General features: G+C 34.3%; 52 protein-coding genes. 23 read left to right on the forward strand and 29 right to left on the reverse strand.

The window, feature by feature from the left end:
- The 5 genes from U9P79_03590 to coaE form a co-directional block, all read left to right on the forward strand.
- Positions 1 to 1,306, forward strand: a 1,306-nt coding sequence (locus U9P79_03590) for a TldD/PmbA family protein (protein MEA2103707.1), incomplete at its 5' end; no start/stop codon positions are given.
- A gap of 185 nt (positions 1,307 to 1,491) precedes the next feature.
- Positions 1,492 to 2,700 carry a PLP-dependent aminotransferase family protein gene (locus U9P79_03595; protein ID MEA2103708.1) on the forward strand — a complete coding sequence of 403 codons (1,209 nt, stop codon included), beginning with the start codon at positions 1,492 to 1,494 and terminating at the stop codon, positions 2,698 to 2,700.
- A gap of 136 nt (positions 2,701 to 2,836) precedes the next feature.
- Positions 2,837 to 4,036, forward strand: a complete 1,200-nt coding sequence (folP, locus tag U9P79_03600; GenBank protein MEA2103709.1) for a dihydropteroate synthase — start codon at positions 2,837 to 2,839, stop codon at positions 4,034 to 4,036.
- Between the two features lies 1 nt (position 4,037).
- Positions 4,038 to 4,784, forward strand: a complete 747-nt coding sequence (gene cdaA, locus U9P79_03605) for a diadenylate cyclase CdaA (protein ID MEA2103710.1) — start codon at positions 4,038 to 4,040, stop codon at positions 4,782 to 4,784.
- Positions 4,765 to 5,364, forward strand: coding sequence for a dephospho-CoA kinase (gene coaE, locus U9P79_03610; protein ID MEA2103711.1), 600 nt, complete (start codon positions 4,765 to 4,767; stop codon positions 5,362 to 5,364). The genes cdaA and coaE overlap by 20 nt, the downstream gene beginning before the upstream one ends.
- A gap of 250 nt (positions 5,365 to 5,614) precedes the next feature.
- Here the strand turns inward: coaE and flhB are convergent, their stop codons facing one another.
- The 15 genes from flhB to U9P79_03685 all read right to left on the reverse strand — a co-directional run bounded on the left by flhB (position 5,615) and on the right by U9P79_03685 (position 18,917).
- On the reverse strand, positions 5,615 to 6,709 hold the full coding sequence (gene flhB / locus U9P79_03615; GenBank protein MEA2103712.1) for a flagellar biosynthesis protein FlhB: 1,095 nt from the start codon (positions 6,707 to 6,709) through the stop codon (positions 5,615 to 5,617).
- 6 nt (positions 6,710 to 6,715) lie between these two features.
- On the reverse strand, positions 6,716 to 7,498 hold the full coding sequence (gene fliR / locus U9P79_03620) for a flagellar biosynthetic protein FliR (GenBank protein ID MEA2103713.1): 783 nt from the start codon (positions 7,496 to 7,498) through the stop codon (positions 6,716 to 6,718).
- 65 nt (positions 7,499 to 7,563) lie between these two features.
- The gene (locus tag U9P79_03625; protein MEA2103714.1) at positions 7,564 to 7,833 is read right to left on the reverse strand and encodes a flagellar biosynthetic protein FliQ; all 270 of its coding nucleotides are present in this window, start codon (positions 7,831 to 7,833) and stop codon (positions 7,564 to 7,566) included.
- Positions 7,833 to 8,567: a flagellar type III secretion system pore protein FliP gene (gene fliP, locus U9P79_03630; protein MEA2103715.1), complete on the reverse strand. Its 735-nt coding sequence runs from the start codon at positions 8,565 to 8,567 to the stop codon at positions 7,833 to 7,835. Before fliP ends, U9P79_03625 begins: the two co-directional genes overlap by 1 nt.
- Positions 8,564 to 8,962, reverse strand: a complete 399-nt coding sequence (gene fliO / locus U9P79_03635; protein ID MEA2103716.1) for a flagellar biosynthetic protein FliO — start codon at positions 8,960 to 8,962, stop codon at positions 8,564 to 8,566. The genes fliP and fliO overlap by 4 nt, the downstream gene beginning before the upstream one ends.
- A gap of 97 nt (positions 8,963 to 9,059) precedes the next feature.
- Positions 9,060 to 9,929 (reverse strand): flagellar motor switch protein FliN, encoded by an 870-nt coding sequence (gene fliN, locus U9P79_03640; protein MEA2103717.1) that lies wholly within the window; start codon positions 9,927 to 9,929, stop codon positions 9,060 to 9,062.
- A 1-nt stretch (position 9,930) separates the two neighbouring features.
- Positions 9,931 to 10,923, reverse strand: coding sequence for a flagellar motor switch protein FliM (fliM, locus tag U9P79_03645; GenBank protein ID MEA2103718.1), 993 nt, complete (start codon positions 10,921 to 10,923; stop codon positions 9,931 to 9,933).
- Positions 10,924 to 10,956: 33 nt separating this feature from the next.
- Positions 10,957 to 11,637 carry a flagellar basal body-associated FliL family protein gene (locus U9P79_03650; GenBank protein MEA2103719.1) on the reverse strand — a complete coding sequence of 227 codons (681 nt, stop codon included), beginning with the start codon at positions 11,635 to 11,637 and terminating at the stop codon, positions 10,957 to 10,959.
- A gap of 18 nt (positions 11,638 to 11,655) precedes the next feature.
- A complete protein-coding gene (locus tag U9P79_03655) occupies positions 11,656 to 12,354 on the reverse strand; it encodes a flagellar motor protein MotB (GenBank protein ID MEA2103720.1) in 699 nt (232 codons plus the stop codon).
- A 36-nt stretch (positions 12,355 to 12,390) separates the two neighbouring features.
- On the reverse strand, positions 12,391 to 14,157 hold the full coding sequence (locus tag U9P79_03660; protein MEA2103721.1) for a hypothetical protein: 1,767 nt from the start codon (positions 14,155 to 14,157) through the stop codon (positions 12,391 to 12,393).
- The gene (locus U9P79_03665) at positions 14,144 to 14,404 is read right to left on the reverse strand and encodes a hypothetical protein (protein ID MEA2103722.1); all 261 of its coding nucleotides are present in this window, start codon (positions 14,402 to 14,404) and stop codon (positions 14,144 to 14,146) included. Before U9P79_03665 ends, U9P79_03660 begins: the two co-directional genes overlap by 14 nt.
- A gap of 9 nt (positions 14,405 to 14,413) precedes the next feature.
- The gene (locus U9P79_03670) at positions 14,414 to 14,671 is read right to left on the reverse strand and encodes a hypothetical protein (protein ID MEA2103723.1); all 258 of its coding nucleotides are present in this window, start codon (positions 14,669 to 14,671) and stop codon (positions 14,414 to 14,416) included.
- Between the two features lie 32 nt (positions 14,672 to 14,703).
- Positions 14,704 to 15,609 (reverse strand): AAA family ATPase, encoded by a 906-nt coding sequence (locus U9P79_03675; GenBank protein ID MEA2103724.1) that lies wholly within the window; start codon positions 15,607 to 15,609, stop codon positions 14,704 to 14,706.
- A 7-nt stretch (positions 15,610 to 15,616) separates the two neighbouring features.
- Positions 15,617 to 16,774: a flagellar biosynthesis protein FlhF gene (flhF, locus tag U9P79_03680; GenBank protein ID MEA2103725.1), complete on the reverse strand. Its 1,158-nt coding sequence runs from the start codon at positions 16,772 to 16,774 to the stop codon at positions 15,617 to 15,619.
- On the reverse strand, positions 16,764 to 18,917 hold the full coding sequence (locus U9P79_03685) for a flagellar biosynthesis protein FlhA (protein ID MEA2103726.1): 2,154 nt from the start codon (positions 18,915 to 18,917) through the stop codon (positions 16,764 to 16,766). The genes flhF and U9P79_03685 overlap by 11 nt, the downstream gene beginning before the upstream one ends.
- 300 nt (positions 18,918 to 19,217) lie before the next feature.
- Between U9P79_03685 and U9P79_03690 the strand changes: the two genes are divergently transcribed.
- The 4 genes from U9P79_03690 to U9P79_03705 are packed head-to-tail and all read left to right on the forward strand — an operon-like array spanning position 19,218 to position 22,358.
- Positions 19,218 to 20,066 carry a transglycosylase SLT domain-containing protein gene (locus tag U9P79_03690; GenBank protein ID MEA2103727.1) on the forward strand — a complete coding sequence of 283 codons (849 nt, stop codon included), beginning with the start codon at positions 19,218 to 19,220 and terminating at the stop codon, positions 20,064 to 20,066.
- Positions 20,063 to 21,220 (forward strand): PAS domain-containing protein, encoded by a 1,158-nt coding sequence (locus U9P79_03695; protein MEA2103728.1) that lies wholly within the window; start codon positions 20,063 to 20,065, stop codon positions 21,218 to 21,220. Before U9P79_03690 ends, U9P79_03695 begins: the two co-directional genes overlap by 4 nt.
- Positions 21,221 to 21,241: 21 nt before the next feature.
- A complete protein-coding gene (locus U9P79_03700) occupies positions 21,242 to 21,613 on the forward strand; it encodes a response regulator (GenBank protein ID MEA2103729.1) in 372 nt (123 codons plus the stop codon).
- A gap of 10 nt (positions 21,614 to 21,623) precedes the next feature.
- Positions 21,624 to 22,358, forward strand: coding sequence for a hypothetical protein (locus tag U9P79_03705; protein MEA2103730.1), 735 nt, complete (start codon positions 21,624 to 21,626; stop codon positions 22,356 to 22,358).
- A gap of 184 nt (positions 22,359 to 22,542) precedes the next feature.
- On the opposite strand, the gene U9P79_03710 is transcribed toward U9P79_03705, so the two are convergent.
- The 9 genes from U9P79_03710 to U9P79_03750 all read right to left on the reverse strand — a co-directional run bounded on the left by U9P79_03710 (position 22,543) and on the right by U9P79_03750 (position 30,815).
- The gene (locus U9P79_03710; protein MEA2103731.1) at positions 22,543 to 23,904 is read right to left on the reverse strand and encodes a sigma-54 dependent transcriptional regulator; all 1,362 of its coding nucleotides are present in this window, start codon (positions 23,902 to 23,904) and stop codon (positions 22,543 to 22,545) included.
- A gap of 5 nt (positions 23,905 to 23,909) precedes the next feature.
- On the reverse strand, positions 23,910 to 25,214 hold the full coding sequence (locus tag U9P79_03715) for a HAMP domain-containing sensor histidine kinase (protein MEA2103732.1): 1,305 nt from the start codon (positions 25,212 to 25,214) through the stop codon (positions 23,910 to 23,912).
- A 203-nt stretch (positions 25,215 to 25,417) separates the two neighbouring features.
- Complete coding sequence (locus tag U9P79_03720) at positions 25,418 to 26,182, reverse strand: motility protein A (GenBank protein ID MEA2103733.1); 765 nt, start codon at positions 26,180 to 26,182, stop codon at positions 25,418 to 25,420.
- A 47-nt stretch (positions 26,183 to 26,229) separates the two neighbouring features.
- Complete coding sequence (locus U9P79_03725) at positions 26,230 to 26,880, reverse strand: FlgD immunoglobulin-like domain containing protein (GenBank protein MEA2103734.1); 651 nt, start codon at positions 26,878 to 26,880, stop codon at positions 26,230 to 26,232.
- Between the two features lie 15 nt (positions 26,881 to 26,895).
- The gene (locus U9P79_03730; GenBank protein MEA2103735.1) at positions 26,896 to 28,044 is read right to left on the reverse strand and encodes a flagellar basal body P-ring protein FlgI; all 1,149 of its coding nucleotides are present in this window, start codon (positions 28,042 to 28,044) and stop codon (positions 26,896 to 26,898) included.
- A gap of 1 nt (position 28,045) precedes the next feature.
- A complete protein-coding gene (locus U9P79_03735; protein MEA2103736.1) occupies positions 28,046 to 28,609 on the reverse strand; it encodes a flagellar basal body L-ring protein FlgH in 564 nt (187 codons plus the stop codon).
- Positions 28,610 to 28,623: 14 nt separating this feature from the next.
- Positions 28,624 to 29,304, reverse strand: coding sequence for a flagellar basal body P-ring formation chaperone FlgA (gene flgA, locus U9P79_03740; protein MEA2103737.1), 681 nt, complete (start codon positions 29,302 to 29,304; stop codon positions 28,624 to 28,626).
- 5 nt (positions 29,305 to 29,309) lie between these two features.
- Positions 29,310 to 30,089 (reverse strand): flagellar basal-body rod protein FlgG, encoded by a 780-nt coding sequence (gene flgG / locus U9P79_03745; GenBank protein ID MEA2103738.1) that lies wholly within the window; start codon positions 30,087 to 30,089, stop codon positions 29,310 to 29,312.
- A 12-nt stretch (positions 30,090 to 30,101) separates the two neighbouring features.
- On the reverse strand, positions 30,102 to 30,815 hold the full coding sequence (locus U9P79_03750) for a flagellar hook basal-body protein (protein MEA2103739.1): 714 nt from the start codon (positions 30,813 to 30,815) through the stop codon (positions 30,102 to 30,104).
- Positions 30,816 to 31,288: 473 nt separating this feature from the next.
- On the opposite strand from U9P79_03750, the gene U9P79_03755 reads away from it, so the two are divergent.
- The 14 genes from U9P79_03755 (at position 31,289) to U9P79_03820 (ending at position 45,324) form a co-directional block, all read left to right on the forward strand.
- Complete coding sequence (locus tag U9P79_03755; GenBank protein MEA2103740.1) at positions 31,289 to 32,548, forward strand: HD domain-containing phosphohydrolase; 1,260 nt, start codon at positions 31,289 to 31,291, stop codon at positions 32,546 to 32,548.
- A gap of 181 nt (positions 32,549 to 32,729) precedes the next feature.
- Complete coding sequence (gene flgB, locus U9P79_03760; protein ID MEA2103741.1) at positions 32,730 to 33,131, forward strand: flagellar basal body rod protein FlgB; 402 nt, start codon at positions 32,730 to 32,732, stop codon at positions 33,129 to 33,131.
- A gap of 2 nt (positions 33,132 to 33,133) precedes the next feature.
- Entirely contained in the window at positions 33,134 to 33,601 is a 468-nt protein-coding gene (gene flgC / locus U9P79_03765) for a flagellar basal body rod protein FlgC (GenBank protein MEA2103742.1), read from the forward strand.
- Between the two features lie 10 nt (positions 33,602 to 33,611).
- Positions 33,612 to 33,905, forward strand: coding sequence for a flagellar hook-basal body complex protein FliE (fliE, locus tag U9P79_03770; GenBank protein MEA2103743.1), 294 nt, complete (start codon positions 33,612 to 33,614; stop codon positions 33,903 to 33,905).
- 11 nt (positions 33,906 to 33,916) lie between these two features.
- Positions 33,917 to 35,986 carry a flagellar basal-body MS-ring/collar protein FliF gene (gene fliF, locus U9P79_03775; GenBank protein ID MEA2103744.1) on the forward strand — a complete coding sequence of 690 codons (2,070 nt, stop codon included), beginning with the start codon at positions 33,917 to 33,919 and terminating at the stop codon, positions 35,984 to 35,986.
- Positions 35,987 to 36,013: 27 nt separating this feature from the next.
- A complete protein-coding gene (fliG, locus tag U9P79_03780; protein ID MEA2103745.1) occupies positions 36,014 to 37,015 on the forward strand; it encodes a flagellar motor switch protein FliG in 1,002 nt (333 codons plus the stop codon).
- A complete protein-coding gene (locus tag U9P79_03785) occupies positions 37,015 to 37,824 on the forward strand; it encodes a FliH/SctL family protein (protein ID MEA2103746.1) in 810 nt (269 codons plus the stop codon). The genes fliG and U9P79_03785 overlap by 1 nt, the downstream gene beginning before the upstream one ends.
- A gap of 12 nt (positions 37,825 to 37,836) precedes the next feature.
- A complete protein-coding gene (locus U9P79_03790; GenBank protein MEA2103747.1) occupies positions 37,837 to 39,153 on the forward strand; it encodes a FliI/YscN family ATPase in 1,317 nt (438 codons plus the stop codon).
- Entirely contained in the window at positions 39,150 to 39,602 is a 453-nt protein-coding gene (locus U9P79_03795) for a flagellar FliJ family protein (protein ID MEA2103748.1), read from the forward strand. Before U9P79_03790 ends, U9P79_03795 begins: the two co-directional genes overlap by 4 nt.
- A gap of 12 nt (positions 39,603 to 39,614) precedes the next feature.
- The gene (locus U9P79_03800; protein MEA2103749.1) at positions 39,615 to 40,460 is read left to right on the forward strand and encodes a hypothetical protein; all 846 of its coding nucleotides are present in this window, start codon (positions 39,615 to 39,617) and stop codon (positions 40,458 to 40,460) included.
- A gap of 127 nt (positions 40,461 to 40,587) precedes the next feature.
- Positions 40,588 to 41,370 (forward strand): hypothetical protein, encoded by a 783-nt coding sequence (locus U9P79_03805; protein MEA2103750.1) that lies wholly within the window; start codon positions 40,588 to 40,590, stop codon positions 41,368 to 41,370.
- Positions 41,371 to 41,571: 201 nt separating this feature from the next.
- Positions 41,572 to 44,517 carry a response regulator gene (locus tag U9P79_03810; GenBank protein MEA2103751.1) on the forward strand — a complete coding sequence of 982 codons (2,946 nt, stop codon included), beginning with the start codon at positions 41,572 to 41,574 and terminating at the stop codon, positions 44,515 to 44,517.
- Positions 44,518 to 44,530: 13 nt separating this feature from the next.
- Complete coding sequence (locus U9P79_03815; protein ID MEA2103752.1) at positions 44,531 to 44,875, forward strand: PilZ domain-containing protein; 345 nt, start codon at positions 44,531 to 44,533, stop codon at positions 44,873 to 44,875.
- A gap of 26 nt (positions 44,876 to 44,901) precedes the next feature.
- A complete protein-coding gene (locus U9P79_03820; protein MEA2103753.1) occupies positions 44,902 to 45,324 on the forward strand; it encodes an EamA family transporter in 423 nt (140 codons plus the stop codon).
- A gap of 76 nt (positions 45,325 to 45,400) precedes the next feature.
- Here U9P79_03820 and U9P79_03825 read toward each other — a convergent pair whose 3' ends face one another.
- The 5 genes from U9P79_03825 to U9P79_03845 all read right to left on the reverse strand — a co-directional run.
- A complete protein-coding gene (locus U9P79_03825; protein MEA2103754.1) occupies positions 45,401 to 45,943 on the reverse strand; it encodes an O-acetyl-ADP-ribose deacetylase in 543 nt (180 codons plus the stop codon).
- A gap of 83 nt (positions 45,944 to 46,026) precedes the next feature.
- Complete coding sequence (locus U9P79_03830; GenBank protein ID MEA2103755.1) at positions 46,027 to 46,218, reverse strand: PGPGW domain-containing protein; 192 nt, start codon at positions 46,216 to 46,218, stop codon at positions 46,027 to 46,029.
- A gap of 7 nt (positions 46,219 to 46,225) precedes the next feature.
- Positions 46,226 to 46,456, reverse strand: a complete 231-nt coding sequence (locus U9P79_03835) for a NifU family protein (protein ID MEA2103756.1) — start codon at positions 46,454 to 46,456, stop codon at positions 46,226 to 46,228.
- Positions 46,457 to 46,591: 135 nt separating this feature from the next.
- On the reverse strand, positions 46,592 to 47,557 hold the full coding sequence (locus U9P79_03840) for a GDP-mannose 4,6-dehydratase (protein ID MEA2103757.1): 966 nt from the start codon (positions 47,555 to 47,557) through the stop codon (positions 46,592 to 46,594).
- A 13-nt stretch (positions 47,558 to 47,570) separates the two neighbouring features.
- Positions 47,571 to 48,848, reverse strand: a 1,278-nt coding sequence (locus tag U9P79_03845; protein ID MEA2103758.1) for a 3-isopropylmalate dehydratase large subunit, incomplete at its 5' end; no start/stop codon positions are given.

Here is a 48,848-nt window from a genome sequence, read left to right on the forward strand (position 1 = left end):
ACAAAAAATATTTGAAATTTCCGAAGCAGACGAAACAGAAATTTTTATCTCAAAATCAAAACATGCTTTAACGCGATTCGCAAATAATTATATTCATCAGAATGTAGATAATGAATCTAACAGCATTCGCATAAGAACTATAATCGGGAAGAAAACAGCTAGCGCTTCTACAAATTCTTTCACCGAAAACGCTCTGAAAAAAACATTGGCAAATGCAATAGATGCCACTAAATTGCAGCATGAGAATCAAAAACTACTACCACTTTTGCCAGCTCAAGAATATAAGCCGAAAGACAATTTTTCAGAAGCAACTAAAAATTTTACTGCCAAAAAACGTGCTGAAATGGTCTCTAAGGCTGTAACTCTTTGTAAAAAAAATAAAATGGAAGCATCCGGTATTTTTTCAAATTTTTTGCAGGAATTTGCAATTGCCAACTCAAACGGTTTGTTCGCTTATGACCGTTCAACTGAGACAGAATTCAGTATTACAGCAATAGACGGAATTGCATCTGGTTGGAATGAAATTCTGAGAAAAGATGTGAATGATGTGGATGTGGAAAAATCCGCTATGATCGCCATTGAAAAAGCAAACTTGAGCAAATATCCAAATAAAATTGACCCGGGCAAATATGATGTGATTCTCGAACCGGCTGCAGTGGCGGAAATTATTATGTTTTTACTATGGAAAGGTTTCAACGGAATGGATTATATGGAAGGGACATCTTTTTTAAAAGCGAATTTGAACAAGAAAGTGTTTAGCGACAATTTCTCCATTATTGATGACCCTTTCGATCAGGAAATCACCTGCCAGCCTTTTGATTATGAAGGTTCACCTATCCAAAAAGTAATCTTGGTTGAAAAGGGGATTCCAAAAAACTTTGTTACAAATCGTTGGATTGCAAAACAAACCGGAGTGGAAAACAATTGCCATGCGATTCCCCTACCGCAGCAAGGTGCTTATCCATTTGCAATGTCTGTGAAAAATGGTACAAGTTCTCTAAATAAGATGATTGAAAATTCATCCAAAGCAATTTTGGTAACCCACTTTCATTATTCAAATCTGATTGATCCAATGGAATTGGTGATTACCGGAATGACACGAGATGGATTATTTTTGGTAGAAGACGGGAAAATTTCTAAACCATTGAAAAATATGAGATTTACCGATAGCGTTTTAAAAATCTTTTCCAATATCGAAGAAATTAGTCAAAACCGAGAATTTGCCGGTGGCTTTTTTGGGGGTGGCTTCTTGGTCCCAGCTATGAAAATCTCCAATTTTAATTTTTCCAGTTCCACAGAATTTTAACCAAAATCTTGAGTTGAATCACCAACTGTAGAGTTGATAAAAGTCTTCTTCAATATTGCACTTAACTTAAATAATTTTTTATCTGAATTTAACTACTCAATATTTAGGTGATATATTTTAACAAATCTTGACAACAAAATATTCATTGATGTTTTTTAAAAAAAATTCATAAAACAGGAGTAACTATGTATTTAGATTTACAGAACGTATTCTCAGACCGTGCCAAAGGCATGAAAAAATCAATAATCCGCGAATTGCTAAAACTAACCGCAAAACCTGAAATAATTTCTTTTGCCGGTGGTTTGCCATCTCCTCAATCTTTTCCAGTTGAAGAGGTAAAAGAAGTGGTCAATGAAATTTTGATAAACGAGCCGGAAATTGCTCTTCAATATGGTTCTACAGAGGGTGATAAAGTCCTTGTTGATCAACTTATCATACATTCAAAAAATGCAGGAATGGACATCACAAACAAGAATTTACTTGTTACTACATCCTCCCAGCAAGGGCTTGATCTTATTTCAAAAATTTTTATTAATCCCGGAGATAAAGTAATCGTGGAACTACCTTCATATGTTGGTGGGTTGGGTGCATTCAATGCCTATCAAGCAAAAATGATTGGAGTTCCACAGGATGAAGATGGGATGAGTGCAATAATTTTGCGTGAAAAATTGGCAGAATTAAAACAAAAAGGTGAAAAACCAAAATTCATTTACATTGTTCCGGATTTCCAAAATCCTGCCGGAATGACTATGACTTTGGAACGTAGAAAAGAAATTCTGGCAATTGCTTCAGAATATAAAGTGCTGGTGATTGAAGATAGCCCCTACCGTGAATTACGCTTTGAAGGCGAACATGTGCCCACGATGTATTCCCTTGATGACAAAGGAATCGTTCTTCTGCTTGGAACATTTTCAAAAATTTTCGCACCCGGTTTCCGAATTGGTTGGATCATTGCCCATCCTGATATCATCAATAAACTTGTTATTGCAAAGCAATCTACTGATCTTTGTGCCCCAACTTTTTCACAACGTATTATAGGTCGTTTTATGGAAAAGGGTTACCTGCAAAAAAATATTAAAAAAATTATCGAAATGTATAGAGAAAAACGCAATCTCATCGTTGAATACTTTGAAAAACACATGCCCGATGGTGTTTCTTGGACAGTTCCGGAAGGTGGCTTATTCTTGCTCGTAACAATGCCCAAGGGATATGATTCGGAAATTTTATTCAAGGAAGCTATTGAACAAAATGTGGCTTTTGTGATCGGTTCTGCATTCAATTGTGATGATTCCGGAAAAAACACAATGCGGATTAATTTCTCCTATGCCACGATTGAGCAAATCAAAGAAGGCACAAAACGTCTCGCCCAAACTATAAGGGATCATAAAAAGTAAATTAATTTCTTAGATTAATTCAATAAGTAAAACTTAGGTCAATCCGGCAACTCGCTGATTGACTTAAGTTTTCTTTGATTACAAACCATGCTGAAACAAAATTTGTACACACCTTAACCAACCACAAATTTATTTTATGAACAGAATTCTTCATCTGACTAATCAAAACGAAATTATTACCGAAATGAAAAAAGTCGGAGTTTCATCACAAGGAATTCGGGCGATGTCTGACAAAGCGTTCGGCTTGGTAATCAAATTGAAACACGTTAAAACAGGTGCTGCCAATATAATCAAGCAAGATATGCTCAGTCTTGGTGGAGATGCTGCTGTAGCAAGAGGTGTAGTCAATGGTCAGATAGAACGCTCTGATGTGATAATTCTCGGAAACGAAAATAATATAAAAAAATTGCTAAACAAATTATCCCATCAAAACATTTTTGAAATTCCCGAATTGCGTAAAGATATTCAACAACTTCTTTATCTGAGAAATAAACAGCAGGAAAAATTCATTAATGCTCGGGGATACCAACTTAATCTAAATCGGACCTTGATTATGGGCATTGTAAATATTTCTCCTGATTCTTTTTATGATGGAGGAAAACATAATCGGAAAGATGAAGCCATTTTACACATCGAAAAAATGATTGAAAACGGAGCGGACATAATTGATATTGGGGGTGAATCCACTCGTCCGTTTGCAACAAAAATTTCTGTAGCCGAAGAATTAGAACGCATAATGCCAATTATCGAAGAATCTCTAAAAAAATTCGACATTCCCCTATCAGTTGATACATACAAATCCGAAGTTGCAAAAAAGGCTCTCCAAACTGGAGTGCATATTATAAATGACATAAGCGGTTTGAATTTTGACAAAAAAATGGCCTCAACCATCGCACAATATTCCGATGTTCCTGTCGTTGTCATGCATATTCAGGGCACTCCCCAAAATATGCAAAAAAATCCTAAATACAACGATGTGATTGAAGATATTATTGATTTTTTATCTCGAAGCATTCAAATCGGTGAAAATGCCGGAATAAATCAAAATAATTTTATCATTGATCCCGGCATAGGATTCGGTAAAACCGTTTTGCATAACATGGAAATCATAAAACGGATATCGGAATTCAAATGTCTTGGCAAGCCGATTTTACTTGGATGTTCAAATAAAAGTTTTATCGGAAAAATTCTAAAATCGGAGAAATCAGAAAGACTTGAAGGCACCTTAGCCGTAAACAGTTACGGAATAATGAATGGAGTAAATATCCTTCGAGTGCATGAAGTGAGGGAAAACAAAAAAATGGCTCAAATGATAGACGCTTTAAGGAAAACATAATATGAGTTTTCTTACTCCAAGCTTTTTTGATATCCTTGATATTCTGATAGTAACCTATATTTTCTATCGGATTGTAATGTTATTTAAAGGTTCAAAAACATATCATATAATTTGGTCTCTCGTTGTTCTTTTGATATTCTACTTTTTGGCGGAATTTCTAAATCTTTCTTTACTCGGTTCAATTGTCAAAATCTTTAAAGATTCATGGTTTCTGATAATAATAATTCTTTTCCAGCAAGAAATTCGTGCCAGCTTGGTTAAAGTTGGGCAAAACGCTTTTTTTCAGGGCATATTCCCTCCGCAAAAAACTTTTGAGTTCACAGAATTGCTTAATGCAATCCGCACAATGTCCCACAATCGCATCGGAGGAATTTTTGTAATTGTTCTAAAAGTCGGAATAGACGACTATATAATGACAGGTGAAAAAATTGATGCGTCTATTTCCGAAAAATTAATACTCACAATCTTTAACGAGAGGACAATTTTACATGATGGTTCAATCGTGATTCAAGACAACCGTATAGTAGCAGCAAAAGTAATTCTTCCTTTAACTACCCAAAAAAAGTATGTGCATGAATTCGGAACGCGTCATCAGGCTGGTATAGGGATTTCCGAACAAACTGATGCTTTCGTCATACTCGTTTCAGAAGAAACCGGGAAGATTTCCACTGTGAAGAACGGCTTGATCCACGAAGATATTTCCATAGATATACTTTCACAGAAATTGCATGATGAAACTGGCGAATAAAACCGTAATAGGATTAACCGGTGGAATTGGATGTGGTAAATCAACTGCAACCAATTTTTTTTTAGAAAAATCAATTCCAATTATTGATGCGGATAAATTGGGGCATAAAATTTTGGAAGAAATTAAAATAAAGAATGAACTTGTTTTTTCCTTCGGAAAGATAATCTTAGCTGATGGGGAAATTAGTAGGAAAAAATTAGGAAAACTTGTTTTCAGTGATAAATCCAAATTAGAAAAATTGAATGAAATTGTTCATCCCGTTTTGATAGAAAGAATCCAACAACGAGTAAATTCTCTGCACAATCGTTTCGTGATAATTGATGCTGCCCTATTGCTGGACTGGGAAACGGACAATCTTTGTGATTTTATCGTTATTATTAAAGCTGAATATGAAACTAGGGTAAAGCGATTAGAAAATTATAAAAATCTTTCCAGAGAAGATGCAGAAGCAAGAATACGAGCTCAAAAATTTGATACAAGCAAATGCGATTTTTTGATTTCTAATAATTCCACTAAGCATGAATTTTATAGTAAATTGGAAATTGTCTGGAAGAAAATTATAGATTATTCGGGTGGTTAGAAAACCGAAAACAGGGGAATTTTACTTAAGTAGTGTGCATTCGTAAACTCGCATTTTTGCAATGATTCTCCGAATGTGATTCGACGCAGATAAACACTGATTATGCTGATGAACCCCTGTTGAATATTAAAATACAAAGCATTCAACGGGGCAGACGCTGATATTACACTTTTTACAAAAAAATTTTATCTTGCGAAAATCGGTTTTTTCAGTGTTCATCTGCGTCGAATCCCTACTTTACGGATGCACCCTATGTAGTGTGCATTCGTGAATTAGCTTTTCCGCTTCTTTTATAAATTTGGGCTAAAATTTCTGCAACTATTTCATAAAATTCTGCCGGAATCTCTTTACCCACTTCTGTAACTGGAAATAAACTGCGCGTTAGTTCGGGTTTTTCCAGTACAGGAATATTATTTTCTTTGGCAATTTGGGCAATTCTTATGGCAATTTTGAGTTTTCCTTTTGCAAGCACCATTGGAGCGGACATCTTTTTCGGATCATATTTTAGAGCAATCGCATAATGGGTTGGATTTGTAAGTATCACATCCGCATCAGGCACGCTTCTCATCATTCTGCGTCGCGATAATATTATTTGAATTTTGCGAATTTTTCTCCGTATTTCCGGATTTCCAATCAATTCTTTTTGCTCTTCCCGAACTTCTTGAGGAGTCATCCGCAGGTTCTTTCGATAATCGTAACGTTGGTAAATAAAATCAATAATTGCAAGAATTAAAATTGCAAAACCGCATCGAAACCCAAGAGTGAGTGCTGTGTTGGAAATGTGTTTGAAAATCTGCCAAGAGGTGCGATCAGCAACCGATAATATTTTCCCCAACTCAGATTTTAAAGTCAGATAGGCAATTACTCCCACTATGGATATCTTTAAAATTGTTTTTACAACCTCAAAAAGATTTTTCAGACTAAACAGTTTTTTAAATCCATTCACCGGATTGATTCGGGAAAAATCCGGGTTAAGTGGCTTAGTGGCAAAAACAAAACCTGTTTGGATAAAATTGATCAGTAATCCCACCAGAAAAAGTGTTCCGAAAATTGGAAATAAAATACTTAAAGTATATAAAATTATTTTGGGAGCAAAAAGAAGGAATGAATTTATATTAAGTTCAAAATTTGATGAAAGAGTAAAAATCCGTTGAAAAGAATTGGTTATATTTTCCATTAAAGTTCCAGAAATTAAGTAGAAAAGCAACAATGAGCTGAGAAGAATTGCGGCAGAATTCAAATCTGTACTTTTTGCTACATTCCCCTCTTCCCGGGCTTTCCGCAACCTATATGGAGTAGGTTCTTCTGTTTTTTCCTCTTTGGTTCTATCGTTATTTTCAGCCATAATTTTTTACCCCGAACCTAATATTTTAATAATTGTTATTACATTTACAGAAAAATAGTTATAAGTTCTAGAAAAAATATAGCGTAAAAACGGCATTGAATACATAAGAATAAATATCCCAATCCCAATTTTCAGCGGAAAACTCACCATGAAAATATTCATCTGAGGTGCAACTCTTGTGATAAATCCAAAAGAAATTTCAACCAAGAGTAAAGTTGCCATAATCGGGAAAGCTATTTGAAGCGCAAATATAAAAGTTGCTTGAAAAAGCCCAGTAAGATTATTAAGTAAGGATTGTCCGGCAAAAAGATTTCCGAATGGAATTTTCTCGAATGAATAAATCAATGACTCTATCAAACGATGCTGACCGTTGATCGCAAAAAAAATAAGCATGCCTGCGATAAAATATAATTCCGAAATTATCGGAGTTTGCGATCCGTCATTGGGATCTATCACTGATGCGACAAAAAATCCCATTTGAAAACCGGTTATACTTCCGGCAATTCTAAGACTAAAAAAGAGCAAATGCCACACAAAAGCCACGGTTATGCCAATAAAAATTTCCTGAACTGCCAGGATAAAAAATTGTAATATATTTTGAAGAGGAAAAATAGCAGAACTCGTTGCAATTGTGGGGAATAAAATGTAAGCAATGAATAAAGAAATTGCAATCTTAATTTTTCCCGGAATCATTTTGGATGAAAAAACCGGCATCAAAATCAGCATTGTGCTTACTCGAAAAAGAATAAGCAGAAATACCTCGATCTTTTCTAAAGGAATTTCAGGCATATTTTTACCTATGGATTTTCTAATCCGCCGATGTTTGCTTTTTCATCGGAACTTTTTATTCAGCCTTATCTGGCAACCTGAATTATGTAGCGAAACAGCATTCTCGTAAAGGAAACAAATGAACTGGTAGCCCAAGGTAAAATTAGAATCACGACAAGCGCAGTAGCCAAAATTTTTGGGATAAAAGTCAAGGTAAATTCCTGTACTGAAGTTACTACCTGAAAAATACTGATAATTAGCCCCACGACCAAACTTGTAAGCAAGATGGGTGCGGTAACAGTCATACCGATTTTAATTGTTTCCTGCAGTAAATTGAGTGCTAATTGCTGTGACATTATTTAAAACCTGACATTAATGAACCCACCAGCAAATACCAGCCATCTGCCAGCACAAAGACAAGCACTTTCATTGGTAGCGAGATCATCATTGGTGGAAGCATCATCATTCCCATAGAAAGCAGGACACTACTCACAATAATATCTATCATTAAAAAAGGAAGATACAGGATAAAACCAATCTGAAAAGCAATTCGCAATTCACTTATCATAAATGCGGGAATCATTATCGTAAGGGGTAAATCTTCACGCGTTTCCGGTTTAGGCATTTGATAATGCTTGATAAATAATTGTATGTCCTTTTGTCTCGTTTGCTTATACATGAAATTTTTTATCCCGGTTTCAGCTACTTTAAGAGCTTCTTTCTGAGTAATTTTCTTTTCCATGTAGGGCTGGAGAGCATTTTTATTTATATTAGATAAAACAGGAGACATGATGAAAAATGTGAGAAATAATGACAAACCGATGAGTATCTGGCTTGGTAATTGATTTAATCCCAAAGCTCGTTTTACGAATTGAAACACAATGATCAGGCGAGTAAAAGAGGTCATCATTATCAATATGGAAGGTATCAGAGTGAGTACGGTTAACAAACCGAGAATTTTTAATGAGACCGCTACGTTTTCCGGGGAATCACTTGTAGCCAAATCTAAACTAACACCGGGAATTGGGGCAGCTACGAGGGGAGCAACTAACATAATGAGTAGTAATGAAAATACTGTGATTTTTTTCATTGTCTTTTTTTCAATATTTTTTGAAATTTTGAACTAACGCGTTTTGAAATATTTTGGGAGTCGTTCGAGAATTTCTGCAATGTTTCAGAATCTGTTATTTTTGTAATCAGATTGATATTATTATCAGAGCTCCCAAGAACGTAGATCTCTTCAAACATTTTAAGAAATAATATTTTTTTCTTTTGGTCAATATAGAGCGTGTGTACTACTTTTATATCATCGGTAGGAACAGATTTGCCATATTGAGAAATGCGGAATTTTTTTATAAGATAAATAAAGAGAATGAATAATGCGATTATAAGCAGGAAAAACAAAAACAATTTTCCCATTCCTTCTACTCCGGAATAATCTACTGATACGAGGCTATCTGCAGGGAGTTGATCCTCTTGTCCCATTAGAATTAGCGGGAAGAAACTGGCAACTAATGTGATTAAAAAACGTATTATTCTCCCGTAAAAAATCTGTTTTAGGCATAATTTTCGGTTTGGCATGCTATTTAAGTTTTTTTAATCTATCTTCAGCAGAAATAAGTTCCATTATTCTCACACCAAAGTTCTCATCCACTACAACCACTTCGCCTTTTGCAAACTTTTTGTCGTTTACATATACGTCCACATAATCACCGCTGGTTTTATCGAGTTCGATAACTGAACCAGGGCCGATTTCCAATATGTCTCCCATAAGCATTTCGGCGCGTCCGAGTTCTATTACAATAGGAAGGGAGATGTCAACAAGCATGCTAATATCTCTACCAAGAGTTTTTCCCTTCCGGGACACACTTTTTTCAATCTGAGGTTTGTCATCTTCCGCAATTTCGCTTGTTGTCGCGGGTTTACTAATTAAATGGAGTAAATTCTTCACTTCTTCACTCTCCGTGTCCTGAATGTTTAGCAGGTAAGAACTCCATGGTATTTTTCCCCAGATTGGAGCATCCAATCCAACTTCGAGTGAATCAACATTCGTAAATTCTAAACTAATTTCATTTTCGGATTTTACTGCAGAAGTTACAGAACCAAGAGTTTGGTTGAACAATTCTTTGATCGCATCAAGATGTTGGGAACTCTCGTAGGTGGCTGTTCCGTCACCCATCATTAACAAATCTGCGAGATAAGCAGTTGTGGAAGGACTAAGGGCAAACACTTCTTCAATCTCTAAGTTACTATCTCCTTTTACCGTAACGGGGACGATGATAAAGTTTTCACTAAGAAGCTGCTTTAACTGTTTTGATTCGAAGTTCGATTTTGGAGAACTTGAAACCGAAATTTTTTTGTCAGTTGCTTTTTCCAGAACTTCAGCTAGGCTAATAACCAAATTTTTGTTGATACTCTCTTGGATTTTTTCATTATTTGTATTGGCTGGCATTTTAATATCCTCCTTCTTCATAAATTCTTGTTAATTGAACCGCTTTTCTTTTTCCATGTTTTATTAAGCGTCCAAAATATTTGGGAAATTTACCAATGAAAATTGGCAATTCGTCTTTTACTTCATGATCAGTTACAATCAAATCTCCATTTTTAAGTTGCATAAAATCTCCTATCGTAATATTTACTGGCTTTATTTTTGCTAAAAAATCAATTTTACTATTATAAAGAGTGCTTTTTATTTTTTTGCTTTCTTCTTCACTGACACTTTTTACTCTGATCTTTTGTGTGGAAATTCCTTTGATTATTGATTCCATTGCATAATAGGGATAACAAATATTCATCGTGTATTTTGTTCCTGCGAATTCCATACCGAAAAAATGAACGATTGTGATTTCATTCGGATGTGTTAATTGCACAAGTTGCGGACTGGTTTCAAAGCCTTTATACTGATAATTTACATCAACTACATTTCTCCACGAGATGTTCAGATTATTGATAAGTTGGAAGATAATTTTCCTCATTGTCTTTTGTTCTATTGTTGTAGTAGATCGTTCATAGAAATTCCCTTCACCTGTTCCACCAAAAACTCTATCTACAATGAGTTGAACAAATCGTGAGTTGATTTCGACTAAAGCATCACCCATAACCGGTGAAGTGATTGTGTAAAGACAGGTGGATTCATCAAATGCCGACATATATTCATTGTAGCGAACTTGATCAACTGACAATGTTTCCAGATCGACAATAGTTCTAAGAGAAGCGCTTAAATTTGCACTAAAGCTCTTGGCAAACGTATCATGGATAAATTTCAGTATTCTGAATTGAGCCTTGTAAAGAAGTTCCGGGTGCTTGAAGTCATATCTGCGAATCTTTTTCTTGGCGATCTTCTTACTTTTCTTCTCCAGCACATCCAGATCAATTTCAGTTTCCTCTTCGTCTGCGGAATCAACGAGTAAGGCATCAATTTCATCCTGCGATAATATTTTTTTCATTCAAACTCCTTAATTTCATGTTAAAATTTATTCCTATTGTAAAACAAATTTGGGGAAATAAACATTTTCTATAGTTCCTTCTCCTAATATTTCCTCAATCAATTCTTTTACTTCGGCTCTTAGCAAAACTATATTTGAAGGATTTGTGTAATAATCCATTCGTTTATTCATCATACATTCTATAATATTATCCTTGATAATCGGTTCCCATGTCTTCAAGTCATCCCCCTTCATCTTATCTGTTAATTCCAAAGCAATTGCCACAACCATAAATCGAATTGCGTAGGTGTCTTTGGGATTGATGATTATTTCACCATCCAATTCATACATCGTACCCAAACTATGCTTCTCCTTTTTTTCTTTCTTTTTCTCCTCTTTTAATGTTTCTTCTTTTTCAATTTCTAATTTAGCGATTTTTTCGTGATAATTATTTAAACTATCCAAAACAGTAGTTTGCAAAAGAGAAGTTATTTTTTCGGGAGTAAGTATGGAATTTTTTAAAACAACATATCTCATTATTCCCAATCCCACAAGAGGTTGCATAACTATTATCGCAATTAAAATGTACAAATTCAGATTAAAAACCTTAATAACTTTGAACTTTTTTTGAATAAGTTGCCTTAAACTCGCAAAATTTAATTTGGGATTTGCTTTTTTCGGTTCTTTCTTTTGGTTTTCAGTTTCTTCTTCTGTTGTTATCTTTTCGTCTGCCATAATATCTCACTTATTAAATTATATTCTCAGTTTTAAATAAAGTTGAACTCGTCTATTTTTAGCACGATTTTCCGGATTATCATTCGGAACAAGGGGTCTGTATTCACCATAACCTGTTGCACTCAAACGAGTTGGTGCAATATTGCCGTATTTTTGTAGAAATTCTACTACTGCCACAGCTCGTGCAGTTGATAATGCCCAATTAGATGAAAATTCGGGCGTATGTATCGGGGTGTCATCTGTAAATCCTCGCACATCAATATTAATGTTACTTTTTGAACTTAAAATATCTGAAAGGGAAAGAAGAAGTTTTTCCGCTTGAGAAGTTAATAAGGCATTTTTTTTTGCAAATAGCAAACTATCATTAATATCCATAAAAATGCCGCTAAGATCATATTTCATTACAACTGCACTTGTGGGAATTTTTCCACTTTCCAATGCTTTTTCCATCTGTTGAACGGTTAAAAGCAATTTATGCCTTTCTCGTAATTCTGCTGCTGGCCTCGGAAGATAAGAAGGTACGCTGGTTTCTGGTTTAGTAATCCCAAAAGCACCTTGTAGTGAACCCATTGCTTTGTGAAACATTGATGTCTGGATTGATGAAAAGGATACAATAAGCACAAAGAAGGTGAGTAGCAAAGTCATCATATCACCGTAGGTTGTCATCCAAGCCGGTGATCCTTCTTCACATTTAACTTCGTTTTCTTCTTCAGCCATGATTATTTACCATTCCTTTAAGACATAAACACATTATTATATTTTTCCTTTTTGTTTAATTGGTGAATTGAATTTTTTAATCAAACGAACTTCCTCTATTCCCACATTTAATAACTCCGCAATTTCATCGGTAGATTTGCCTTCTTTGAGAAGTTCTACGATTTTTTGTTTCAGTTCATCTTCCGCTTGACGTTTTTTTTCGTTCTGAGCCGGATTAGATTTGTCTTCAGAAGGTTTGGTTTCCTCTTCAATTTCATCTATGGTTTCATCCTTCTTTTCTTTTTCGTGAATTTCAGAAGCAGGTTGCTCCGATTTCTCTTCCGGTTCCTCTTTATTAGAATCATCATCAACAGGTTCAGAATCTTTAGCTGAATTGTCTTCTTCCTTTTGGAATTCACCTTTCTTCTTTTTTTTACTTTTTTTTATTCGTTTTACTTTTTTATCTTTCTTAATTTTTTTTGTTTTCTTTAACTTCTTGGTTTTTTCCTTTTTATTTGATTTTTTCTTTTCCGTTGAAGGTTCATCATCAGTCATAGAAGAAATTTTCTTTTTCCTTTTTGAAAACAATTTAAACAAAATGAATCCAATAAGAGCCAGAATAAAAATGCCAACCGGAATAAGAATAAATAAATTTGTTCTATGTATCTGAATATTATTAAAGAAATTTTTCCAAAAAGCAAGTGTGAGTAAAGATGTTAGACCGGATTTTTGTCTATCCGAATTAACGTCTTTCAACAAACGAGCGTAGGTTGATTCGCATTTTTTTGAATCTCCAATCGTTTGATACAAAACAGCAAGTAGTTGCAAAGCTTCCTCAGAATATTCATTTTTACTGACCGTTTTTTCAAGAGATTCTATCGCTTTATCGTATTCTTTATTTTGGAAATACCTTTTGCCGTAATAAAAATCGTGACCATATCGCTCGTTAGTTACAATTCTTTTCTTTGTCTGTTTAGTTGATTTCTCTTTGGCATCTGAGATCGAATTTGAGTGAGCCGGAATTATCGTTATCTTTTCTCCAAAAATGATTTTCTCATCCGAGCCGAAAGGGGTTGAATGCGTTGTGGTTTTATTCTGTGAGTCAAAATTGATTAGAAGGAGGTTAGAATTATTCAAGAAAACAAAGTTTGTTTTGCTTTCATAGATTTTTTTAGCAAATTTTTTCCTATATTTCCAAATATAATCCGGAGTATTTTCCTCTTCGATTATATTCAGGTCTTTTCTAACATTTTTTCCTCTCTCAGAATAATTCAAATCATAGAAATGAAAAAAAGGATATGCATTTTTCAGTTTAGAATCAAACCTACCTCCGATTTGATTTGTAAACAGATCAACGGAATCTCGCTCTGCAGAAATATCGTAATAAATTATCAGAGGATTAGATGAAAGATATTCATTCAGATCAGGATAGAGATTTTGTTCGGGATTTGACTTACGCAATTTTTTTCCAAAATCCTCTTTATAGATTGCCGAAATACTGAAATTGAAATATATAAAAATATTCACATCATATTTAGTGTAATTTATACTAAATTTGTTCACAGACGGTTCGTTTGCAAAAATGTTTTGCATTAGTAACTTTTCCATATCTGAAAAAGTTGCGTTTTTTAGGGTAATTACACATAATGAATTGCAGTAAGATATGTTGCACGAAAAATTTTTATCATTGAGAAAAGTAAGAACAAAATCATCCTGAACATGTTTTTTTTCCACAACAAGCGTCTCCGCATTGGTAACCCATAAAACAGATATGAGCATAATTATAAAAATACTTTTTGAAATTTTTTCTTTAAACGTAAACATCGATTGCCATTCCCTTTCCAGTAACTTTTGAATCCGTTTTTGGTTTAGATGAAGTTTTATCGGATTTTGTTGAATGTTTTCTAACCACAGGTTGCTCTTTAGATTTTTTTTTGTTTTTTAATTTAATTTTTTCTTTTTTGGGTTGCTTTCTATCGCTTTTATCACCGAAACTATTTTTTGAGAGCTCCCCAACGGTTCTATTTTGATCCGGTTTGCTAATGGATGTTAATTGTTCTTGATCTGACATAATTCCTTCTTACTTTTTTTTCTTAACCTTTTTGGTTTTTGGGGTGGAATTATCTTTTGGCTTAACATCGAAACCTTTTTTTTGATTAATGGAGATTGAAATTATCGTGATGATCAACTGAGCGAACAGGATCAGCAAATATGTAGAAACAAAAATTATCAAACCATTGATCAATACATTGATTGAGACTGCATTATTTAGCAGATTTATCATGGCTCCAACTACTGTAACAAGCAAACAGATTTTGATAATATTTGAGTTTTTCATTTCTTGAATGATAATTTGAATTATCGTTTCCTTTATTTTATCTTCCCTTTATTTGAGTGAAATTTTTTAAATTTGTTAAAAATCGCACTCGAAATTGATTTAATATTTTTTGCTACTGATGAATTTGGCTTATACTTCACAACCGGAATTTGCTTTTTTTCCGCTTGAATACAATCCTCACTTTTTTCTGTATATCCAAGCAGAATTATTTCTTTGGAGAGAAAATGTTTTATGACAAGATTCAATTTGTCGAAAATTTCCTCCCCTTCGTTTTTACCGGATACCTCATTCACCACAACATGGATGGGCATATCCTCATTTTCCAAAATTGCTAATTTTATGGATGCATACGCATCTACAATTGAAGATTGCTCGGGAGTGATCACAATCAAAGTTTCGTCTGAAAAATTAATAAAATCGAGAACAAACCGATCGATTCCAGCGGGACAATCAAAAATAATTATATCATAATTTTTTTCCAGTTTTCGGATAACATTCAGGATTCGATCTATCGCGACCTCTTCATTATCCAAAATTTCTATAGAACCTGAAGTAGCAGGCAAGAAATCAATGCCGGATTCATGCTTGACGATAATGTCTTCCACATTCAGATCATTTTCAAATACATGATGAAGATTTTTCCCTAATTTTAGACCAAGCATAATATCAAGGTTTCCCAGATTTATATCTGCGTCAACAAGAAGAATTTTGTAGGCAAATCGTCCGATGCTTTGCATAGAAATGGCGATATTCATAGCCATCGTTGATTTTCCTACACCTCCCTTACCGCTTGCAATTGCAATTTTGTATGCTGAATTCGAGTCGAAAAGTTTTGACTCTCTTTTTTTTATGATCTGAGCAGATTTTCTTAGATTTTCTGCTTGATCAAGCGGATAAGAAATTCTGTTATCAGTTTGCGAAAAACTTTTTTCATTCATAATTTCATTACACCAAATTACTTTCATTTTGAAAAAACAGATTAACATAATTGTCTTCGGAAATTATTCTAATATCATCAGGTACATTCTGTCCATTCGTGTAATAAGCCAAAGGAACTTCATTCATCATAAGAAAGTTTAGCATTACACCCGGCTGAGAAGTTTCATCCAATTTTGAAAAAATTACTCTATCCACATTTCCAATTAATTTGTAGCGATTATAAGCATCATACATATCTCTTTCGTTCATGTTTGCACTCAGAATGAGATGAATTTCATCAATGGCAACGCCCTCGAATAAATTTAGAAGTTCCAAAATGGATTCACTGTTTCTGGGGCTTCTGCCGATTGTGTCTATCAGAATCACATCCTTATCCTGATTTCGCTGGATGGCGGAAAAAAGATTTTTTTTCTTGTATATGATTTCAAAGGGGATATTGGAAATATTGGCAAATGTGCGTAACTGCTGGATAGCTGCGATCCGGAATGTATCAATTGAAAAAAGAGCTGTGTTATAATTACCAAAAAAATTTTCATTGGTAGCTAATTTGGCAATCGTAGTTGTTTTTCCCACACCTGTTGGTCCAATGACTGCAATAATCAATGGCTTTTTCTTCACTTCGATTTTTTTCATATTGAGATGATAATTAATCTCATCAGAAATGATTCCCTTAATTGAGACAGTGTCGGTGATTTTGCTCTTCAGGATTTTCTTTTCAGCCCCGGCAATCAAATTTGTTGCAATAGAACGATGTGTCCCATTTCTGGTAAGCCTATTGAAATATTCGGAAACTTTTGGAGTAAACTCAATTTCTTTATCGGGAAATTTATCCTTGATGCCGATAAATTCCTGCTGCAACTTATGAAAATCCTCCTTGAGCAAATCGAAATCATATTTTTTATTTCCTGAAACATCTGCGTCCATGTCTTGTGAATGTTTTTTAGTGCCATACAATTGACGGTCTCGACGTTTAGGTGATTTTTGAATTTGTTTGGAATTTAATTGTTCATCATAGGCTGCAATTGCTTTTATAATGTTTCCGTTTTTTACTTTTTCTGATCCGAGATGTTCGGTTTTTAAAATAATAGCATCCTCACCAAATTCATTTTTGATTTGTTCAATAACTTCTTGCACACTTTTACCATAAAAAGTATTAACTCGCATCTATTTCCTCACCATTTTTATTTGTTTCTGTGTCTTTAATATCGGAATTTCCTTCGGGGTGAAGGGAGGGGATTGAAATCATCCCAATTGATTTTATATCAGTCGTAGGGGGAAGTTCGCCATAGGAGAGGACTATAACTCCATCGTACAAAGATGATATCAGCTTGGAAACAAATCGTCTGATATTCGGAGCGACCATAAGAATGGGTTTAATATTCTTCTGTTGAGATTGCAATACAACTTTTTCTATTTCAACCAAGAATTCATTCGCGATATTTGGATGTAAACTCGGATGTGCATTTTTGATAGCTGCCTCCTGCAATGATGCCCCGATCTTTTTCTCCAATTTGCTATCCAAAATAAACGTGATTATTTCATTGTTTTCATTCATAAATCTTTGGACAATTGTTTCTTTCAATTCGGAGCGTATTTCTTCGGTTATCAATTCTGCATCCTGAGTTATTCTTAGCAATTCGGCAGCATTCTCAATAATCAAACCCAGATCATTTATTGGAATGTCTTCGGAGATTAAATATTTAATAATTTTTTGAAGGAGGCTAAATGAAACTGGTTCCGGAATCGTATCTTCAATCAGTTTTGGATTATCGGTCCGCAAATTTTCCACTAAATCGTTTACCAGATCGCGGGTAATAAATTTGAAAGCATATTGCTTTATGATTTCCATAAAATGTAAAATTAATATTTCTGAAGATGGGATTATTTTGTATCCCTTTTCTTGTGCTTCCTTTTTTACTTCATCATTGATCCACAAAGCATTTGGGAAAAAAGTATTTTCATTTGCTTCAAAATGAATTTCGTCCAGCACATTATCTTCTTCGCGCAGTTCGTTCTCATCTCCTACGGGAGGAATAGCGAGAAAGTAATTTTCCTTTAAGGAAAAACGAGTAACTTCATTACCCCGAATACTTATAGTGTAATCATTGGGATTCAATTTTATACTATCACGAATTCTAACTTTCGGCAAAATTATTCCCAAATCCATTGCGAGCTGTTTTCGGATAATTGGTATTCTGTCTTTTATACTGTTTGGATTTTCGTCAGAAACAAAATTCAATAGATTACTTCCGAGATCAATACTAATCGGATCAACTTGAATGTATGTTCCTACTAATTTGTCTTTTTCGGTTTTAACTACATCCATTCCTTCTGCAGGTGCCAAATCAATTTGTTGCAAATTTTTACGCCTAAAATATGCAATGCTTCCCACAGTTATTGAAATCAGGAAGAAGGGAATAAAGGGCATTCCGGGAATAATTCCAAAAAAGAATGCAACTCCTGAAACTATAAATAAAACTACTGGTTTTCTTGTAAGTTGTTCTATAATACCTGATGCAACATTCTGTTCTGTAGGAGTTTTGGTTACCAATAAACCAGCTGATGTAGAAATGACCAAAGCCGGAATTTGGGTAACAAGTCCATCCCCTACCGTTAGTGTGGTGTAAGTCTGGAGAGCTTCCTGAAAAGAAAATCCTTTTTGGAAAACACCAATTGCCAAACCAGCAACAATATTTATAAGTGTAATTACGATACCGGCGATTGCATCTCCCCGGATAAATTTACTTGCTCCATCCATTGCTCCGAAAAATTCGGACTCTTCAGATATTTTTTTTCTACGCTCTCGCGCTTCATTTTCATCGATCAAGCCATTATTTAGGTCTGCATCAATTGCCATTTGCTTGCCGGGTATCGAATCGAGAGTAAAACGAGCGGCAACCTCGGATATGCGGGTGGCACCTTTGGTGATAACAATAAAATTTATGACAATAAGAATGATGAAAATCATAAAACCTACAATATAATTTCCTTTGATGACAAAATCCCCGAAAGTGTGAATTATATTTCCGGCATCCGCATCACCCAATATCAATCTGGTGGAAGATACATTCAGGGATAACCTGAATAGAGTAATGATGAGAAGCATACCCGGAAAAAAAGAAATTTCCAGAGGTTTGTGGATATAAATTACCGTAATAAAAATCGTAATGGATAAAGTTATGTTCAAAGCGAGTGCAACGTCTAAAAACGATGGTGAAATTGGCAAAATCAGCATAATCACAATTCCAAGAATTGCAATGCTAATCAGAACATCAATTCGTGCTTTTAACAATCTTATCAGATCCATATTCTGAAAATCCTTTCTTTTTCTAACTTAACAAAGCAATTATCTTGCCAAAACTAATTTTTGTGTAAAATATCCAACACTTTGACATTTTGGCAGGATTTTTGCTAAATCATACTAATAATGAAATATATAAGTCAAGAAATGGAATATATGATTAAAATGCCTTTAGAACGAATGATTTGTACACATGGTTCGATATTCAGCAAACTTTTATCAAGAGGAAATTATTTCCTTGAATGTGGAAATAATGAATAATTCTTTCCTTATTATTCTCAAAATCATGAAAGATTAGGTTAAATAATGATCGTTGAAAATTTACATAATCCGGCATCCGCATTAGTGGAAACAACTGATTTTCAATCCAAACAAAAAATAATGAGCACTTGCAAAAAGTTTGAAGCAATATTTCTGAATCAAATGCTTCAGATGATGCAACAGAATGGCAAAACCGAAGGTGTATTTGGAAACTCCCATTCACTTGATATGTTTAACAGTATGCTCTATTCGAGAATAGCCGAACTGCTTGCAAATTCATCCCAAACAGGAATATCTTCCGAGATATATGAAAGCATCACAGGTGAAATGCCAGATGCGAAATTGTTATCTAAATCTGATTCACCCTCACAGATAATATTTAATAAAATTAAAGAAAATTTTCAAACAGTTACAGATAAAATAGGATTGAATCCCAAAGATATTCACGTAACAGAAGCAATAATGACAAATTTTGAAAAGGCGATTAATAAAATTCTTAAACCGTATTTGGATATTATCAATGCATCGGCGAAGAAAAATGATGTAAATCCTAATTTAGTTAAAGCTGTAATTCTGCGTGAATCCGCCGGGAATCCTAATGCAATTTCACATGTGGGTGCAAAGGGATTAATGCAACTGATGGACGGAACTGCAAAAGATATGAATGTAAAGAATGTATTTAATCCCAAAGATAATATAAACGGAGGAACAAAATATTTAGCGAAAATGCTCAAAATTTTTAAATCAGATATTGATTCAAGTCTGGCAGCTTATAATGCAGGACCGAGAAATGTTCAAAAATATAATGGGATCCCCCCATTTAGGGAGACGATAAATTATGTAAACAGTGTGAAAACAATTTTTAATAAATTAGAGGGGAATGATACTAAATGAGTTCTGTGGAAAATATTGAAAATCAAGAGCAAGTTTTGAGAGTTTTCTTTCGCAGAATTGGGAATAAACTTACCGACGGTATGGTGGTCGTAAGTGAGAACCTAACGGTTATGTCTGCAAACCGCAGTTTTCAAAACATCTTCGGATTTAGTCAAAATGATATTCTTGGGAAAAAACTTATTGATTATTTAGTTTTCAAGAAGGATAGAGAAGAAATTAACGAATTATTTAATAATATTCTTTTTGGTGAAACAATTGAAAATAAGAAGGTGATCTTAAAAGCAAGAGATGAAAACAAAACCGCTGTAACTGCAACCTATATTCCGGTTACTTTAGGCAGAAGAAGAAAAGCAATAATAATATTATACAAAAATATTACAGAATCTTTACAACTAATGCAAAAAAAAGTAGAAGCCGCAAGAATCAATTCCTTTGAAATTCTGTCGAGGGGTATAGTAACTAATCTACAAACCATTATGGCTAACACCAATAAATTCATTCAGCATGGTCTAAAATTTCTTCATAATCAAGAAATTTCCAATAAGTTTTTCTATAATGCCACAATGTCCGTACAAGAATCGAATGTGCTGGTAAAAGAATATTTGGAATTTCTAAAAAACCGAGATTCTTTTGTGTTAAATTCAATTGAGAATATTGACCAACTTATAAAATTCAAACCTCCGGAGGCTTCCAATACGTATATTGAAACTACAGAAGATGTGGATGAATGGAAAAATTCAAATGCAAAAGTTTACGGAGAGGATGAAATGTTATCTCTTTACACATTGCGAAAAGCAAAACTTTTTGAAATGGTAAACCATCTTTTGAGCAAATTAGAAAATATCCATGAAAGTGAAAATATTCTTATGGATCTTTCGAGAAAAAAGGTTGATAATAGAAATCCCATTGTTGGCCTTGATACAGGGGATTATATAAAAATTACATTCTCATTATACAATATTGATTTGAATAGTAAGATTATTCAGAATACTATAAAAAATTTCACTCAACAAAAAAGAAACGTGAAAGATATTGACAAAGAATTCGGATCTATATATTCTATTGTAAAAAATCATATAGGATTTTTCGGAGCGATTTCATTGCCTGAAAATCAAGGAACAAATTTGTTCTTTTACGTGCCAATATTTAATTAAACTAAGAAAAGGAGAAGTAATATGTCTGAGACAAAATTCCTCATTGTGGATGATTCTGCAACTATGCGTCGAATCATAGGGAACTCTTTGAAGCGTTTGAAATACAGGAATTATGTAGAAGCTGCAAACGGTGTTGAAGCCTTGGAAAAACTTGGTGAAGAAAGTTTCGATGCTATAATTACCGACTGGAATATGCCGGAAATGTCCGGGCTTGATTTCACAAAGAAAGTAAGAAGCACTGACAAATTGAAAACCATACCAATTCTTATGGTTACTACTCGTGGATTGAAAGAAGATGTTATTGATGCAATGAAAGCCGGTGTAAGCAATTATGTTGTCAAGCCTTTCACCCCCACTGTTTTAAAAGAAAAATTGGATAAGATCCTAAAATAAAGGAGTGATAATGGAAACAAATCAAAACGCAGACAAAGCAGCTTTAATCACCCAAAATTTTTGGGGTATTCTCACTAACATTTTGAATACTGCAAATGAAGCCCAAGATAAATTTGCAGAAATCAAAGCTACCAAATCTGACAAAAATTATATTGAATTGGAAACGCTTTTTGAAATATTTGATTCTTTGACAAAACAGGTTAATAAACTTCCTCTGAGTATTGAGCAAGCTACCGAAACTATTAATACGATTGTGGATAGTATCCGCTTAAGCAGGGTTGGTATTAAAAATTCTGTGGATAGCATGCTGGAAAAAACCAGTGCGCAATTGGGTAAAGTAACAGATGCTACAGAAAGTGCTACGAATAATATTCTGGATGTTACAGAAAAACTGATGGATTCTCAAAATGGAATTATTGATAAATTAGAAGGAATTAAAGAAAATAAGGAAATTATTGATAATATAATTGAAATGATCAACGAAAATCAGGATAACACTTTCCAGATTATGGATTTCCTCCAATTTCAAGACATAACGAATCAACAGATTCAAGGAATTTTGTCAGTGCTTAATGAAACTGAAAAAAAACTTGGTCACGTGCTCGTTATGCTTACAAACCTTGAGGGTAAGGACGGAGAAAAAATTCAAAAAGAAATTGAAGAAGAAACTATACACTTTGATAAGGATGCCGAATTCAGAGATAAAAAGGATGCTCAAAAACTGATTGACGACCTTTTCGATTGATTTTTTTTTGGCAGAAAACTTGGGTTAATCCCGCCAACCGGTGGATTAACTCAAGTTTTTAAGAAGATTTATTGCTTGATCTTTTAATCGGAACTGTTGTATTTTCTTTTTTCGAAGAATAATATTCATTCAAAAAAAAAGACCCACGAAAGTTGTGAGTCTTTTTTTTTAAATAAGGTAGATATTACAAGCCCTTTTCTTTTTCGTATTCCTTGAGTTTATTTCTTAATGTTCTTGTTGTAACACCCAGAATTTCTGCAACTTTTGATTTATTACCAGAGTATTTTTCTAAAGTTTGCAAAATTTTCATCTTTTCAAGTTCTGCTAAGGGAATATCTTTTTCCAGTACCTGATCCTCAGGTATATAAAAGGAGTTGTATTCCAGATTAAGATCATCTTGAGATATTTCATTATTTTTAGAGAATATGATTGCTTGTTCCATCGTGTTTTCGAGTTCTCGAACATTTCCAACCCAATTGTGGTTTTTAAGCCTTGTAAGAGCACCATTTGAAAGCTGTTTTTTTTCCTTATCGTGTTCTATACAATATTTATTGATAAAATGATCGGCTAAATAGGGAATGTCTTCTTTTCTTTTATTCAGAGAGGGTATTTTTATTGAAACCACATTCAAACGATAATAAAGATCCTCGCGAAATTTTTTTTCATTTAACAATTCTTTCAAATCAGTATTTGATGTTGCAATTACTCTCACATTCACTTTTATCGGTTTATTCCCTCCTACTCTTGTGAATTCTTTCTCTTGAAGAAATCGCAATAGTTTCGCTTGCAGATCCAAACGCATCTCACTTATTTCATCAAGTAGGATTGTCCCCTTATCCGCATACTCAAATTTTCCGATATGAGTCTTTGTGGCACCTGTAAATGCACCTTTTTCATATCCAAAGAGTTCACTTTCGATCAAATTTTCCGGCAAGGCAGCACAATTCAATTTCACATAATTTTTATCAGCTCGATTACTATTAGTGTGAATTGCATTAGCGATGACTTCCTTTCCAGTACCACTTTTCCCCTGAAGAAGAACAGTTGCAGAAGTTTTCGAGATTAGTTTAATGGTTTCAAAAATTTCTAACATAGCTGAACTTCTACCAATAATATTGCTGAAAGAAGAATGTTCCGAAAACTTTTCTCGCAATAATTGATTTTCCATTTTTAAGGATTTGAAATGATCAACTTTCTGAAGAGTAATATCCAGTTTATTCCGCGAAAATGGCTTTTCTATATAATCGAAAGCACCGCTCTTTATCGCATTAACTGCATCGGAGATTTTTGAATAAGCCGTAATTACAATGATTTCGGTATTTGGGCTGATTTTTTTTGCCTTTTTCAACAACTCCAGTCCGGACATACCGGGCATGCGAACATCGGAAATGATAACATCGTATTCCGTGTCTTGTATCATTTCTATTGCTTTCTCTCCACTATTTGCAGAAAAAATATCAAAATCATAATGTTCTAAAATCAAGCGAAGAGCATCAAGATTCATTTCTTCATCATCTACCAATAAGATGTTATTAATATAATTCATGCTTGCTAAATTCCTTTTTCGTTATCTGAAAAATCTACTTTCTGGATAATTGGTAATTCTATTTCAAATGTTGTTCCGTTTTGCGAATCGCTATTCACTTTGAAAGTGCCTTTATGATTTTCGACTACCTTTTTTGCAAACGTCAATCCTAATCCTATTTTGTTGGGGTATGTTGAGAAAAAGGGATCAAAGATATAACTCATATTTTTCTTTTCAATCCCCCCACCTGTATCATGGATAAATAAAGAGCAACAATTTTTCCAACTATCATAATTTGCATTTATCACAATTTTTCCGGAATGCACAATTGAGTCAATAGAATTGCTAATAATATTAGTAATTGCTTTTTTCATTGCAAAAATATCAATTTCCAGAAACAGATTTTTTTGACCAATATTATTAACAAATTCAATCCGCTTTTCGCCAAAATTTTCTGTTTGAAGCTTGCTATTAGTCTGAGATCCCCTCTTCGAATTTTTCAATCCCTGAATTACATAAGTGATTACTTTCATAAGATCGTAGCGAACAAAAGTGGGTTCTGCAAATTTTTCGAATTCGATTACAGATTTGATGATTTCATCTATTCTAGTAAGTCCTTTTCTGCTCTTTTTTAGCATGTTAGCAGCTTGGGGATTATTTTTATTACAATCCATACAAGCCAGTTCCTCGAGATAAGTAGAAATTCCAAGAAGAGGATTTTTGATTTCATGAGAAATATTTGACATCATCAAATTGAGCGAAGTTTCGTTTTGACTTTGAAACTGTTGCTTTTGCTTTTTGTGAATTTTTGTAACATCATAGCAAATTTGGATCACACCCAGCCAATTATCAAACATACTGTTTTCATCATCGGAAAAAATGCAGATGTTGCTATATTCCATAAAATTCTCTTTATAAATTACAGATTCCTTTGTAATATTTTTTTCAGAAGTAAAAGTTTGTTGCAGATTAGTAATTTCAAACCAACTATTTAAAATTTCTTCACCATTATATCCAATAAGTGACTTGGCATCCTTTTCAAAAAAATTTACAGCAAAGCAATTTACGAATACTATCTCTTTTTTCGGATTGTAAACAATTATTGCAACATCAATATTATCAATAATTTGTAATAGATAATTTTTTAAAACAAGATTTTTCTGCAACGATTCCTTGAGCTCTTGGTTTTGATTCTCAAATTCATCTCGTAAACCATCAAAACTTTTTTCCAATTTTCTGTATAACAATTGCCAACTATTAGAATTTTTTTCAAAACTCTTGAAGGCTTCAAGGAGTGGAATAATCCCGTCTTTTAGCAACTCTTTGTCCATTTTATGCTCTTTCCATTTGCGATTCGTTCTTCCAAATTGTTTCGTTTATAACGTTTCGGAGAAACGTAATACGGTTTTCCAAAGTGTTTCGTCGTGCTGTTTCGGAGAAACGTAATACGGTTTTCCAAAGCGTTGTGTCGTGCCGTTTCGGAGAAACGTAATACGCTTTTCCAAAGCGTTCTGTTCATGCTGTTTCATAAAATCTATAATTCATCAACTTCTCGCTCATCCGGCGGAAGAAAAGTCATTAACTTTCTCTTGATCAATCTCGGATTTTCACCCATCTGGATTGACAAAACACCGGCAATCACTATTTTTTTCTGATTGACTTCTCCATCGGTTCGTTTTATCAATTTTCCAGTCATAGGAATAAAAAACAGGTTAGCTGCAAAAGCACCATAGAATGTTGTAATCAAGGCAACAGCCATGCCGCTTCCAATCTTGGTTGGATCATCCAAACCTGATAACATTCCGATCAATCCGATCAGCGTGCCAATCATTCCAAAAGCCGGAGCCTGTTTTCCCATGGCATTCATTACATTTTGGGCTTCTTTATGCCTGTCTTTCATAGCTCTGATCTCTGTTTCCATCAAGTCAACGATTGTGTCCGGATCGTTACCATCTACTGCGAGAATCAATCCGTTCGCCAAAAAAGAATCTTCGATCGTTTGAATTTTATCATCCAATGCCAATAATCCTTCTCTTTTGGAAACATCGGCAAGTTTGACCAAAGAATCAATTACCATTTTTGTATCTGATATCTGCTCAAAAAAGATAAATTTCATGGTTTTTAGTGTATTTATAACCGCTTCTAACGAGGTTTCTACCAAAACCGCTGCGAGAGAACCACCAATAGTAACAAGTATTGAGCTGATACTGATAAAGGCAGCAATATCGCCTGCCATCATAATTGAAGCGACGACCAGAATCACACCTCCACCAATGCCGAGCACACTTCCTTTATCCATAAATCAAAATCCCCCAAAAAATAAATATATTCACTAATCTGTGAGAATTATGATACTTCCAAAATATCGGAAAGATCATAAAAATTCCCTCCGATAACCATCACCGGTTTATTGTTATTATATCGGATCGAATCAACAACCCCTTGGGTTTCGGAGAATGAATTAATCGTTTTCCCGTCAGCATCCGTTACAATCACATTATACGTATAATTTCCAGTTGCAACTCTGTTGCCGTCATTGTCCACACAATCCCATTGAAACGAAAGGTAATCTCCCGCCTGCAGTTGCCCTGATGATAATTCAATTCTTTGCACTATATTTCCGTTCGTGTCCATAATTTCTATATAACCTTGGCTACCTTCCGATGCGATTCCATAGCCAAGCATCACGTTGCCAGAATCGGGAATTTTGATTTGATTATCTTCAACAATAACATTTTTCCCCAATAATTGATAGGGATTCAGTTCTTTACTCCCGCTCAGGATAGCCTGAAGGTCTTTACTGATATTTTCCATTTTTTCTGAATTTGAAAACTGTAAAATTTCCGAAACAATCTTTTCGCTTTTTAGCGGATCGAGTGGATTCTGATTTTGAATTTGAGTTAGTAAAATATTATAAAAATCTTTTTGGGATAAAGAACTTACTTCAAATTCTTGATCTGTATTTATCGTATCTACCATTGGTATTGGGAATAACATTCTATTCTCCCTTCTTTACATGAAGATCAATTCGGCTTGTAAAGCTCCCGCTCGTTTAAGAGCCTGAAAAATTCCAATCAAATCTCGGGGTGAAGCACCGAGATTATTGAGAGTTTCCACAATGTCTTTCACCGTTGCTGTTCTCGGGATTTCTTTCATTTTCGTGTATTCATCCGTTATCTCAACAATGGATTTTGTTTTTTTACTATCTGCTTGTTCGGATGATTCTAATTCGATAACATCATCAATTTTAGAAATTTTGATATTAATATTATTATAAGAAATAGCCACAGGTGAAATAGTAACATGCTCACCGACAACTATTACACCGGTTTTTTCATTGATGACAATTTTTGGATTTATTTCCTGAGTAATTGGCAAATTCACAATTTCATGAAGATAATTATTCTTCATATTTAACGATATTGTAGGATCTAACACTGCGAAAATTGTTTCTCCCTGTTCATCTTTGGATGTGGTGAAAAACATTGAATCCGGAAAAATCACTTCAACAGCACCTGCACTTCTCACGGAAGCTGCATTATCTGTGATTTTATTTATTTTTTCTGCAATATTCACCGCAGTACTCAAATCCGGATTTTTTAATGATAAAACAATTTCATCTTCACCTATACTACTGGGGATTCTGCTTAATAGAATTCCACCATCTGAAATGTTTCCGGTAAGCAGATAATTTTTTCCGACCTTGATGTTTTGAACTTCCACACTAAAACCACCAACAGATACCGGACCTTGTGCAATTGCGATTTTGCATCCGTCCATTGTGAAAAGATCAGTAGGCAAAAGAGTGCCGTTTTCCAAACTGCGGGCATCACCTATTGAGGAAACAGTGATGTCAAATTTGCTATCGGTTTGGATAAATGCCGGAATATTTGCGGTAACCATCACAGCAGCCACATTTCTTGTCCTCACTTTTCGATCAGGAGTTTTCAAGCCGAATTTCTCTAACATATTTTTCACAGTCTGTTCGGTAAAATAAGATCTGTGATAATCTCCGGTTTTATTTAAACCCGCCACAAGTCCATAGCCCACAACCGGTGTGCTGGAAACTCCGACTATATTTGTAATATCGCCAATTTTGTTTTCTGAAAATAGAAAATTTGCAGAAAAGACGATTAAGATCACTAAGATAATTCTCTTCATATTAAAATATCCAATTCATAATTTTATCAATAAAGGAAGACTTCTTTACCTTCTCTCCCTTACCGATGTGAGTGATTTTTGCATTCAATATATTGTATGAATAAATAATATTGTTCGATTCAATATCTTGGGGTCGAATCGTCCCTGTAAGAACAGTTGCCTTTTCGACTCCATTTACAATAACTGTTTTTTGACCTTTTATAATGAAATTACCAACAGAATCTATTTTCACGATCTGAGCGGAGATCTTTGTTGTTAATTGTTCTTGGGAATAAAAATTTTTATTTTTCTCTGAGTCGTTTGAATACTTGCCGGAAAAAGAAACTCCCGTAAAATCGTTAAAACCCTCTACACCCAATCCTAATCCCAGGTCAGACTTGGAATCGGAATTTGTTCCTGATTTGTTTTGGGCAGTAGATTGCTCGACCACGTAGATCGTAACGATATCTCCTACCCTGTGTGCCTTTTCATCGGTATATAAAGAGGTGGAAGATTGAAACGGTGCTGCAAAAGACACCTGTGAAGAAAATAAAATGAGTGAAATAATTAAAATTTTATAAATCATTTTTATTACCTAATTTACTCGATTAAACCTTTCTTATCACTGCTGATTTTTACTTTTAGAGTTTTTCGGAAACTCGGGTTATAAACTGTAATAGTATTGCCGATATATCCATTTTGATGAGCAATACCGGAAGTAGTTGCAATCACATTACCGCATCTTGATACGATGCTTATTTCGTCACCCACTTGCACATCAAATGCAGCGCGAATAAAAGTGGATTTGATAATTTTTCCTGAATTTATTCTCCGGAGTGCAATCTTGCCAACAATATTTTTCGCATCGGTAAAATAATTAGTTTTAGTTGTAACATCCTGATTAACATACTTCAGATCGCTGTTTGAGATTGTTTGCCCTTTTGCAATATTATGCGTTGTTGCAATGATTTCCCTGTAAATTTTTAGGAATACGGAAATTTCTTCCGAGTGAATAATCTCTTCACCTTGCGTTAAATTTACAAATATCAATTCATTTCCTCGTAGATCAGAACTTTCAGAAAATTCAAAAGTAATCTTCATTCTCGATCTTACATCCGGGAATTGAAATTTTGTTTCAGGAGAAAGATAACGAATATTATACTTTCCGGAAATATTTTCATCTAAAAATTCCAACAAATCAGTTTTGATAGAATATGCGTAAGTAAGTGATATGAACATCAGAAACAAAAAGAGAATTGAAAAGAATTTGGAATGTTTCATTTTAGCTATTTAATATTGTTGGAGATTTTCATCATCTCTTCGGAGGTTTTTATTGATTTTGAAATAACTTCATACGAGCGTTGAGCAACAATCATTTTCATCATTTCCTCAACTACGCTCACATTGGATTTTTCCAAATATCCTTGGTTTACTTCCCCGAATCCAAGTTCACCAGGATAGCCAATAAGTTCTTCGCCAGCGGCTGGTGTTGCTTCATACAGATTATCACCAGCACTCCGCAAACCTACCGGATTTATGAATTTGCTCAATTCGATTTGCCCTAATTCTTCCGGTAGCGGATCGCCCGGATAAGTAGCATTAACGATTCCTTGCTTTGAGATCGTAATTTCCTGTGTGTTTTCCGGAATGATAATATCGGGCTGAACGATGTATCCGTCGGCTGTTACGAGAGTTCCATCAGATGAAACCTGAAAAGAGCCGTCACGGCTAAAAAACACTTCACCATTCGGCTTCATAATGCGAAAAAGTCCTTCACCATTAATTGCTACATCCAAAGATCTTTCTGTTTGCGTTAATACTCCCTGCGAGAAATCTTTTACGGAATCAATCGGTTTGGTTCCATATCCAACTTCCAATCCGGCGGGAGAAGGATTTTCAGTTTGCTGAGTTGCATTATTCAGTTGTTTATACATCAGATCTTGAAAATTTATTCTACTTTTTTTAAAACCGGTTGTGTTCACATTAGAAAGATTATTTGTAATTGTATCAATTATCAATTCTTGCGCTTTCATCCCGGTAGCAGCTGTTTGGAGCGATCTAAACATACGTCTTCCTTTCTAAACCTTTGATAATTCTTGAATTGATTTTTTTGTGAGTTCGTTAATTATATCAAGAACTCGATAATTTGTTTGATATTCGTTTGATATTTTGATCATGTCAATCATCTCAGAGGTGGATGATACATTGGATTTTTCCAAAGTATTCTGTAAAACTTCGCACTCTCCATTTGTTTGCGGATTAAGTATGAATGAGCTGCCAAGATTTTCAAACAATCCGTTGGATTGTGCTTTCTGAAGCTTGTTAATTTCCTGAAAAGAAACTATTTTCAAGGTTCCACGATATTCATTATCTACCCAAACGCCACCTTGTTTATCTACGAGAAAATCATTTCCTTCTACTATAATAGGACCATTGTCCGAAAGAACTTTTCGACCCATTTGAGTTACTAAATATCCTTCGGAATTTTTTGAGAAAGCTCCATTGCGGGTAAACAATTCGTTGTTTCCATCCTCAACAGCAAAAAAACCATCTCCGTTTACAGCAAGGTCAAAGGCGTTTCCGGACAAGACCATGTTTCCCTGCGTGAAATCGGTTGAAATCTTTGTTTCTGTTATAAAATCATTTTGTTTAGCATCAAAAACCTTCCGGAAATTGATCATATCCTTTTTGAATCCATTGGTATTGATATTTGCAAGATTGTTTGAAACCACATCTTGCATTTCCAACTTTTTTGTCATCTCATTTGCTGATGTAATAATATTAGATAGCATTTTGTACCTCGGTTTTTGACTGTTGCAATGATTGTGCCAAAAGAATAGATGTTTAGTGAGTTAAAAATATCAAGGCTATAACCACTTTTCTCGTTGCTATTTTGATTTACTTAAAGAAAATATTTCCATTTATATAAGAAATAATTTTCTTTTTTTTTGGAGTAAAATATCCGTGATATTTTACTTTTTGCCGGTTACATGCTTTTTAGAATGAATTTTTCTAGGAGTAAAATTGCGTTCCCAAGCGGGGGCTTGGGAACGAGAAACGGTGGTGTGGCTTTGGGAACGAGTGATAGTTTTTCTATCTTTTCCCTTCTCACTTTTCTCTTATCCCTTCTCCCTTCTCACTTTTCCCTTATCCCTTTTCACTTTTCTTTGTGTACTTTGTGACCTTTGTGTTTATTTTTTTCAAATGAGATAAATGGAACAAAATTTGCTGATAGGATTTATAACAAATATTTAATGGATAAAATATGAAAAGAAAAATTATTTATATCGGATCAAACCAAGAGATAGAGAAAAAACTAAGAAAAGTTGTGAAGAGTTTTATTTCAGAAAATAAAATTTTGGTGGAATTTTCTTCAGTATCTCACTACAAAGACTTTATGAAAATCAGTCATGAAAAAACGGTTCTCATACCGGTTTTTGACTATCTCGGCTTTAATAATTATCAGGATATTTTATCAATAGCAATCCGCAAAAAAGATATTTTTCCTTATATAATGATTATTTACAAAATAAATCGTGTTCGTTCCGAAGAAATATCTTTTAACCGATTCTTTCTTCTGCTATCCGGAGCTCCCCAAGTACTTTGGAAGAACGAAATTTCGAGGTTGCTCAACCAAATTGAGACTGACAGATCTATTAATAAGAATAAGAACGAATTGACAATCGCTCATGAAATTATCATAGATAAAGACAAAACAATTTATTTTTATAAAAAAAATGCCAAAACTATTCAATCCCAGCTTAATGACAATCTTCGGAATGCTTACGATTTCTATATTAGACTCGTTGAAATGACCGATTATCTTCTATATGCCCATTCAATGGACGTTAAACAAATTTCGGTTTACATTGCTGAGGAATTAAATTTATCAAAAAGTGAAATCAGCGAAATAAATTATGCTGCCAGTTTGCATGACATTGGTAAGTTGGCGTTATCGGATGAAATTAATTCCAAACGAATAATTGAGCTATCTGTTGATCAAAAAATATTATATGAGCAGCATCCGGCACTTGCTACTTATATGCTGGAATCTGTAAAAGGAACAGAAAGCTCGGATAAAATTGTTCTGGATATTGCCCACCATCACGAAAAATTTAACGGTATTGGATTCCCTGATAAATTAAAAGGAAAAGAAATTCCAATTGGTTCGCGAATTATTTACATTGCCGATTATTTTTCAAATCAGTACCGGATCAATAAAAATATGGATGCTGATGAAGTATTTGCGGAAATGAAGCAGTATCACTATCAAGAATTTGATGAGCAACTATTGGATCTTCTTTCTCACTATGTATCTCAACTTAAAAAAGGAAAACCGGAAGAGAAATTTTTAATCCAACTTCATCAGATGAAAGTGGGCATGGTCGTTGCAGACGATGTTTACACAAAAAAAGGCTTAATGCTCATCAAAGCAAATACAACTTTGACCGTTCAATTAATTTCAAAAGTGGTAAAATACAGCACCTTCGATCCTATTCTCCCGGGTATTTATATAAAGCCGTAAATTAATTGAAAAAAAATGGTGCATAATATGGAAAAATTGTCCCAAACAAACAGCAATTTAATTTTTTTTCAAGATTTTACTTGTTATGTTATCTCGCATAATAAATGGATGTTAGAAATCTAAAACAGTCTATTATGCTTTTTGGCATAAAATTTGAATGTAATCTCAATATGGAGCTATTATGATATTAAATTCGATTTTTGGAAATTCAGTTAAAATTCTGCAAACTTGTTTGAACGGCTATAAAGCCCGAAACAGAGCAATTTCTTCAAATATTGCAAATGCAGAAGTTAAAAATTATCGAAAAATCAGCGTTGGTTTCGAAAACAACTTAAAAAAGGCAATAAATGAAAAATCCTCTGATATTACTCAAACCAATCCAGCTCATCTATCAAAGAATTCTGAAATAAACGAGGAAATGATTTCAGTTGAAAAAAGCAAATTTTCAAATGTGGGAGAGCATAAAATTTCACTTGATGAAGAAATGGTCAACTTAGTAAATAATCAAATCAACTACCAGACATCCGCCAAAGTTCTCAATAAGATGTTTGGTATTCTCCGAACCGCTATTAAAGGTAGATAATTATGAAAATTGCAAATTTATACAGCATCAGTTCATCCGGCTTAGCAGCTCAAAGAAAACGAATTGATGCGATCGTGCAAAATATTGCCAATGCAAACTCCAAAGGATATAAGTATAAAAAAGTGGTTATGGAAAATGTCCCTTTTTCTAAAACCCTAAATTCCTATATGGAAAAAAAGGGGAAACTTTCTTTAACAAATTCAAATCATATTCAAAATACAGGTTCAACAAAGATTAATTCGGTCAACGTGAATCAAGTAAAAGCAAAAATAGTAGAAGTTGCAAATAGAACAAAAATTGTTTATGATAAGAATCACCCTGACGCAGATGAAAACGGTTATGTGGAACTGCCGGATATAAATATTGTAAGTGAAATGGCAAATCTCTTGGTAGCCTCAAGAGCCTACGAAGCAAATTTGGCTGCCTTAAACGCAGCTAAAGAAATGGATAAAGAAGCACTTAAGATTTAGAAGGTAACTGATGAATATTAACGGAATTAGCGGTATCAATCAAAAAGGAATCAAACCTATCCAATCAATTGCGGGAAAAAAAAATACGTCTTTTTTACAAATAATTAAAAATCAATTGGAAGATGTGAATAAAATGCAGCTCGACGCAAACCAGAAAATCAATGAGTTTGCTACCGGTGATGTCAAAAACGTTCATGACGTGATGATTGCAATGGAAAAAGCCGACATTAGTTTTAATTTGATGGTAGAGATTCGTAACAAACTGGTTGAATCGTATAAAGAAATAATGCGAATGCAGGTTTAAAAGGAGCACAAATGGGTGATAATAAATTAAAACTGATTTTTGATAATGCCTCAACCGGTCAAAAAATCGTGATTGCTTCTGTTCTTATTAGCATTATTCTCTTTACGACTTTGATTCTGAAATGGACAAATAAACCTGCAATGAGCCTTCTTTACTCCAATCTCAGTTCAAATGATGCCGGAGCTATTGTGGAAAAATTGGACAAGCAGAACATTAATTATGAATTGAAAGATGGCAATACTATCTTTGTTTCCCAAGATGATATATACAAATTGCGAATATCTCTGGCAAAAGATGGACTTCCCACAAAAAAGGGATTCGGTTATGAAATTCTCAATTCAAAGGGATTTGGCACAACTGAATTTTTGCAAAAAATTAATTTTCGAAGAGCTCTCGAAGCAGAAATTGCTCAAACCATTACTGATTTGGAACCCATACAAGATGTGCGAATACATATTGTAATGCCCGATCAAGCCCTTTTTAAGGAAGATGAAAAACCTGTAACCGCAGGAGTAACTTTGAAACTTGCTGGTTCTGAGCATTTAACAAAGGAACAAATCCAAAGCATCATCTATCTTGTATCATCAAGCGTGGAGGGTTTGCAACCACAAAATATAACAGTAGTGGATACAAAAGGTGATATCCTCTCAAGTGAGCAGTATGACGATTTCAAAGGCACTTCAAGCAGTCTAACTCAGAGGATGGAAGTAGAAAAATATCTAACGGATAAAGTTAGTTCAATGCTCAATAATGTTCTCGGACCCGACAATTCTGTTGTCCGAATTTCGGTTGAATTAGATATGGAGAGTATTGACCAAACAGATGAGACGTATGATCCAAATTCTCAAGTTGCCAGAAGTGAATCCATTAGTGAAAGCAGTTCTCAGGACGGTGAAAAGGATGTGGGAGGAGAAACCAGGGAATCTGAAATCACTACCAATTATGAAATCAGCAAAAGTATAAATCACACGGTTAAAAAATCCGGAAAAATTAAAAACATCTCGGTTTCTGTTTTAATTGATGGAACATACGTTCAAGAGGAAAATGAAGATGGAAAAATGATTACCAAATATGTTCCCCGTACTAATCAGGAGATCAATGATATTACCTTAACCGTGCAAAACGCCATTGGGTCTGATGCTACGCGTGGAGATAGAATAACTGTTAGCAATATGCAGTTTAAAACCAAAGATGAATTACCGATGTTGGCAGGAATGAAGAGCGGTGGATTCCAATTACCTGCAGATCTCTTTACAAAAGTGCTTACATTACTTCTTTTGGTATTAGGTGTGTTTCTGATTAAATCCATTTTAAAAAATTATGATCTTACCGAGTTAACTGCACATATTCGGCCATTAACAGTTCCGGCAGGTGCTCAACCTTCATCAAATATTTATCAGCAACACGCAACGCCACAAACAATGACCTCCCCTACCCAAGCAACATCACAAACAAAACCACAAACTGAAATTAAAAAACAATTTACCCCTGAAGATGAAAATGAAACAAAACCCGTAGAGAAAACAAAACAATCACCCGAACAAAAGATTGATCAAAATTCCCAAGAAACATCCACCTTAAAAGAGAAGCCAACGAAAAGTTCAGAAGAAATTAAAAAATTGGCGTTGGAAACTCAGGATTTGGAATTAGAAACCAAAAAAAGGGAAATGGACTTAAGAAAAAAAGCTCTTGAAAATTTGGAGCTGGAGGAAAAAGAAATGGAATTCGATGAAAAGAAAAAACAGGAGAGATTAAAGATACTTAAGGAAGTAGAAAATCTTGAACATGAAATTCATGGAATGGAAGATTCTATAGCAAGTGGAGAAAAATATGGTGGGTCTTCGGAAATCAATCAACCTACTCAAGAAGATATCGAAATGAAGAAACTTCTTGAAAGAAAACGAAAAGCACTTGAAAAACGCGAACAGATGAAAATTGAAATGGAAATGATGGCGAGTATTCAGAAAAAACCCGACATAAATCAGAAGAAAAGAAATTTGGAAAAAAAACGAGTTAGTGAATATATTCAAAACAATCCTGAAGCAGCCAATGCAATTTTAAGAAGTTGGCTCAGTAAGTAAAAAACAACAAATTATAAAGGAATTATTATGGGTGTAAATTTCGAACATCTATCCGGTATTCAAAAATGTGCTGCCCTTTCTTTAGCATTGGGACCGGAAGTATCTGCCAAACTTTTTTCTAAAATGAACGATCTCGAACTCGAACAGGTTAGTAGTGAACTCGTGCGTATGGATAATATCTCAGCTGAAGTTACGGGGCAGGTTATTGAAGAATTTTTCAACATGATCAGGGCAGAACAATATATCACCATGGGTGGAGTGGATTATGCCAGAAAATTATTGAAAAACGTAATTGGAGATGAAAAAACCGAGGTCCTCATTGGTAAGATTGAAAGAAATCTTCACAAGAGTGGATTCAGCAAATTTCAGGAAGTGGATCTGCAAGAATTAGTCAGCTTCATTCAGAGTGAACATCCACAAACAATTGCTTTGATATTAACCCAACTTTCACCCAAGCAAGCCGGTGAGATGCTTACCATGCTTCCCAAAAAAATTCAACCGGAATTATTGCGTCGTTTCTCACAGATTGGTGAAGTACCTCCGGAAACTCTAAGGATGGTTGAAGAAGTTTTAGAAGATAAGATCAGTTTTTCCAAATCTATGGGTAAATTTGGCGGTGTTAAAGCTGCTGCAGAAATGATGAATATGGTTGGTGCTACTGCTGAAAGAGAAATATTGGAAGTTCTTCAAGACACTTCTTCGGATCTGGCAAATGAAATAAAAGAATTGATGTTCGTATTTGCAGATATCAAAAATCTTTCCAGCCACTCCATTCGAGAAATATTAAAAGAAGTTGATAATTCCGACCTCGCAGTTGCCATGAAACATACTGATGAGGAAACAACAAAAATAATTTTCGATAATCTTTCCGAGCGTCAAACAAAACTTCTAAAAGAAGAAATTGGTTATCTTGGTCCTCTCCGCTTACGAGTTGTAGAGGATATGCAGAAAAAAATCGTGAATACAATTCGTCGTTTGCGCGACGAAGAAAAAATCAGTTTGAATGCTGCTGAAGAGGTGATGGTCTAATGAAAATAATAAAAAGCGATAAAGTTAAAGAAACAGTTTTTGAAAATTTTAATTCAACCTTACCGGATTTTAGCGATATAATGAAAGAAAGAAAAAAGGAACTTGAAGAGAAAAAAAAATCTGAACAAGACTATAGAACTCCTTTGCCGATTCGACAAGGTTTCACTGAAAAATTTGATAAAATAGAGAAATTGTATGATATAAAAGTAAAACGTGCCTATAATCGAGGTTTAAATGAAGGTGCGGAAAAAGCTGCAAAAGAGATTACGGAAAATTTATCAAATAAATATGAAAACAAAATTGAAGAATTAATAAAAAATAATGAACAAGAGATCAAAGAACTAAAACAAGTAAATATTGAAAAAGTTGATTTAATGTTTAGGGATTTCGAAAATCAGATTGATGTTTATAAGAGAAGTTTCGTGAATATTGCAGAAAATTATCATAAAGAAACTGTGAAAATATCTTTGGCAATTATGAAAAAGATTATGGTTGAATTATCCGATAAAGATAAGAACCTTATTTCGCGAAATATTCTAAAATCTTTGAACAAAATTGATAAGAAAATCCCTTGCATTCTCAAACTAAATCCGGACGATTTGAAATATTTCAAAGATAATTCTTCGGTTTTGGAAGAACTTGCAGAGAGAAAAGGGTATAAAACCGAGAATATCGAGTTGATTCCAGACGAAAGTATTGAAAAGGGTGGTTGTGTTGTAGAAACGGATTCCTTTGTGATTGACGCCAGATTATCCGAACAATTTGAAAACTTGAAGAAAGCACTTAAAGAAAACTATATAAGTTTTTAGGAACGGAACTTTATGAATTCATTAATAAGTACAATTTTTATGGACCCCATTCGTGTGATTGAAAACACCTCTTTGATTAGCCAAAAAGGGAAAATCGAAAATGTTTACGGGATGACTGTTGAATCAAGGGGACCTAATGTAAAAATCGGAGAAATTTGTAGAATAATTTCCGGAAAGAAAAGCTATTTGGCGGAAGTTGTGGGATTTAAGGATAATTTAAATCAACTTATGTGTTTCAATGATTTTAGTGGAATTTCCCCGGGATGCGAAGTTATTTCCGAACGAGCTAATTTCAATATACCATTTAGTGACCAATTTGTTGGGAGAGTAATCAACGGAATCGGGCAACCAATAGATGATAAGGGTGGTTTGATCGCCGAAGAATTTCTGCCAATCGGCACTGATCCGATAAATCCCATGAAACGTGTTCGAGTTGACGAGCCACTTTGCACGGGGATTAAGGCAATTGACGCAACCGCTACAATCGGAAAAGGTCAACGTGTGGGAATTTTTTCCGGCACAGGAGTTGGGAAAAGTGTTCTCCTCGGAATGATCGCAAAATCATCAACAGCTGATATCAATGTTATTGGCTTGATTGGTGAGAGAGGAAGAGAAGTTAAGGAATTCGTGGAAAATATACTCGGACCGGAAGGTTTGAAACGATCAATTGTTGTTGCGGTTACTTCGGATGAAAGTCCATTAATGCGAGTGAAAGGTGCATTTCTCATTACAGCAATAGCAGAATATTTTCGAGGTCGCGGCAATGACGTAATGTTGCTGATGGATTCTATCACACGCTTTGCTCGAGCGTTACGCGAAATCGGTTTGGCAGTAGGTGAACCACCCACCGTAAAAGGATATCCACCTTCAATTTTTTCAATCTTGCCAAAAATCTTAGAACGTCCCGGCAAAACCGAAGATGGCTCTATAACCGGAATATACACCGTGCTTGTAGAGGAGGATGACTTGAACAATCCTATTGAAGATGAAGTAAGAGCAATCCTTGACGGGCACATTATTCTTGATAGAAATCTTGCAAATATTAATCACTATCCTGCCATTGATATTTTGGGAAGTATTAGTCGAGTTATGCGTGGCATTATCTCAGAAGAGCACAAAGAGTTATACGAAAAAATCATTGAAACATATTCTATTTATAAAGAAACTGAAGATCTTATCACTCTCGGAGCCTATGCAAAAGGAACAAACAAAAAAATTGATTATGCAATTGAGAATATTGATAGAATCAATCATTTTTTCAAACAGGATATTTCAGAATCATTTTCCCTTGAAGAAACAATAGACAAACTTAAAAAGGTACTGAAATGAAAAAATTCTTTTTTAGACTCGAAAAATTGCTTATTTTAAGAAAAAATACCGAGAAAGAAAAAATTAGGATTTTGGCTTTGGATCTACACAAATTATATCAAGCAAAAAGCCAGTTGGAAAATTTGAATGAAGAAGTGGGTATTAATTGGAATTCTATAGAAAAAAATAGCAAGATGAAAATTTGTAAAAAAAAAGTGAGCGACTTTATTAATTATTACAATTATGATAATTTTCTCAATGAATCACTCAAGCATCAGATGAATAAAATTGGTAGCATTGATCGGCGTTTGGCAAAAGACAGGATGCATCTGAACGAAGCTATTAACAAACGAAAAATCTTGGAAAAACTTAAAGCGAAAAAACAAAAACAATATAATCAGAAACATAAACGCCTCATTAAACATAATGAAGATGAGATAGCCTTAATGGCTTACTTTCAATCCGCTTAAAAAGGAGTAACTATGGCTGACGAAGAAATAAAAGAGACTGAAGAGCAAGCATTAGAAGAAGAGAACGCAGAAAAAGAAGAAGACAAAAAAGGGAAAAAGAAGAAAAAAAAGAAGAAAAAAAAGGAAAAAAAGGAGAAGAAAGAAAAAAAATCCTTCAAATTTTCTCCGGTTTATTTCTATGTGGGAATCTTTTTAGTGAGTATTGCAGTAACTTATTTTTTCTCAAGTATGTTTTTTCAGAATATTCAAGATCAGCAAATCAAATTTCTGGAAATCCTTAAGGTTTCGGGATTAGTTGACTCCACTGTGGCAGATTCTGTTCTTTCATCAAATATTGTTCAACCGGTAGTGCAAATTGCAGAGACAGATTCAATCAGCACAGACTCACTAATTGCATTGGATAGTTTGGGAACTCCGGAAACTAAACCGGAAAATAAAATGATTAACGCAAATACCGGTAAAATTGTTGAAGAAGTTATCCCACCGAAACCTTCTGAAGAAGTTATTATCGTAGAAAATAATAATGCAGATGTCTTTAAGGGTATTGTTGATACCGTGGATAATCCATATCCTTTTGAAGAAGTGATAAAGCAAGCAAAAAGCAAAATAGCCTTGCCTTCTAAAGATGAAAAAGAAAGCCCCCAATCACCACAGAATGTGAATATTAGCAAGACATTGAAAATTTTAAAATCAATGCAAATAACTCAAAAGGTTGATTTGCTTCGCAATTTTGATGATGAAACTTTTGCAGAATTACTTATGCGGATGAAAGAACGTGATGCAGCGAAAATCTTGGCAACATTACCCACAGAACGAGCTTTCACTCTTACCCAATTAATACTAAATCAAAAAAATTAATAAACCTAAAGTATCACTTTAGAAATATTACAAAATAACCTCATTAACTGTAAAATAAGAATTTAAAATTAAATGGAAAATTCTGCAATAATTTCGTCATCAACTGAATAAAAATGGGTGTGTGAAAATGGTCTATCTTCCAATAGTTACGAAAAGTGATCGTTCTGATAAGGTTAAAAAATTTAATTTTTTCTCCGGAGACAAGTTACTTGCTACATCAAATTCCACAAAAAATATTAGTTTTCACACGATTCTTCAAAATAAAATTTCCTTTGAAAAATTGAGAAAAAATTCTCACAAAATATTTTTCCCGGCAAATTTGCTTACACAGTTCAATTCTTACAACCATTCTTTTCAGAAGGGAAGAATTCAATCCCAAAATATATTTGATATATCAACTCGTTCTGAGATTGTTAATGGAAACGAAAAAAATTTATCTAAATTTGTTAGCAATAAAGATGCAAATAGGATGGGATATGCTAGTTTGTTTTCCGAAAAATTAGGCACTTTATCAAGGATTAATTCAAAAATTCACTCAAAACAACAACCACCAACTGCAAACAATGTTCTGATCAAATCTTCTTTTGGTCCATATAATATCCGAAATGACTTTTTTTCGTTTAACAAAAGTTCAAACTCATCAGGGATTATATCCCAATTTGTTGCTGATCGAATTGCAGAATCCATCAAAGATTATCCAATTAATTTTAGGAATATAAATTTGCAAATTAAATTTTCTAATATGGGCAAAATGTATTGTTCTATCTTTAAATCAGGTAAAAATACCAGTGTCAGATTCCGAACCGATTCAAGAAAGCTGTCTCAAATTCTTAATCTATCCTTTTCATCCATCAGAAGAAATTTGCAAAGGAAAGGATTGCATCTTAGGCTGCTAACTCCGATTTTGTAACTTGCATTGTCAAAGATGAATCCAAAAGGTTTGAAAAAACAGTGATAAACCAGCGGTGTTCAAGGAAAACTGACCGCATTTTATTTGATCCGAAACAATAAGGTATTCAAAAAAAAATCATTGTTTAAAACAAAATAACTTGCCATAATCTTACACTTCATAATTTAATGTGAATAAATTTATTCTATTTAGGAGTTTTGTTTGAAAAAAGCGAGAATATTAATTATCGAAGATGAAGTGCTTGTTGGTAAGGATATAAAAATACTCCTTAACAACCATAACTATGAAGCGGTTGGAATAGCAGTCAATGAGGAGCAAGCCTATAATCAAGCCATTCAATATAAGCCAGATCTTATGCTCGTTGATGTCCATTTACGAAATGGCGATTCTGGAATTGAAGCTTTTAAAAGAATAAAAAGCGAAATTGACATTCCATGTATTTTCCTCACAGCATATTCGGACACAAAGATACTGGAGAAAGCCGCTTTCACAAATCCTCAGTCATATCTTATTAAACCTTATCAGGATAAGCAACTTCTCGTTACCATTAATATCGTTTTACAAAAACAAGAAATTGAAAAAAAATTACGCGAACAAGAGATATGGTTGTCCTCATCTTTTAAAAGCATTGCCGAGGGAATAATCACCTGTGATAATAGCAGAAACATAAAATTTATCAACCCTTTCGCCAAAAAAATAACCGGTTGGAAAGAAGAGGATGTTATTGGAAAACCACTTGAAAATTTTTTTAGAATCAGTTGCAATGAAAACTATGTAAATTTTGACAAGTGTATGCTGAATCTTCTTGCTCCGGAGTCTGAAAGCAGTTGCAACAAAGAATGCAATCTTCTTTTAGAAGACAAAAAAACCATACCTATTTCCGGTAGTGGTTCTGAAATTAGAGATCAGGCGGGGGAATGTTTGGGATTTGTGTTTACTTTTCGTGATATAACCGAAAGAAAAAAACGCTCTGACGCATTAAAGATGATGAAAGAGAATCTCGAAATTAGAGTAATGGAGCGAACTACTGAACTGGAAAGTGCAAACCAAGAACTGGAATCTCAAAAGGATGAATTAACAAATCAATCCCAAAATCTTCGAGAGATCAACTCTAATTTGAATCAGGAGATCAGCGACCACCAAAAATCAATCGCTAAAATAAATTTTCTTAATCGAACTCTTCGATTTGCAGTTCCGGAAGCTCTAATCATTACTAATAATACAGGGAGGATTGATTATGTTAATCCGGCTTTTGAAAAAGTTACCGGATTTCTTTCCAATTCGGTCTTGGGACAAAAAATCCCCTACCTTCACAAAAATCTTTTCGTAACAAAAGCAGATTCTTCACAAACAAAAGATGATTTTCGCGGTAATTTGCTTAGGAAGATAAACTCCGACCAAAAATTTTTTAAAAACTTGCTCTTTGGTGTTGAACATCAATTTTCTGCAGTTTATCTTGAAGAGATGCTACGGGCATTCGATAATAAAGAGCCTTGGAAAAAAAATATAAAAAATCAGAGAAAAACCGGAGAAATATATTCTGAAAAAACCACTGCCATCCAAGTAGCCAACAATGAAGGTAAAATCGAGAATTATATAATTATCAAGGATGATATCAGCAACGAAAAAAGATTGGAACAGCAACTGATACACTCCCAGAAAATTGAAATGCTTTCTCGCATCACAGCTGGCATTTCTCACGACTTCAATAATATTTTGAACATCATTCTATCCCATGCAGATTACTTAAGTTCTATTTGTATGGATGAAACGCAGCAAACCAGTCTTGAGGCAATTTCAACTTCTGTGGAGAGAGCAGCAAAATTAATTCGCAATTTACTATCCCTTGGCAGGAATCAAGAAACCTATAAACAACCGATTCAAATTAATATTATTCTCAATAATACTTTGCAATTGATTAAAAATATTTTTAGTAAAAACCATGAAATCGTAAAAAAGTTTTCTTTGGACAATTGGTATATTTATGCTGATCCGTCCCAAATGGAGCAAGTGATAACGAACATCTGTATAAATGCAAAAGATGCAATGCAAGATGGGGGCAAACTAATTGTCCAAACGGAGATTGTAACATTTGATAATGAAGCAATATTCACGAACACAACCCTTAAGCCCGGAAAATATATCCTTGTTTCATTCAGAGATTCCGGTACAGGTATTTCGCGAGAAGATTTGATACACATATTTGATCCTTTTTACTCGACTAAAGTTAGTAAAAAAGGAAGCGGTTTGGGTTTATCTATGGTTTCGCGTATCGTTACCGGCCACAATGGTGGTATTTCTGTAAAAAGTAATCCCGGACAAGGAACCGCTTTTAATCTCTATTTTCCCATATCCGACATGAAACAAAATGAAAAAGTCAAAAAAGATAAACCAGAAAGCCATCCTCATGCAAAACCGTTAGATATTCTTGTTGTTGACGATGAAGAAACTGTAATTAAAATGCTTATAAATAGACTGAAAAATGAAAATTTCCAGTGTATTTCTGCATTCAACGGGAAAGAAGCCCTTGAGATTTTCAAGTCTCAACGCGAAGCAATCGACCTGATTATTAGCGATATTGTTATGCCGGAAATGGATGGTATAACTCTTCTAAAAGAGATTAAAAGAATTGATAGCAACTTCCCGGTAATCATTTTGACAGGTTCACCCATTAGCAAGAATGAAAAACAATATTTAACTGAGCACTCCGTGGACATATTAAATAAACCCATTGAGTTTAGTCAGTTATTGTGGAGAATAAATTCCCTTGAGATCACACCCAGTAGCAAACATCTCAAACCAATGCAGAACGATAGTGAACCAAATCAATTGACTGAACAGATTGTGGGCACCGATTCCCAGATGCTTTTTGAAAAAGATCCAAATAGTATTATCTTTCCTCAATATTTGAGTAATCAGGAAATCAACAATCTGGAAACTTTAGTTGAAAATTTCTTTAAAGACATTGCGGATGGTAATATCACTATTAATATGTTAAAAATAGAAGAATTCACATTACCTCATGAAAAAATTTTTCTCAGAATTATAGTTCTTGCAAGAAAATATAATAAGAAATTGATATTTAAAGCTACAGAAAATATTATTAATACGATTAAGGAACACGGTTATTCCGTAAAATTTAATTAATGAAGGAGATAAGATGAACAATAAACGACAGTTAAAGAGAAGACATTTGATTTATTATCTACGCGTTTTTGATAGGGATAAAGACAAACTTATTGGACATCTTGCTGATATTAATCAGAAGGGTTGCATGTTGATAAGTACAAAAAAAATTGAAATCAATAAAGAATTCAATATGAAAATGCTTCTTCCAAACCCAATAATGGGAAGTGAAGAATTAATATTTTCTACTCATAGTAAATGGAGTAAAAAAGATATTAATCCGGATTTTTATTTGACAGGTTTTGAATTTGACGATTTTCCATCTCAGAAGGTTAAAATCATTGATAAACTGATTGATGATTTCGGCTTTAATGATTAATTTTTATTGATTTTTTAATAGTTAAAATGAAACCGCAATACTACGCTCTACTCACAGCAATAGCTTGGGGAGTTGGTGGTTATTTTGAGAAAAAAGGTTTGCACCTTGGTAATCTTTCACCTCAAATGGGAATTACAATTCGCACATTTATAGCACTAATAATTTTGGGATTTGTAAGTAAACCATACTGGCATCAACTGCGTCATGTAGGACCAAAAGCATTATTGTATTTGATTATCGGTGGTGGTGTTGTGGCTGGTTCTGTTGGAATGCTTTGTTTTTATCACGCCATCAAGGGAGCTCCTTTGGAAAAAGTTTTGCCTATCGCATTCACTTCTCCCCTATTTGGTGCTTTGATGGGAATAATTTTCGCGAGTGAACCGATTACCTTAAAAAATGTAGTTGGTATGATAATGACTGTCGGTGGAATTGTAATATTAACTATTTGACAGAAGCATAACTCAATCCGTCAGCTGTTGGATTGAATTACAGAATATTTCTATTTTTTTATAATCCCGGGGTAGTTTAACCAATCGTTAACCTTAAAATTCTTTTATAAACTTCAAAATCATTTTCTGAAAAAAGAACAAACCTTATTTCATTGAAATCAAACATTTGTATTTTTTCCGCAACTGTTTCCAAAGCAATTTTACTTGCTTCCAAGATAGGATAGCCGTATGCTCCGGTACTGATCGAGGGGAAAGAAAGGCTTTTTATTTTTTCTTTATCTGCCAATTTCAACGAATTTATATAGCAATTTTTCAAAAGTTGCTTTTCATTATCAGACCCACCTCTCCACACAGGACCAACGGTGTGGATTACATATTTTGCCGAGAGATTTCCTCCTGTTGTGATAACTGCCTGACCTGTGGAACATCTACCGTATTTACTGCGGATGAGCTTACACTCAGCTAATATTTCACCACCACCAGCTCGATGAATCGCTCCGTCAACCCCTCCACCGCCCATCAAAGAACTATTTGCAGCATTTACAATGGCATCTACTTTTTCTTCGGTTATGTCCCCTATCTTTAAAGATAATGTAGTATTATTAATCTTCACTCGCATTGCATCTACTTTCTACTAAAAACCTGGAATAAATAAGCAAAAAAACCCACATTCCTATTTTAGAAAATCTCCATTTTTTAATTTTATAAACAATTCCTTTTTTTTCTGTCTGAATATTGTTTGAGTTTTTCAAACAACTTTATTGCTCGTTTATTTCCAATAGTTGCCAAACCTGCTGCTATCAATAAAATTCCCTGTAAAAACGGCAGGAAGAGACCGATTATTCCCAAGCCAACCAGAAATCCTCCGGCAACCTTCTTTAGAGATTTATTCATTAAATTATCATTTGATAGCTTTTACGGATTTAATCTCGGGAATTTCTTCCTTGATTTTCTTTTCGATACTAAATTTTAAGGTCATTTCTGCAAATGGGCAACCTCTGCACGCCCCTTGCAAACGTACTGATACTACATTATCATCAGAAATACCTACAAATTCTACATCTCCGCCATCACCAAGTAAAGCTGGTCTGATTTTATTTAATGCGTTCTCTACTCTTACTTTTAATTCCATAATTCATCCTTGTTTTTATTAATAAAGCGGACAGCCTTTTGAAATTGCTTGTTTCATGTCAATTATTTTTAGGAGAAAAAACTTTTTGTCCGTTACAAGCTTTTTTAGACTTTTTTCTCTCCTGACTTGGTTAGATTAATAATACGAATGAAACCATTTGAAAAATTCATCCAAACCGGATTCGATACTGGTTTTGGGATCATATCCAAATAAATTTCGGGCTTTTGAAATATCGGCAAATGTAATCATCACGTCACCTTTGGGAATGGGCTGCCGATTTATTACAATTTCATAGTTGAAATGATTGGATATAACTTCGACTAAGCGAGATAATTTTACGGGTTCATTATTTCCGAGATTGATAATTTCATAAATGTTCGTATTCTCTCGAATCCATTTCAAAGATTTTTTTAAGCCATCCACAATATCATTTATAAAAGTATAATCTCGTGCTGTGGTTCCATCTCCGTAAAATGGGATTGGCTTCTTTTGGTTTACCATTCGAGCGAATTTGTGAATAGCCAGATCGGGTCTTTGCCTTGGACCATAAACCGTGAAAAACCGCAAACAGATCATATCAATATCATAAATTTCATGATAGGTGTAACAAAGCAATTCCCCTGCTTTTTTTGTAGCAGCATAAGGTGAAATGGGGTGATCAACATTGTCCGTTTCTGCAAAAGGAATTTTTTTATTATTCCCGTAAACAGAAGAGGATGAAGCAAAGATGAATTTTTTTACGTTATTTTTTTTTGAGCATTCGAGCAGGTTTTGAGTGCCACGCACATTTACTTCTTGGTAGAGAATTGGATCTTCAATAGAGGGACGCACCCCAGCCATTGCTGCGAGATGGATTATCGTGTCAATGGGAAAATTGTTAAATATTGTTTCCAATCCATTTAAATTTCGGATATCTTCTTCGATGAAAATAAATTTATCCGCATTCTCATTCTTTTTGATTATTTCGAGATTATACTTTTTAAGTTCAATATCATAAAAATCGCATAAATTATCTATTCCAACGATTTTTTCTCCGCTATCAAGCAGTTTTTCAGTTAGATGTGAACCAATAAAACCAGCTGCTCCGGTAATTAATATCATGCATTTCTCCAGTTCATTTTTTCACACGAAGAGACTCGTGTGCTACGCGAGGATCTGTGATTTTGCCCGTGATAGCAGTAGCAGCCACAGTAGCAGGAGAAGCAAGGTATATTTCTGAATTTTTATTACCCATTCTCCCTTTAAAATTCCTATTAGCCGTCGAGAGGGTTTTTTCTCCATCAGCCATTACTCCCTGATGCGCTCCAAGGCAAGGTCCACATCCGGGGGGTAAAATCACTGCTCCGCTTTCACTTAAAATCGAAAGTGTTCCATCCTTCAAAGCCTGTTGATAAATCTCTCTTGAAGCAGGCAGAATTAGCAATCTTGTTTGGGGACTAATTTTTTTCCCCTCAAGAATTTTTGCGGCAACATGAAAATCTTCCAATCTTCCATTTGTGCAAGTGCCGATAAAACATTGATCCATTTCTATTCCCTCTGCTTCAGTGATATTTTTACCATTATCTACTGAATGAGGAAAAGCAACCTGCGGAACGATTTCGTCAAGATTGTAAGTAAATTCCTTTTCGTATTCTGCATTTTCATCAGCCCAAATAGGTTCGTAATCGGCAACTCCCCTATCCTTCAACCACTTTCGTGTAAGCTCATCAACCGGAAAAGCACTATTTTTTGCACCCATTTCTATAGCCATATTGGCGATGGTCATGCGTTCTGAGATTGAGAGATTTTGGATTCCATCACCATGATATTCCACAGATTTATAATTTGCACCATCTGCATGAAGGTCGTGAATAATGGTGAGGATAAGATCCTTTGCAGAAACATGTTTATGCAATTTGCCTTTCAAGGTGATCTTGTAGGTTCTCGGAATTTTAAACCAAGTTTGTCCTGTAACCCAGATTCCGGCTGCTTCGGTTCTATCAATTCCGGTTGAGAATGCTCCCAAAGCTCCATAAGTGCAAGTATGACTATCACTACCAACAACTACACTTCCCGGCACAGCCAATCCTTGCTCTGGTAAAACCTGATGGCAAACTCCGGTTCCAATATCAAAAAAATGCTTAATTCCCTGATCTTTTACGAATTTCCTGATCACTTGATGATTATTTGCAGTTTTTGCATTTGCCGCAGGAGTTACATGATCAAGTATGATAACCAAACGGTCCGGATATTTTACTTTGATACCTTCTTTTATCTGTCCAAGTTTTTGCGTTATGGCTGCTGTGTTATCATGGGTAAGAATGTAATCCGGTTCCACAAAGGCGATTTCACCTTCTTGCACAGGTTTACCGATTTTTCTTTCAATTACTTTCTGGATAAATGTTTTTTTCAT

This window comes from Candidatus Cloacimonadota bacterium (assembly GCA_034661015.1).
GTDB lineage: Bacteria > Cloacimonadota > Cloacimonadia > JGIOTU-2 > JGIOTU-2 > JAYEKN01.

What these genes read in the sequence shown, in the direction of transcription:
- U9P79_03595 (MEA2103708.1), top strand. Translation starts at nt 1,492, where the DNA reads ATGTATTTAGATTTACAGAACGTATTCTCAGACCGTGCCAAAGGCATG.
- folP (MEA2103709.1), top strand. Translation starts at nt 2,837, where the DNA reads ATGAACAGAATTCTTCATCTGACTAATCAAAACGAAATTATTACCGAA.
- cdaA (MEA2103710.1), top strand. Translation starts at nt 4,038, where the DNA reads ATGAGTTTTCTTACTCCAAGCTTTTTTGATATCCTTGATATTCTGATA.
- coaE (MEA2103711.1), top strand. Translation starts at nt 4,765, where the DNA reads ATGATGAAACTGGCGAATAAAACCGTAATAGGATTAACCGGTGGAATT.
- flhB (MEA2103712.1), bottom strand. Translation starts at nt 6,709, where the DNA reads ATGGCTGAAAATAACGATAGAACCAAAGAGGAAAAAACAGAAGAACCT.
- fliR (MEA2103713.1), bottom strand. Translation starts at nt 7,498, where the DNA reads ATGCCTGAAATTCCTTTAGAAAAGATCGAGGTATTTCTGCTTATTCTT.
- U9P79_03625 (MEA2103714.1), bottom strand. Translation starts at nt 7,833, where the DNA reads ATGTCACAGCAATTAGCACTCAATTTACTGCAGGAAACAATTAAAATC.
- fliP (MEA2103715.1), bottom strand. Translation starts at nt 8,567, where the DNA reads ATGAAAAAAATCACAGTATTTTCATTACTACTCATTATGTTAGTTGCT.
- fliO (MEA2103716.1), bottom strand. Translation starts at nt 8,962, where the DNA reads ATGGGACAAGAGGATCAACTCCCTGCAGATAGCCTCGTATCAGTAGAT.
- fliN (MEA2103717.1), bottom strand. Translation starts at nt 9,929, where the DNA reads ATGCCAGCCAATACAAATAATGAAAAAATCCAAGAGAGTATCAACAAA.
- fliM (MEA2103718.1), bottom strand. Translation starts at nt 10,923, where the DNA reads ATGAAAAAAATATTATCGCAGGATGAAATTGATGCCTTACTCGTTGAT.
- U9P79_03650 (MEA2103719.1), bottom strand. Translation starts at nt 11,637, where the DNA reads ATGGCAGACGAAAAGATAACAACAGAAGAAGAAACTGAAAACCAAAAG.
- U9P79_03655 (MEA2103720.1), bottom strand. Translation starts at nt 12,354, where the DNA reads ATGGCTGAAGAAGAAAACGAAGTTAAATGTGAAGAAGGATCACCGGCT.
- U9P79_03660 (MEA2103721.1), bottom strand. Translation starts at nt 14,157, where the DNA reads ATGTTTACGTTTAAAGAAAAAATTTCAAAAAGTATTTTTATAATTATG.
- U9P79_03665 (MEA2103722.1), bottom strand. Translation starts at nt 14,404, where the DNA reads ATGTCAGATCAAGAACAATTAACATCCATTAGCAAACCGGATCAAAAT.
- U9P79_03670 (MEA2103723.1), bottom strand. Translation starts at nt 14,671, where the DNA reads ATGAAAAACTCAAATATTATCAAAATCTGTTTGCTTGTTACAGTAGTT.
- U9P79_03675 (MEA2103724.1), bottom strand. Translation starts at nt 15,609, where the DNA reads ATGAATGAAAAAAGTTTTTCGCAAACTGATAACAGAATTTCTTATCCG.
- flhF (MEA2103725.1), bottom strand. Translation starts at nt 16,774, where the DNA reads ATGCGAGTTAATACTTTTTATGGTAAAAGTGTGCAAGAAGTTATTGAA.
- U9P79_03685 (MEA2103726.1), bottom strand. Translation starts at nt 18,917, where the DNA reads ATGGATCTGATAAGATTGTTAAAAGCACGAATTGATGTTCTGATTAGC.
- U9P79_03690 (MEA2103727.1), top strand. Translation starts at nt 19,218, where the DNA reads ATGATCGTTGAAAATTTACATAATCCGGCATCCGCATTAGTGGAAACA.
- U9P79_03695 (MEA2103728.1), top strand. Translation starts at nt 20,063, where the DNA reads ATGAGTTCTGTGGAAAATATTGAAAATCAAGAGCAAGTTTTGAGAGTT.
- U9P79_03700 (MEA2103729.1), top strand. Translation starts at nt 21,242, where the DNA reads ATGTCTGAGACAAAATTCCTCATTGTGGATGATTCTGCAACTATGCGT.
- U9P79_03705 (MEA2103730.1), top strand. Translation starts at nt 21,624, where the DNA reads ATGGAAACAAATCAAAACGCAGACAAAGCAGCTTTAATCACCCAAAAT.
- U9P79_03710 (MEA2103731.1), bottom strand. Translation starts at nt 23,904, where the DNA reads ATGAATTATATTAATAACATCTTATTGGTAGATGATGAAGAAATGAAT.
- U9P79_03715 (MEA2103732.1), bottom strand. Translation starts at nt 25,214, where the DNA reads ATGGACAAAGAGTTGCTAAAAGACGGGATTATTCCACTCCTTGAAGCC.
- U9P79_03720 (MEA2103733.1), bottom strand. Translation starts at nt 26,182, where the DNA reads ATGGATAAAGGAAGTGTGCTCGGCATTGGTGGAGGTGTGATTCTGGTC.
- U9P79_03725 (MEA2103734.1), bottom strand. Translation starts at nt 26,880, where the DNA reads ATGTTATTCCCAATACCAATGGTAGATACGATAAATACAGATCAAGAA.
- U9P79_03730 (MEA2103735.1), bottom strand. Translation starts at nt 28,044, where the DNA reads ATGAAGAGAATTATCTTAGTGATCTTAATCGTCTTTTCTGCAAATTTT.
- U9P79_03735 (MEA2103736.1), bottom strand. Translation starts at nt 28,609, where the DNA reads ATGATTTATAAAATTTTAATTATTTCACTCATTTTATTTTCTTCACAG.
- flgA (MEA2103737.1), bottom strand. Translation starts at nt 29,304, where the DNA reads ATGAAACATTCCAAATTCTTTTCAATTCTCTTTTTGTTTCTGATGTTC.
- flgG (MEA2103738.1), bottom strand. Translation starts at nt 30,089, where the DNA reads ATGTTTAGATCGCTCCAAACAGCTGCTACCGGGATGAAAGCGCAAGAA.
- U9P79_03750 (MEA2103739.1), bottom strand. Translation starts at nt 30,815, where the DNA reads ATGCTATCTAATATTATTACATCAGCAAATGAGATGACAAAAAAGTTG.
- U9P79_03755 (MEA2103740.1), top strand. Translation starts at nt 31,289, where the DNA reads ATGAAAAGAAAAATTATTTATATCGGATCAAACCAAGAGATAGAGAAA.
- flgB (MEA2103741.1), top strand. Translation starts at nt 32,730, where the DNA reads ATGATATTAAATTCGATTTTTGGAAATTCAGTTAAAATTCTGCAAACT.
- flgC (MEA2103742.1), top strand. Translation starts at nt 33,134, where the DNA reads ATGAAAATTGCAAATTTATACAGCATCAGTTCATCCGGCTTAGCAGCT.
- fliE (MEA2103743.1), top strand. Translation starts at nt 33,612, where the DNA reads ATGAATATTAACGGAATTAGCGGTATCAATCAAAAAGGAATCAAACCT.
- fliF (MEA2103744.1), top strand. Translation starts at nt 33,917, where the DNA reads ATGGGTGATAATAAATTAAAACTGATTTTTGATAATGCCTCAACCGGT.
- fliG (MEA2103745.1), top strand. Translation starts at nt 36,014, where the DNA reads ATGGGTGTAAATTTCGAACATCTATCCGGTATTCAAAAATGTGCTGCC.
- U9P79_03785 (MEA2103746.1), top strand. Translation starts at nt 37,015, where the DNA reads ATGAAAATAATAAAAAGCGATAAAGTTAAAGAAACAGTTTTTGAAAAT.
- U9P79_03790 (MEA2103747.1), top strand. Translation starts at nt 37,837, where the DNA reads ATGAATTCATTAATAAGTACAATTTTTATGGACCCCATTCGTGTGATT.
- U9P79_03795 (MEA2103748.1), top strand. Translation starts at nt 39,150, where the DNA reads ATGAAAAAATTCTTTTTTAGACTCGAAAAATTGCTTATTTTAAGAAAA.
- U9P79_03800 (MEA2103749.1), top strand. Translation starts at nt 39,615, where the DNA reads ATGGCTGACGAAGAAATAAAAGAGACTGAAGAGCAAGCATTAGAAGAA.
- U9P79_03805 (MEA2103750.1), top strand. Translation starts at nt 40,588, where the DNA reads ATGGTCTATCTTCCAATAGTTACGAAAAGTGATCGTTCTGATAAGGTT.
- U9P79_03815 (MEA2103752.1), top strand. Translation starts at nt 44,531, where the DNA reads ATGAACAATAAACGACAGTTAAAGAGAAGACATTTGATTTATTATCTA.
- U9P79_03820 (MEA2103753.1), top strand. Translation starts at nt 44,902, where the DNA reads ATGAAACCGCAATACTACGCTCTACTCACAGCAATAGCTTGGGGAGTT.
- U9P79_03825 (MEA2103754.1), bottom strand. Translation starts at nt 45,943, where the DNA reads ATGCGAGTGAAGATTAATAATACTACATTATCTTTAAAGATAGGGGAC.
- U9P79_03830 (MEA2103755.1), bottom strand. Translation starts at nt 46,218, where the DNA reads ATGAATAAATCTCTAAAGAAGGTTGCCGGAGGATTTCTGGTTGGCTTG.
- U9P79_03835 (MEA2103756.1), bottom strand. Translation starts at nt 46,456, where the DNA reads ATGGAATTAAAAGTAAGAGTAGAGAACGCATTAAATAAAATCAGACCA.
- U9P79_03840 (MEA2103757.1), bottom strand. Translation starts at nt 47,557, where the DNA reads ATGATATTAATTACCGGAGCAGCTGGTTTTATTGGTTCACATCTAACT.